Source organism: Sphingomonas rhamnosi (assembly GCF_036663615.1).
Taxonomy (GTDB): domain Bacteria; phylum Pseudomonadota; class Alphaproteobacteria; order Sphingomonadales; family Sphingomonadaceae; genus Sphingomonas.
The window spans coordinates 55416-110139 of the sequence record NZ_JAXOJJ010000001.1 but is presented as its reverse complement, the minus strand read 5'-3'; the positions used below and the strand labels follow the sequence as shown (position 1 = coordinate 110139).

Below are 54724 nucleotides of genomic sequence, written 5' to 3'. Positions count from 1 at the left end.
GGCCAAGCCCCTCGATCGTCGTGATCTCGTCGTCCTGGTGCATCACCGCCAGGGTGAGGCAGGAATTGACCCGACGCCCGTCGATCAGCACCGTGCATGCGCCGCACTGGCCGTGGTCGCAGCCCTTCTTGGAGCCGGTCAGGCCCAGATGCTCGCGGCACAGATCGAGCACCGAAGTCCGGATATCGACGTCGGCGTCATAAGATTGACCATTGATCGTGAAATGCATGGGGATCGTCTCCGCTGTTGGGTGCTGAACGCCGATGTCTTCGATCCTATCCTATTGCGATTGGCTCTCATTGGGGCCGGCACTGGCCCTCGCCATCGTCCCGGCGCAGGGTGTGCGCATGGAACCGACCAAATCCCCGATCGTGATCGCGCACCGCGGCGCCAGCGGATCGCGCCCCGAACACACGCTCGCGGCGTACGAACTCGCAATCGACCAGGGCGCCGATTTCATCGAGCCCGATCTGGTGCCGACCAAGGACGACGTCCTCGTCGCGCGGCACGAGAACGCGATCTCGGAGACCACCGACGTCGCGGCGCATCCCGAATTCGCGGATCGCCGCACCACCAAGACGATCGACGGCCGCGCACAGACCGACTGGTTCGTCGAGGACTTCACGCTCGCCGAACTGAAGACGCTGCGGGCGAAGGAGCGCCTGCCCAAGCTCCGCCCCGGCAACGCGGCGTATGACGGCAAGTTCGAGATTCCGACGCTGGCCGAGATCATCGCGCTCGCCAAGCGCCGAGCGGTCGGCATCTATCCCGAAACCAAGCATCCGACCTATTTCGCGAGCATCGGCCACCCGACCGACGCGCCGCTGGTCGCCGAACTGCGCGCCGCAGGCTGGGATTCAGCCAGCGCGCCGGTGTTCATCCAGTCGTTCGAGGTCACCAACCTCAAGCATCTGCACGGCATCACCAAAATCCGCCTGATCCAGCTGACCGCGGGGCAGGGGGCACCCGCCGACAACGCCGCGCCCAGCTATGCGGCGATGCTCACGCCCGCCGGGCTCAAGCAGATCGCCGCCTATGCCTACGGCATAGGCCCGGACAAGGCGCAACTCTGGACCGGCGACGCGCCCACGACCCTGGTCGCCGACGCGCACGCCGCGGGCCTGCGCGTCCACCCCTGGACCTACCGCGCGGAAAACGTCTTCGTCCGCGCGCGCTTCCACCGCGGCACCGACCCCGCGGCGCACGGCGACGTGAAGGCCGAAATTGCCGCAGCGCTCGCCCAAGGAATCGACGGTTTCTTCACCGATTTTCCGCTACAAGGTGTCGAAGCGCGCAACGCCTCGCGCACGGGAGCCAAGTAAATGCGTAAGATCCTGATCCTCGCCCTGCTGCCGCTGACCACCGCGGGCTGCATCAGCACCGCGACCAGCATCGTCAAGGCACCGTTCCAGGTCGCCGGCAAGGCGGTCGACTGGTCGACCACCAGCCAGGAAGAGGCCGACCGCAACTACGGCAAGAAGATGCGCAAGCAGGAGGCCAAGGAAGGCCGCGAGCGGAAGGAGCGCGAAAAGCGCTGCCGCAACAACCGCGACGCGTCGGAATGCCAGCAATATCAGGGGTACCGCGCGGGGAATTGAGCGGCGGTCCCGCCCGATCAAACCCGCCGTTCTCCCGCGAAAGCGGGAGTCTAGGGTCAAGCAGCGCTGCGTCTGCGACTCCTGGACCCCCGCCTTCGCGGGAGAACGGCGCGGTGGCGAGGCGCGCCACGCCCAACGCCACCCCGGCGAAGGCCGGGGCCCAATTGGGGGCGTTCATGATGGCGGACTGCGCTCCGTTACCACTGCCATCCCATTTGGGCCCCGGCCTTCGCCGGGGTGGTTCAGGGAATGGTACGGTGGGCAGAGCCGCTCAGAACCACGCCATCACCGCCCCCGGAAACGGCGTCCACGCCCCCACCCGAACCCCGGCATACCGGAGCGCATCCCCGCTCCACGCATTGCACGTGTGCACCGCGTCATACCGCCCTCGCGCATCATAGAAGACGTCGTACCCCGCATAGCCCGGATACCGCGCACCCCCCGGCCCAAAGCTCGCCGCGATATACGCCGCCAGCCGCCGATACGCCGCCTCGCTCAGCACCACCGCGCGCACATCGTCACCGACCGTCGGCGCGGGCACATGCTCGACATGCATCAGCGTATCCGCGCTGCCGATCGCTGCGCCCAGCACCGTCCGCGGCTTCACATCCGCCCAGGTCTTGGTTTCCAGAAAGAACGCCTTGTCGCCCCAGCCGATCGCCACATGATCGAACCGGCCGTAGCGCGGATCGGCCAGGTCGCCTGCCGGCGCGAATCGCCGCCAGTCCACCCCGGCAGCGCTTTTCGGCATGACGATCCCGGTATGCACGCCGTTGCTCTCGACGAAGATCCGCACGCCGCGTGCGGCCGGTCGCCACGCGCGGTTGGTCGGGATCGCCCCGCCGATCGCCCCCGCCACCGCATAGCCCAGCACCAGCAGCAGCACTGCCGCCACCGCCCGAAAAAACCACTGCCGCACGCCCGTTCCCGTCATCATACCGTCATGCTAAGTGCGCGCGAATGGCACAAGACACACCGACGCTTCCGCCGCAGGGCGACTGGACGATCGCTCAGGATTGGTCGCACTATACGGCCGAGGAACATGCGACCTGGGACACGCTGTTCGCGCGCCAGGCCAAGCTGCTGCCGGGGCGCGCGTCGAACGCGTGGCTGCGTGGGCTCGACGTGCTCAAACTGTCCAAACCCGGCATTCCCGATTTCGAGGAACTGTCCGAACGACTGATGAAGCTGACCGGGTGGCAGGTCGTGGCGGTCCCCGGGCTCGTCCCCGACGACGTGTTCTTCGATCACATGGCCAATCGCCGCTTCGTCGCGGGGAATTTCATTCGCCGGCCCGACCAGCTCGATTATCTGCAGGAGCCCGACGTCTTCCACGACGTGTTCGGCCATGTGCCGATGCTCGCCGATCCGGTGTTCGCGGATTATCTCGAAGCCTATGGCCGCGGCGGACAGCGCGCGCTGGGTCTCGACGCGCTCAAATATCTCGGCCGGCTCTACTGGTACACCGTCGAGTTCGGGCTGATCGCCGAGCCCGAGGGCATGCGGATCTACGGTTCGGGGATTGTCTCGAGCTTCGCCGAATCGCGCTTCGCGCTCGACGATCCTAGCCCCAACCGCATCGCGCTCGATCTCGCCCGCGTGATGCGCACCGACTACCGGATCGACGATTTCCAGCAGAATTACTTCGTCATCCCGAGCTTCGACGAGCTGCTCCGGCTGACCGTCGAAACCGACTTCGCGCCGCTCTACGAGGAACTGAAGGCGCTGCCCGACATCCCGGTCGCGCAGATCGAACCCGACGACGTCGTGCTGACCATGGGCACGCAGGACTATGCGCGGTCGAAGGCAAGCTAGTCCCCCTCCCTGGAAGGGAGGGGTTAGGGGTGGGTGGGTTAGGGGCACCCGCTCCGCGGCCCAACGACCCACCCCCGTCCCCTCCCTTCCAGGGAGGGGAGCAGGGTCGCTACAAATCCAGTGCCCACCCATCGCGGCCCTTCGGATCGAACGGCCCCTCGGCCACGAACCGCACATCCCCCGCACGCAACCGCAGCACGCTCCAGTCGCCGCGCCGGTCGACCGCCTCCAGCGCGCACCCGCACGCCGCATAGGCCGCGACCACGCCGTCGCGCTGCGTTTCCAGCAGCCCCGCCAGCACGATCGTCGCCCCCACATCCGCGATCGACGCGATCTCCGGCGCCATCGACACCAGCGGCCCCGCCAGAATGTTCGCGATCACCAGATCATAGGGCGCCCGCGCGACGATCGCGTCGTCCAGCGTCCCGTCCGCGACGACCAGATCGATCCCCTCGACCCCGTTGAGCGCGGCATTCTCATCCGTCACCTCGATCGACACGGGATCGATATCGGTCGCCATCACGCGCGCGTCGGGCCACAGATGCGCCGCTGCGAAGGCGAGCAACCCTGTCCCTGTCCCGATATCGATCACGTTCGCGAACGCTGAGTCGGCCAGCCCGTCGAGCATCGCCAGGCACCCGCTGGTCGTCTCGTGATGCCCGGTCCCGAACGCCCGGCTCGCGGCGATGTGGAACGCGCGCGTCCCCGCGGGCGCAACCGCCTCGCCGGTGTGGACATAGAAGCGCCCGACATGCAGCGGCTCCAGCCCCGCCTGGCTCATCGTCACCCAGTCGGCAGCGGCCAATCGCTCGACCGCATGGGGCGCGCCCGCCGCACTCGGCACCAGCGCGCGCACCGTCGCCACCGTCTCGGCATCGGGTTCCGCCTCGAAATAGGCATCGAGCCGCCAATGCTCGCGGTCGTCCTCGATCTCCTCGGTCGTCATCAGCACCGCATCGATCGCCAGCTCGCCGGCATCAATCGCCTCCGCCTCCGCCCGCGTGCAGGGCAGGGTGAGCTTCCAGCTATCGGACATACGACGCCCCGTTCACGTCGATCACCGCGCCCGTCATCGACGAAGGCGCCTCCAGCGCACAGTATCGCGCCACCGACGCCACCTCGACAGGATCCGCGACCTTCCCAAGCGGGATATCCGCCAGCAACGCATCGCCCCCGCGGCTCGCCAGATAGTCCTCGGCCATGCCCGTCATCGTGAAGCCAGGGCACACCGCGAACGCCAGGATGTTCTCGCGCGCATATCCCCGAGCAATCGTCTTGGTCATCGCCACCATACCCGCCTTCGACGCGGCATAATGCCAATGCGCGGGCGAATCGCCGCGATAGGCCGCGCGGCTGGCGATGTTGACGATCCGCCCGCCGCGTCCCCGCGCCTGCCAGTGGAGCACCGCGAGCCTGCACAGTTCGGCCGACGCGGTCAGGTTGATCCGCATCGTCCGCTCCCAGTTCCCGGTCCAGCCCTCGTCGCCGAGCGGGCTCGCCTCGAACACGCCGGCATTGTTGATCAGCACGTCGATCGCGCCGCCGGCCTGGTCGAGCGCCGCGTCCCACAACATCCGCGGCGCCGCGGGATCGGCAAAGTCGGCGGGAATGCCGCTCGCGGTCCCATGCCCGATGACGGTCGCGCCGGCATCGCCCAGCGCCTGATGTATCGCCGCGCCGATACCGCGGCTGGATCCGGTAAGAAGAATGGTCATCCGCGCGGCTTAGCGGCGCCGACGCGTCGCGTCACCTCGGCCTCGACGCAAGAACGGGTTCACGCGGAGGCGCGGATACCGCGGAGCCCTATGCCGAGCCGACAGGCTCCCAAACAGGCCGCTTGTCGCGCGCACCAGACGTGCCGAACGCATCCCCTCCGCGCCCCCGCGCCTCCGCGCGAACCAAATCCGAACGCGCCGCGAACGCAGCGTCGACGGGAGCGACACCGCCAGCGCCTCAAACCGTCACCCCAGCGAAGGCTGGGGTTTCCCCGTGGATGGCGCCCGACCCGAACCGGGATATGCCAGCCTATGCTGGCATGACGGGCAGGGCGAGGCGCGGCACGCTCACCCCACGCTCGTCAAGAACCCATCCGCCGCGGTCTTGAGCTCACCCAGCTGGTCGTCGATCTCGCCGAATTCCTGACCGAGCAGGTCGATTTCCCCCGCCACCGCTTCGGTATCCGATCGGATCGCGGCGATCGTCGTCGACATCGAATCCGCCGCAAGCGCGGTTTCGTCGACCGCTTCGGTGATGATCGAGACGGTGCGCGCCTGCACCTCCATTGCGTCGCGGATGCGGTCGGCGCTGTGCTGCACCTCGCCGACAGTGGTCTTGATCCCGGCATTGGTCGCCACCGTGGTGCGCGTCGCCGACTGGATCGCGGCGATTTTCGCGGCGATGTCGTCGGTCGCGCGCGCGGTCTGGCTGGCCAGGCTCTTCACCTCCTGCGCCACCACCGCAAAGCCGCGACCCGCATCGCCCGCACGCGCCGCCTCGATCGTCGCGTTGAGCGCCAGCAAATTGGTCTGCCCGGCGATGTCGCGGATCAGCCCCAGGATCGATTCGATCGATTTCGCGTGCGCGCTCAACGTCTCGGACATGCCGACCGCCTCGCTCGCCTGCACGCTGGCGCGCGTCGCGATCTCGGCCGCGGCCTCGACCTCGCTCCGCGCATCCTCGATCGCGCGGATCAGCCCGGTCGCGGTCTGTGCCGCCTCGCGCATCGCGACCGCCGACTGTTCCGCGGCCGCGGCGACCTCGCCCGCCTTGCCCAGCACGCCGCGCGCCGATGACGACGCCCCCGCCGCCTGCACGCGGATGCGCGCGCCGAGCGCCGCGGTGTCGCCGATCGATGCCGCAATCCGCTCGCGGAACTGTGCGGCGCGCGTGCCGCGTTCGCTCTGCGCCGCGGCGGCGTCCACCGCGCCCAGATGGGACGCCATCACGTCCGCCTCGATCAGCGACAGCCGCAGCACGACGTCGCAAAGCTGGCCGATCCGCGGGTCCGCGCCGCCCAGTCGTTCGCCGATCAGCATCATCGTCGTGCTGTGGGCATAGGCCAGCGCCGCCAGCAACGCGGGCAGCGGCACCCCCGACGCCTTGGACAGATCGGCGTGCAGGACCGCGCCTTCGCGCCACGTCTCGGCATAGGGCGCGGCATATTTGGCGCGGGCATAGTCGACGCTGCGCGCGATCACGCGCGCGCGGGCGCCCGGCGTCAACGCCGTCACCAGATGCGCCGCCGATTCGAGCGACACGTAATAATCCCAGAACATCACCGCGATGCGTTCGTAATCCTCCGGGATCAGCAGCGCGGCGATCTCGGCCGATCCGGTCCGGATCCGGTCGTCCCAGTCATAATCGCGTACATGGTCGGCAAAGGCGCGCGCCTTGCCGCTCCACGATGTCCCGTTCGGCATCAGTCCCCCCCCAGGGTTATGTTTTCGGTCGTGTCATGCGGCGACCTTGGCGACGAAATCGCCGGCGCTGTTCTTCAGGTTGGACAGGCGACCGTCGAGTACGTCGAAACCGCGGCCGACGCCGTCGATCTCGGTCGCGACCGTCTCGGTATCGGTGCGGATAGCGGCGATTGTGGTCGACATCGAATCGGCGGCGAGCGCGGTCTCGTCCACCGCTGCGGTGATCGCGGTCACGGTCTGCGCCTGCGCCTCCATCGCATAGCGAATCCGGTCGGCGCTTTCCTGGACCTCGGCGACGGTGGTCTTGATGCTGGCGTTGGTGTCGACCGTGCTGCGCGTCGCGGACTGGATCGCCGCGATCTTGGCGGCGATGTCGTCGGTCGCGCGCGCGGTCTGGCTGGCGAGGCTCTTCACCTCCTGCGCCACCACCGCGAAGCCGCGCCCGGCGTCGCCGGCACGCGCCGCCTCGATCGTCGCGTTCAGCGCCAGCAAATTGGTCTGCCCGGCGATGTCGCGGATCAGCCCCAGGATCGATTCGATCGATTTGGCGTGATCGCTCAGCGTCTCCGACATACCGACCGCCTGACCCGCCTGCGCCGACGCGCGCGTCGCGATCTCGGCCGCGGCCTCAACTTCGGTCCGCGCATCCTCGATCGCGCGGATCAGCCCGGCCGCGGTCTGCGCCGCCTCGCGCATCGCCACCGCGGACTGTTCGGCCGCCGCGGCGACTTCGCTCGCCTTGACCAGCACCGCGCGCGTCGACGCCGAACTGCGCACCGCCTGTTCGCGCAGCGCATGCCCCTCTTCGGTCGCGGTCTCGACCATCGCGGCGATCCCGTCGCGGAATTCCGCGGCCAGCGTATCGCGCTGTTCTTGCGCGGAATAGGCACGATAGGCGGCGTGGAGCGCGACGGTGATCTCGCCTTCCAGCGCCGACAGCCGCATCAGCGTGTCGATATACACCGGCAACCGATCACCCGCGCGGTCGACGCGGCGCATCAGCACGTCCAGCGCGGCGCGGTCGCTTGCGCTGATCATCGACAGCAGCGCCATCGGCGACACGCCCGCGGCGTATGCGGCGGCGACCGAACGTTCGATCGATTCGATCCAGGTCCGCCCGCCGGTCTCGAGGAAGCGGTGGCGCAGGAAGGTGCAGCCGATCTCGATCATCCGCTCGGTCTCGTTCGGTGCCCAAATCCGCTCGTCTGAGAAGCAGCGCAGCCATTGTTCCCAATAGGCGCGCGACACCAGCGTGACCTCGGGTTCCAGCGCGGCCCATACTTCACGGCTCGCGGTCGTCAGCGAGCCGTCGAAATCGAACACCCGCAGCCGCGCCGCCAGATCGATGGACGCGGCGATCGTACCGGGAACCGGAAGCTCGGTGGTGGTCAACAGGATGCACTCCGCGGGGAGGGGGATGATGATCGATCCGTAACTGCCATTGGTTAAGCGCTGGTTAGAGCGGCGGTTCGGGTATTCCCCGCGCGGCGCCGTCGGGGCCTCTGCCCGCGCGCGCCCTGCTCAGCCCGCGTTGTCGAACTTCCGGACTTCGATCGACGCTTCGTCGAAATCGTCGAGCAGCCGCGCGTTGATCCCGACCTTGCCGAAGTCTTCGCCGAGCGTTTCCCAGTGCGTACCGCAGCCGCAGATCGGGCAATGGTGGATGCCGATCATCCGATCGCCCCACACATACGCCGTGGTCTCGCCCGAAATGCGGACCTGGTCGGGCGGGAAATACGCCACCCGCCACGCCAGCCGCCGGCACAGCGAACAATTGCAGTCCGCCACCCAGGTCGGGCTGCTCGGCAGCGCGATCCGCACGTTTCCGCAGTGACAGCTTCCCTGGACGGCCATCCGCTTTGTTACGAACCAACCGGGGCAGTCTGCAAGGGTGCGAATGACTCCCTTCACATGGGTTGCATCGCAGCACGCGAGGGCTAAGTAGGGCGCCAAACCCATTCGAGGACTTCGCCCTTGGCATCCCGCAATCCTGCTCGTCCGCTGTCTCCCCATCTGCAGATCTATAAATGGGGCCCGCACATGCTGGTCTCGATCCTGCACCGCGCGACCGGCAGCGGGATGGCGACCGTCGGCACCGGCCTGCTGGTGTGGTGGCTTGCCGCGATCGCCGGCGGCGCGGAAAGCTACCGGACGTTTCAGGACGTGTTCACCACCGACACCGGCGCGCTGAACATCCTCGGCTACGTCATCGGCATCGGCCTGACGCTCTCGCTGTTCCAGCACATGATGAGCGGCATCCGCCATCTGGTGATGGATACCGGCGCGGGGTTCGAGTTGCGCCGCAACAAGATGGGCGCGCTGGCGACGATGGTCGCATCGGTCACGCTGACCATCGTGTTCTGGCTTTTTCTGGGGATGAAGTAATGGGTAATGGTACCCCCCTCGGCCGCGTCCGCGGGCTCGGCAGCGCCAAATCGGGCACGCATCACTGGTGGCATCACCGGCTGACCGCGACCGCCAATATCGGGCTGACCTTGTGGCTGATGTTCTCGGTCGCGCGGATGCCCGGCTATGATTACGCCGCGGTCCGCCTCTGGCTGCAATCGGCCTGGGTCGCAATCCCGATGATCCTGCTCGTCGCGTCGGTGTTCTACCATTTCCGCCTCGGCCTGCAGACCGTCATCGAAGACTACCAGCATGATGAGACCCGCGTCGTCTGGATGATCATCCTCAACCTCTTCACGGTTGCGACCACGGGGATCGCGCTGTTCGCGATCCTGAAGGTCGCCTTCACCGGAGCGCCCGCCTGATGTCTGCTGCGTACAAGATCATCGATCACACCTATGACGCGGTCGTCGTCGGCGCCGGCGGCTCGGGCCTCCGTGCCACGATGGGCATCGCCGAGAGCGGCCTGAAAACCGCCTGCATCACCAAAGTCTTCCCGACCCGTTCGCACACCGTCGCCGCGCAAGGCGGCATCGCCGCGTCGCTCGGCAACAACTCGCCGGATCACTGGACCTGGCACATGTTCGACACCGTCAAGGGCTCGGACTGGCTCGGCGATCAGGACGCGATCGAATATCTGTGCCGTGAGGCCCCGCAGGCGGTGTACGAGCTGGAACATGCCGGCATGCCGTTCAGCCGTAACGAGAACGGCACGATCTATCAGCGCCCGTTCGGCGGCCACATGCAGAACATGGGCGAGGGGCCCCCGGTCCAGCGCACCGCCGCCGCCGCCGATCGTACCGGCCACGCCATGCTCCACGCGCTGTATCAGCAGAGCCTGAAGTACAACACGGACTTCTTCGTCGAATATTTCGCGCTCGATCTGATCATGGAAAACGGCGTCTGCCGCGGCGTCATCGCGCTGTGCATGGAAGACGGCTCGATCCACCGTTTCCGCAGCCACCAGACCGTGCTGGCGACCGGCGGCTATGGCCGCGTCTATTTCTCGGCGACGTCGGCGCACACCTGCACCGGTGACGGCAATGCGATGGTGCTCCGCGCCGGGCTGCCGTTGCAGGACATGGAGTTCGTCCAGTTCCACCCGACCGGCATCTATGGCGCCGGCGTGCTCATCACCGAGGGCGCACGTGGCGAGGGCGGTTACCTGACCAACTCCGAGGGCGAGCGCTTCATGGAGCGCTATGCCCCGTCGGCGAAGGACCTCGCCTCGCGCGACGTCGTTTCGCGCTCGATGGCGCTCGAAATGCGCGAAGGCCGTGGCGTCGGCAAGAATGGCGACCACATCTTCCTGCACCTCGATCACATCGATCCCAAGGTGCTGGCCGAGCGCCTGCCGGGCATCACCGAAACCGGCAAGGTCTTCGCCGGCGTCGATCTCACGCGCCAGCCGCTGCCGGTCACACCGACCGTGCATTACAACATGGGCGGCATCCCGACCAATTTCCACGGCGAAGTCGTCAACCTCGTCGATGGCAACCCCGACACCGTCGTCCCCGGCCTGTTCGCGGTCGGTGAAGCGGCCTGCGTCTCGGTCCACGGCGCCAACCGCCTGGGGTCGAACAGCCTGATCGATCTTGTGGTGTTCGGCCGCGCGACCGGCCTGCGTATCAAGGACATCCAGAAGCCTGGCGTCGCGCATGCGCCGCTGCCCAAGGGTTCGGAAGAGCTGGCGCTGTCGCGCCTCGACCATTTCCGCAACGCGAGCGGCGGATCGACCACCGCGACGATCCGGCTCGACATGCAGCAGACGATGCAGAAGCATTGCGCGGTGTTCCGCGACACCGAGCTGCTGAACCAGGGTGTCGAGAAGATGGCCGGGATCTACAACCGGATGACCGACATCGCGGTGAAGGATCGCAGCCTGATCTGGAACACCGATCTGGTCGAGACGATGGAGCTCGACAATCTGATCGGCCAGGCGGTCGTGACGATGAACTCCGCCGCCAACCGCACCGAATCGCGCGGCGCGCACATGCACGAGGATTTCCCCGAGCGTGACGACGCCAACTGGATGAAGCACACCATCACCAGCTTCAACGGCTGGGGCGGCAAGGGCGGCGAGACCAAGATCGATTACCGTCCGGTGCACGATTACACGCTCACCGACGACGTCGACTACATCAAGCCCAAGAAGCGCGTCTATTGAGCCCGTGGGCGATCATCGCGGTGGGGTTCCTGGTCCCGATCGCGGTGGGCGTGCCCACGCGGCTCCAGCCGTTGCTGGTCGGGTTCGCCTGGCCGCTGCTCGTCGCGATCGGCGCGGTGCTCTACGTGACGCTGCACCCCGCCGCCGCGGGTGACCCCAACGCCGCGCTCGCGATTCCCTTCGCCGCGCTGTTCTCGCTCGCGGGCGGCGTGCCGGGCGGCGTCCTCGGCTGGATCATCAAGCTGCGTCTGGCCCGGCGGGGATAGTTACCTTCCACCCCGGCGAAGGCCGGGGCCCAATTGGGGAACGATCGTTACGACGGACGGCGATCCGTTACACTGGCTTTCCCATTTGGGCCCCGGCCTCCGCGGGGGTGGTCAGGGAGATAAGGAACCCGCCCCCCACCCCAGCGGTTACGCGCGCATGACCGACACCACCCCCCGATCGAACGCCCGCAACTACCCGTTGCTGGCGGTCCCGCACGTCCAGCTGCACGGCCCGGTCAACGACCAGATGTACGACAGCTACAAATTCCAGCTGGCGAACGCGCCCACCAATGGCCCTCTCGTCGTGTCGATCACCACGCTCGGCGGCGACCCCGAGATGGCGCGCGCGATGGCGGACAATATCCGCCTGCTCCGCGAATACACCGATCGCGAGACGCTGTTCCTCGGCAAGGTCGCGGTCTATTCCGCCGGCGCGACCTTCATGTCCGCCTTCCCGGTCCACAGCCGCTTCCTCACCAAGCACACCCGGCTGATGATCCACGAACGCTCGATGCAGAGCACGATCCAGCTCAACGGCCCGCTCAACACGCTGTCGCACGCGCTGCGCGCCAAGCTCCATGAGATCGAGGATTCGATCGAGATCCAGAACGAGGGCTTTCGCGATCTGGTCGCGGGCTCGAAGGTATCGTTCGAGGAGCTCAAGGCCCGCGCGCCCGACAATTGGTATATCGAGGCCGACGAAGCGCTGGCGCTCGGGCTTGTCCTCGACGTGATCTGACCCCAGTTAGGGTGCCCCATGATGCGGTGCAGCGACACGGGGTTTGCGGACCTCCTGTCTGTCATGTATCGGCACCGCTAATCGATCACCCCATCCACGGACGGACCGCGCGCAATGGCCGAATTCTCCCTCCCGAAGAACAGCGTCGTCAAGAAGGGCGTCAAGCACGCCGCGACCAGCCAGGGTTCCGGGGGCAAACGGCTCAAATCGTTCAAGGTCTATCGTTACGACCCGGATAGCGGCGAGAACCCGCGTTACGACACCTTCGAGCTCGACCTCGACGAGACCGGCCCGATGGTGCTCGACGCGCTGATCAAGATGAAGGGCGAGCAGGATTCCTCGCTCACCTTCCGCCGCTCGTGCCGCGAGGGTATTTGCGGATCGTGCTCGATGAACATCGACGGCCGCAACGGCCTCGCCTGCACCACGGCGATCGAGGACATCAAGGGCGAGGTCACGATCACCCCGCTGCCACACATGGACGTGATCAAGGACCTGGTCCCCGATTTCACGCACTTCTACGCGCAGTACAGCGCGATCAAGCCGTGGCTGCAGACGGTCACCCCGCCGCCGTCGGGCAAGGAGCGCCTGCAGAGCCCCAAGGACCGCGAGAAGCTCGACGGCCTGTACGAGTGCATCCTGTGCGCCTGCTGCTCGACCAGCTGCCCGTCCTATTGGTGGAACTCGGACAAGTTCCTCGGCCCTGCGATCCTGTTGCAGGCCTATCGCTGGCTCGCCGACAGCCGCGACGAGATGACCGGCGAGCGGCTCGACGAACTCGAGGATCCGTTCCGCCTGTATCGCTGCCACACCATCATGAACTGCGCGAACACCTGCCCCAAGGGTCTCAACCCCGCCAAGGCGATCGCCGAGATCAAGAAGATGGAAGCCGAACGGATCGTCTGATATTTTCCACCCCGGCGAAGGCCGGGGCCCAATTGGGGAACGGCTGTTGTGACGCGGTTCCGCTCATTACGTCGGTTCTCCCAATTGGGCCCCGGCCTTCGCCGGGGAAGTCCGTGACCGTATTACAAGCCTACAACGCACTCATCGCCTCGGGCGAACTCCGCCCCGATCCGGCCCAGGCCGCGGCCGCCGCGCGCCTCGACACCCTCGCCCAGCAGCTCGCGCAGCCCCAACCCACCGGCTTCTTCGCGCGCTTCACCAGCAAGCCCGCACCGTGTGGGCTCTACCTCTGGGGCGGGGTCGGCCGCGGCAAGTCGATGCTGATGGACCTGTTCTACGCCAACGCCGCGGTCGCCAAGAAGCGCCGCGTCCATTTCGGCGAGTTCATGCTCGAGGTCCACGCCCGCATCGCCAACGAACGCCGCAAGGAAGTCGGCGACCCGATCGCCCCGGTCGCCGCGCACATCGCCGAGGAGACCCGCCTGCTCGCGTTCGACGAGATGATGGTGACCAACAGCCCCGACGCGATGATCCTCTCGCGGCTGTTCACCGCGCTGTTGGGCGCCGGCGTCACGATCGTCACCACCTCGAACCGCCCGCCGTCCGATCTCTACAAGAACGGGCTCAACCGCGAGCATTTCCTGCCCTTCATCGCGACGATCGAACGCCAGCTCGACGTGCTGCCCCTGAACGGTCCGGTCGATTATCGGCGCGACCGCCTGGGTCAGCAGGACACCTGGCTGGTCCCCAACGGGCCCGAGGCGACCGCACAGCTCTCCGCCGCGTTCTTCCGCCTCACCGACTTCTCGACCGACGACAAGGAGCATGTCCCCTCCGAGGATCTCGAGGTGCAGGGCCGCACGCTCCACGTGCCGAAGAGCCTCAAGGGCGTCGCGGTGTTCAGCTTCAAGCGGCTGTGCGGCGAGGCAAGGGGCGTGGCCGACTATCTAGCGATCGCGCGGAAATTCCACACCGTGATCCTGGTCGGCATCCCCCAGCTCACGCCCGACAACCGCAACGAAGCCGCGCGGTTCGTCGCGCTGATCGACGCGCTCTACGAACACAAGGTCAAGCTGCTCGCCGCCGCCGACGCACAGCCGGACGCACTGTACGAAACCGGCGACGGTCGCTTCGAGTTCGATCGTACGATCAGCCGGCTGGAGGAAATGCGGTCCGAGGAGTATCTCTCCGAAGGGCATCTGTAACCCTTTCCGTCATCCTGACGAAAGTCAGGATCCAGAGTTTCAAGCGCTGCGTTCCCGACCCTGGATCCTGACGTTCGTCAGGATGACGGGAGCTATTGCACATGCGAACCAGTCGCAATAAGCGGCCACGTAAAGCGCTTTAGCGGTTGCCGTAGCGCCATAATGCGCGTAGGCGGCGTGGCCAATCACCCCGTAGACGGAGACGGATTGCATGGCTCGCAAGAAGATCGCGCTGATCGGCGCCGGTAACATCGGCGGGACGCTCGCGCATCTCGCGGCGCTCAAGGGGCTTGGCGACATAGTCCTGTTCGACGTCGCCGAGGGCATTCCCCAGGGCAAGGCGCTCGACCTGTCGCAGTGCAGCCCGGTCGAAGGCTTCGACTCGACGATCACCGGCTCGAACGATTATGCCGACATCGCCGGCGCCGACGTCATCATCGTCACCGCCGGTGTCGCGCGGAAACCCGGCATGAGCCGTGACGACCTGCTCGGCATCAACCTGAAGGTGATGAAGGCGGTCGGCGAGGGCATCAAGGCCAACGCCCCCGACGCGTTCGTGATCTGCATCACCAACCCGCTCGACGCGATGGTCTGGGCGCTGCGCGAATTCTCGGGGCTGCCGCATCACATGGTCGTCGGCATGGCCGGCGTGCTCGATTCGTCGCGCTTCAGCCACTTCCTCGCCGACGAGTTCAAGGTCTCGGTCAAGGACGTCACCAGCTTCGTGCTCGGCGGCCACGGCGACACGATGGTCCCGGTGATCAGCTATTCGACCGTCTCGGGCATCCCGGTTCCCGATCTCATCGCGATGGGGATGTCGAGCCAGGAGAAGATCGACGCGATCGTCAAGCGCACCCGCGGCGGCGGCGGCGAGATCGTCGGCCTGCTCAAGACCGGCTCGGCCTATTACGCCCCCGCCACCAGCGGCATCGCGATGGCCGAGGCCTATCTCTACGACCAGAAGCGCGTCCTGCCCGCCGCAGCGTACGTCTCGGGCGAGTACGGCCTCAACGATCTCTACGTCGGCGTGCCGGTGGTGATCGGCGCCGGTGGCGTCGAGAAGATCGTCGAGATCAAGCTCGACGACGAAGCCAAGGCCAACCTCGGCGTATCGGTCGACGCGGTCAAGGAGCTGATCGTGGCGTGCAAGGGGATCGACGGTTCGCTGAACTGATGAGGTGAGATAGGGAATACCACCCCGGCGAAGGCCGGGGCCCAATTGGGAAGGCCCCGGTGATGGAAGAACAAGCGTTCGTCTACATCATGGCAAGCGGGTACAACGGTACGCTCTATCTCGGCTCGACGGTGAATCTGGCAAAGCGCGTGTGGGAACACCGCAACGGCGTCGTCCCCGGGTTCACGCAGAAATACGACTGCAAGCTGCTCGTCTGGTACGAAACGCTCGGCAGTTGGGAAGCCGCCCGGCAGCGCGAGCTGCAGATGAAGGAGTGGAAGCGGGACTGGAAACTGCGAGAGATCAACGGCTTCAATCCCGGTTGGGATGACCTGTACGATCGTATCGCACTCCCATGAGCGCTTCCCAATTGGGCCCCGGCCTTCGCCGGGGTGGTAAGGAACGAGACAGATGAGCATCCTCGTCGACAAGAACACCAAGGTCATCACGCAAGGGATGACCGGCAAGACCGGCACCTTCCACACCCGCGCGGCGCTGGATTACGGCACGCAGATGGTCGGCGGCGTCACGCCCGGCAAGGGCGGCACGACGCATGAGGAGCTGGGCCTGCCCAACTTCAACACCGTGGCGGAAGCCAAGGCCGTCACCGGCGCGACCGCGTCGGTGATCTACGTTCCGCCCCCCTTCGCCGCGGATTCGATCCTCGAGGCGATCGACGCCGAGATTGAGTTGATCGTCGCGATCACCGAAGGCATCCCCGTGCTCGACATGGTCAAGGTCAAGCGCGCACTGTCGGGCAGCAAGTCGCGCCTCATCGGCCCGAACTGCCCTGGCGTGCTGACGCCCGGCGAGTGCAAGATCGGCATCATGCCCGGCAGCATCTTCCGCAAGGGCTCGGTCGGCGTCGTGTCGCGCTCGGGCACGCTCACCTATGAGGCGGTGTTCCAGACCTCGAACGCGGGCCTCGGCCAGACCACCGCGGTCGGCATCGGCGGCGATCCGGTCAACGGCACCAACTTCATCGACGTGCTCGAGCTGTTCCTCGCCGACGACGCGACCCAGTCGATCATCATGATCGGCGAAATCGGCGGCGACGCCGAGGAGCAGGCCGCGCAGTTCCTGATCGACGAGGCCAGGCGTGGCCGCAAGAAGCCGATGGCCGGCTTCATCGCGGGCCGCACCGCGCCTCCGGGCCGTCGCATGGGCCATGCCGGCGCGATCGTGTCGGGCGGCAAGGGCGATGCCGAGAGCAAGATCGCGGCGATGGAAGCCGCCGGGATCAAGGTTTCGGAGAGCCCGAGCGAACTCGGTACGACGCTGTTGTCGGTGCTGAACGGGTAATCACTAGGCGCGTCACCCCAGCGAAGGCTGGGGTCTCGTGCCGCATGAGATCCCAGCCTTCGCTGGGATGACGAGGGTATGATGGGCTACGAAGGCCAGGATTTCAGCGATATCGCCGCCGGCGTCAGCCCGGCCTTCGTCGAGACGTTGTACGTCAAGTACAATGCCGACCCCGCATCGGTCGATTCCGGCTGGCGCGCCTTCTTCGAGGGGCTCGAATCCGCGCAGAACCCAAGCTGGGAAAGCGCGCGCTGGCCGCTGACCACGACCGACGATCTCACCGCGGCGCTCGACCCCACCCAGATGGAGCCGGCGCCCAAGCCGGCAAAGGGCGGCAAGCCTGCCCCGGCCGCACCGGCCCCCGCTGCCGTCAGCCAGGCCGATATCATCAAGGCCGCCGGCGACGCGATCCGCGCGCAGATGCTGATCCGCACCTACCGGGTCCGCGGTCACCTCGCCGCCAATCTCGATCCGCTGGGTCTCTCCAAGCGCGAGATGCCCGAGGATCTGCGCACCGAATATCACGGCTTCACCGACGCCGACATCGATCGCCCGGTCTATCTCGGTGGCACGATGGGGCTGCAATGGGCCACCGTCCGCGACCTCGTCGACACGCTGCGCAAGAATTACTGCGGCAATGTCGGCCTCGAATATATGCACATCGTCGATGTCGAGGAGCGCCGCTTCCTGCAGGAGCGCATGGAGGGCCAGGACAAGGCGATCGAATTTACCACGGATGGCAAAAAGGCGATCCTGACCAAGGTGATCGAGGCCGAGCAGTGGGAGAAATTCCTCGGCAAGAAGTACGTCGGCACCAAGCGCTTCGGCCTCGACGGCGGCGAATCGATGATCCCGGCGCTTGAGTCGGTGATCAAGTACGGCGGCCAGATGGGCGTCAACGAGATCGTCATCGGCATGGCGCATCGCGGCCGCCTCAACGTGCTCGCCAACGTCATGGCCAAGCCGCTGCGCGTCATCTTCCACGAATTTTCGGGCGGCTCGGCCAACCCCGAGGATGTCGGCGGCTCGGGCGACGTGAAATACCACCTCGGCACCAGCACCGACCGCGAGTTCGGCGGCCACAAGGTTCATATGAGCCTCGTCGCCAACCCCTCGCACCTCGAAGCCGCCGACCCCGTCGTGCTCGGCAAGACCCGCGCGATCCAGACGCTCAACAACGACCTCAAGGATCACGTCGCCGCGCTGCCGGTGCTGATCCACGGCGACGCCGCGTTCGCGGGGCAGGGGATCGTCTGGGAGTGCCTCGGCTTCTCCGGCATCCGCGGCTACAACACCGGTGGCTGCGTCCACTTCATCATCAACAACCAGGTCGGCTTCACGACCAGCCCGCAGTTCGCGCGCTCGTCGCCCTATCCGTCGGATGTGGCGAAGGGCGTCCAGGCGCCGGTCTTCCACGTCAACGGCGACGATCCCGAAGCGGTGACCTTCGCGACCAAGATGGCGATGGAATTCCGCCAGAAGTTCCACCGCGACATCGTCATCGACATGTGGTGCTATCGCCGCTTCGGGCATAACGAGGGCGACGAGCCGTCCTTCACGCAGCCGCTGATGTACGACATCATCCGCAAGCATCCCGGCGTGTCGAAGGTGTATGGCGACCGCCTCGTCGCCGAGCAGGTCGTCGACCAGGCCTGGATCGACGAGAACGTCAAGGAACTCAACATCCGCCTGGAGAGCGAGTTCGAGGCCGGTGCCTCGTACAAGCCCAACAAGGCCGACTGGTTCGGCGGTCGCTGGACCGGCCTCAGCGCGCCCAAGGCCGATTCCGACGTGCGTCGCAACGTCGAGACGGGTCTCAGCCCCAAGCTGTTCGACTCGCTCGGCCGCACGCTGACGACCGTTCCCGACAGCGTGAAGATCCACAAGACGCTGGCGCGCGTGATCGACGCCAAGCGCGAGATGTTCCGCTCCGGCAAGGGCTTCGACTGGGCGACCGGCGAAGCGCTCGCGTTCGGCGGTCTGCTCTCGGAGGGCTATGGCGTCCGTCTGTCCGGCCAGGATTCGGGCCGCGGCACCTTCTCGCAGCGCCACGCGGTGTGGGTCGACCAGACCGACGAGCATAAGTACGTGCCGCTGCAGGAAATCGAGCACGGCAATTTCGAAGTGCTCGACAGCCCGCTCAGCGAGTACGGCGTGCTCGGCTTCGAGTACGGCTACGCGCTCGCCGACCCGAAGACGCTGGTCCTCTGGGAGGCGCAGTTCGGCGATTTCGTCAACGGCGCGCAGATCATGATCGATCAGTTCATCACCTCGGGCGAGTCGAAGTGGCTCCGCGCCAACGGCCTCGTGATGCTGCTGCCGCACGGCTATGAAGGGCAGGGGCCCGAGCATAGCTCGGCACGTCCCGAGCGCTTCCTTCAGTCCTGCGCGGACGACAATATCCAGGTCGCGAACTGCACCAGCCCGGCGAACTATTTCCACCTGCTCCGCCGGCAGATGCACCGTAACTTCCGCAAGCCCCTGATCGTGATGACGCCCAAGTCGCTGCTCCGCCACAAGCTGGCGGTGTCGTCGGCCGAGGACTTCCAGGGCGACAGCCACTTCCGTCGCCTGCTGTCCGACACCAATGGTGCGGCGGACGTCGATACGAAGCGTCTGGTTCTGTGCACCGGCAAGGTCGCCTATGACCTGATCGAGGCGCGCGATGCGGCGGGCGGCAACGACACGCAGATCGTCCGCGTCGAACAGCTCTATCCCTTCCCCGGCGACGCGATCGCCGAGCGCGTCGCACGGATGCCGAACCTCGAAGAGATCGTCTGGGCGCAGGAAGAGCCGAAGAACAACGGCTATTGGTTCTTCGTCGAGCCGCTGATCGAGGAGGCGCTGGCGACGGTGAACTCCCCTGTGAAGCGCGCGCGTTATGCGGGCCGCAACGCCTCGGCGTCGCCCGCGACGGGCCTGATGAAGCGGCACCAGGCCGAGCAGGGTGCGCTCGTCGCCGACGCGCTCGGCCACAGCGTCCGCGACGAGATCCGCCGCGCGCGGAAGACCGAAGACGAACGCACCGCCGGCAAGGCTGGCGCATAACGACCTAGCGCTGCTCCTTGTGTTCCTGCGCAGGCAGGAACCCAGGGCCCAGCAGAGCAACCCTAGGCTCCTGCCTCCGCAGGAGCACAAAAGGTAGAAGTGAAATGGCAACCGAAGTCACCGTCCCCGTCCTGGGCGAATCGATCACCGAAGCCACACTCGGCGAATGGCTGAAGCAGCCCGGCGAAGCCGTCGCGGTCGACGAGCCGATCGCCAGCCTCGAGACCGACAAGGTCTCGGTCGAAGTCCCGTCGCCGGTCGCCGGCGTCATGGGACAGCACGCCGTCGCCGTCGGCGACACCGTCCAGGTCGGCGCGATGCTCGCGACGATCGACGCCGCTGGTGGCACAGGCGCAGCGCCGGCCCCCACCGCTGCTGGTGCCGCACCCGCCGCAGCCCCTGCGACCGGTGAAGGCGGCGCCGGCTATGGCGACCAGCCCGGCACCTCCGCCAGCGACGCGCCCGCCGCCGGCGACTCGCCCGCTGCGCTCTCGCCGTCGGTCCGCCGCGCGGTGCTCGAGCACGGCGTCGACCCCTCGACCGTAAAGGGCACCGGCCGCGACGGCCGCATCACCAAGGAAGACGTGACCGCGGCGGCCTCCAGCAAGCCCGCACCGGCCGCCGCCGCGGCGCCGACTGCAGCCGCCCCCGCCGCCGCCGCCTCGGGCCGCCCGGAAGAGCGCGTCCGCATGACGCGTCTCCGCCAGACGATCGCCAAGCGCCTCAAGGAAGCGCAGAACACCGCTGCGATGCTGACGACGTTCAACGACGTCGACATGACCGCGGTGATCGAGGCGCGCGCCAAGTACAAGGACCTGTTCGAGAAGAAGCACGGCGTCCGCCTCGGCTTCATGGGCTTCTTCGTGAAGGCCGCGACGATGGCCTTGAAGGACATCCCCTCGGTCAACGCCTCGATCGACGGCGACGACATCGTCTATCACAATTATGCCGACATCTCGGTCGCGGTCTCGTCGCCCGGCGGCCTCGTCGTCCCGGTGATCCGCGATGCGCAGGACCTGACGGTTGCCGGCATCGAGAAGACGATCGGCGACTTCGGCAAGCGCGCCAAGGACGGCACGCTCAAGATGGACGAGATGAAGGGCGGTACCTTCACCATCTCGAACGGCGGCGTGTTCGGCTCGCTGATGTCGACCCCGATCATCAACCCGCCGCAGTCCGCGGTGCTCGGCCTCCACCGCATCGAGGAGCGCCCGGTCGTCCGCGACGGTCAGGTCGTCGTGCGGCCCATGATGTACCTCGCCCTCAGCTACGATCACCGCCTGATCGACGGCCGCGAAGCCGTGACGTTCCTCGTCGCGCTCAAGAACGCGATCGAAGATCCCACGCGTATCCTGATCGACCTGTAATTCAGCTGTTCCCCGGCGAAGGCCGGGGTCCAGTTGGGAAGGCGGAGGTGACGAAGCGCCACGGTCTTCCCATATGTCCCCCAACTGGACCCCGGCCTTCGCCGGGGAAGTGAGAAGAACCATGGCTGACTACGACTATGACGTCCTCGTGATCGGTGCCGGACCCGGTGGCTACGTCGCCGCGATCCGCGCCGCGCAGCTCGGCCTGCGCACCGCCTGCGCCGAGAGCCGCGAGACGCTCGGCGGCACCTGCCTCAACGTCGGGTGCATCCCGTCCAAGGCGCTGCTTCACGCATCCGAAATCTACGAGGAAGCCAAGGGCGGCCACCTCGCCAAGTTCGGCATCGATTTCACCGGCGTCACCCTGAACCTCGACCAGATGCACGCCGAAAAGGCGAAAGCGGTCAAGGAACTGACCGGCGGCGTCGAATTCCTGTTTAAGAAGAACAAGGTCACTTGGCTCAAGGGCCTCGCCGCGTTCCAGGACGCGCATACGGTGGAGGTGGCCGGCCAGAAGGTCACCGCCAAGAACATCGTCATCGCCACCGGCTCCAGCGTCACCCCGCTGCCGGGCGTCGCGATCGACCAGGCGGTCGTCGTCGACAGCACCGGCGCGCTCGCCTTGCCCAAGGTCCCCGAGCATCTCGTCGTGATCGGCGGCGGCGTGATCGGGCTCGAGCTCGGCAGCGTCTGGCGCCGGCTCGGCGCCAGGGTGACCGTGGTCGAATATGTCGACCAGATCCTCCCCGGCTTCGACGGCGAAGTCCGCCGCGAGTCCGCCAAGCTGTTCAAGAAGCAGGGCATGGAACTCCGCCTGTCGACCAAGGTCACCGGCGTCACCGTCGAGGGCGCCACCGCGACCGTCACCGTCGAGCCCGCCGCGGGTGGCGCCGCCGAGACGCTGACCGCCGACGCCGTGCTCGTCGCGATCGGCCGCCGCGCCAATGTCGACGGCCTCAACCTCGCCGCGATCGGCCTCGAGCTCAACACGCGCGGCCAGATTGAAACCGATCACAGCTTCAAGACCAAGGTCGACGGCGTCTGGGCGATCGGCGATTGCGTCCCCGGCCTGATGCTCGCACACAAGGCGGAGGACGAGGGCGTCGCGGTCGCCGAGAACATCGCCGGCCAGACCGGCATCGTCAACGAGGACGTCATTCCCTCGGTCGTCTACACGATGCCCGAAATTGCCGGCGTCGGCCTGACCGAGGAAGCCGCACGCGAAAAGGGCGAGATCAAGGTCGGCAAGTTCCCGTTCGCCGCCAACAGCCGCGCCAAGACCAACCGCGACACCGACGGCTTCGTGAAGGTCATCGCCGATGCGAAGTCCGACCGCGTCCTCGGCGTGTGGATCGTCTCCAGCCTCGCCGGCACGCTGATCGCCGAAGCCGCTATCGCGATGGAATTCGGCGCGACCAGCGAAGACATCGCCTACACTTGCCACGCGCATCCGACGCATGCCGAGGCGCTCAAGGAGGCGGCGATGGCGGTGCAAGGCAAGCCGATCCACATCTAGGCCTTCGGCCAGATGTAAACCGGCTTGCCCGGCCGGCGGCGCTACGGCGCCGTCCGACGACACGGGCTTTGCCCGTGTCGGGCCATAGGGGGACGCCATCCACCACGTCCACCCCGGCGAAGGCCGGGGCCCAATTGGGAAGGTCGCTGTGGGGACGTGGGCCCTCCATGACTGAGCGCCCCCAATCGGGCCCCGGCCTCCGCCGGGGCGGTGTCTTGATCCGTGGGCGGTTCCTTTGCAGACGGCAGCAACCGTCGCCCCCGGAACCAACCCCCGCACCCACCGGTTGTCTCGCCACCGAAACGAACAGGGATCCACCTTACATGAAGACCGCATTCACCGCCGCCATCCTCGCCGTCTCCGCGCTGTCGCTCGCCGCCTGCGGTGGCAAGGGCGACGACAAGCTTGGCGACCAGGTCGAGCAGGCCGCCGAGAACAACGCGTCGGCGCTCGAAGCCACCGCCGACAATCTCGAAGACCAGGCCGACGCGGTCCGCGACAATGCCGAGGAGCGTTCCGACGCGATCGACGACGCCGACGTCAACGCCGACGCGCTGACCAACGGCCAGAAGGCCGCGGTCGTCAACGGCACCGCCGAGGTCAAGTAACCGAACCGCGCCGGCCGGTGCATCGTCACGCCCTGGCCGGCGCGACCCGTTATGCCGGATGACGCCGCCACCCGCTGGCTGACCTTGACGCGCGAGACCCTGCCAGCGCTCGCCGACGATCGCCGCTGGCCAGTCCGTGCCGACCACTGCTTCCAGCGTATCCTGCTCGACAATGCCTGTGGCGGGGTGTGGTACGATCACATCGTCGGACGGCCCGCCTACCGCCATGCGCCGCCCGAAACGCTCGCCGCCGCCATCGCGCTCGGCGAGGCGGTGATCGCGGGCACCGCGGATCTCGCCACGCTCAACCGCCGATCTCTGGCTTGGCGGGGCAAGCCGCGCAGGTGATGCCCGCGGCAACCATGCGCGGCCGCTTCGTCTTACTCCACCCCCTCGGGGCTGCGCGCGCGTGACCGGTGGTCCGCTTCGCCGGCCGCAGCGAATATCCCCGCCTGGTCCAGATGCGCGCGCCGTTGATCGGCTGTAGTGGATTTCGCGGCGGCTTCGAGTTCGGTGAGTGTCAGGATTTCATAATCGATCGGCGCAGTCGGGTTGGGCAAGGGAACTCCATTCGGTGATGCAGGGCGTGGCAAAGAGCTACGACGAGAGTCCGTAAAGGACGCAAAAGACACGGATTAAATGTGTGCAGACCGGATCGGGCGGCTGCCCTCCGCGCTAGGCCGGGCAGGCGCGCCGCCAGCTCAGTCCGCCCGAATACACCCGCCGGACATAGCCTGGCGCGCCAATGCTCGGCCGGGATGCCCGATCAGGGGTGCGTCAACGTCTCGTCCAGATACGCGATCACGTCGCGCAGCTTGGCGGCAATCAGCACGTCGTCGTTAAGGTCGGCGACCAACAGCGCTTCCTCGATCAACGCGCGCATCCGGCGAAGCTGCTGTACGTCCTTGCCGATCTCCATGCAGGCTCTCCCAACCGCAATAGTCTGCAAGATACGTGACCACGCGGCGATGGATGCGCCTGCCCGACAAATGATGGGTATTTCAAACCGATGGTCGCGGGGCCCGCCATGCTCTCACGGACCAGCCGATGCGCGGCGTCGCGGGCACACCGGCCGTTTCGCGGCGCGCCGTGCGCCCGTCGTTCGGTGCGCCTTTTCGATCCCGTAGAAAGCAAGTCGTTCGTTCTACACGCAATGATTCAGCGTCTGGTAGTATTGACGACCATGTTGTCGTGATCTGCCGGCGATGATACTATCCCCCTGTTGTATGTCTCTGGGGGGATGACATGGCCACGCTAGCACCGCGCCAGCAATCGGGGTCCGCCGACGACCGGTATTTCGTGATGACATCGCTGCTGATGGCGGGAATCATCTTTCTCGGCTTTTCGGTGCAGTTGGCGATGGGCCGCTCGAGTTTCGGCGCACCGTTGATCGTTCATCTCCACGCGCTGGTCTTCATGGGATGGGTGACGATCTACGTCGCGCAGGCGACGTTTGCGGCGACCGCCAATCGGGCCCTGCATCGTCGGCTCGGCTGGCTGGGCACGGTGTGGATCGCGCCGATGGTGGTGTTGGGCATCGCCGTCACCGTGCTGATGGTGCGCCGGGGGCACGCACCGTTCTTCTTCCCGCCCGCGCAGTTTCTCGTGCTCAATCCGCTGTCGGTGCTGACCTTTGCCGGGCTCGCCTGGACCGCGGTCGCGTTGCGCCGGCAAACCGCCTGGCATCGCCGGCTGCACTATTGCGGCATGGCGGTGCTGGTGGGGCCCGCATTCGGCCGGCTGCTGCCGATGCCGCTGCTCGTCCCCTGGGCGTTCGAGGTGACGTCGGCGTGCATCCTGCTGTTTCCGCTGGCGGGGATCATCGCCGACCGGCGCCGCACGGGCCGAATCCATCCGGCATCGCTCTGGGGCGCCGGGATCGTCGCGCTGTCGATCCTGGCCACCGATATGCTGGCCTACAGCCCTGCCGGCGCGACCTTGTACCGCGCGGTCACCGCCGGATCGCCTGGCGCCGTCGTCGCCCCCTACGCCTTCGCCCCGCCACCGCCGGGCCCCGTCACCGGTCGATAGCCGGGCGTGCGATATCGCAAGCATGCCCGATCATCACGCGCAACCGGTGCCGCGGCGGGAACGGCATCGTCTGCGATCGGCGACCGGCATCACGCCCCTTGCAGCCAATGCATGCCGCCTCACTGGCGTGCCGCTCACTCTACCGCGCGCTTGGGATCCTCCAGCTCGGTCAGCCGCGCGACGATCTCGGGCTCCAGCTTGTAAATATCGGTCAGTGCGCCGACGCCGTGCCGCGTCTCCGCCTTGCCTGCAAACGTCCCGACATAGCGCGTCGTCGGGCTGTTGAAGTGCAGCCGCGCGATCGACTTGCGGTTGTTGTCGTCGAGCAGGATCGCGCAATAGGATTTCGAATCGCGGATCACGATGCGCTTGGGGTCGACATGCCGCGCGGCGATCGCCTGGACGATCCGGAACCCGCCGATCTCGTCCTCGGTCGTGATGATCCCGTCGCCCTGCGACATGTCGTCCGACGCGCCTTCGTCGATGTCGACCGGAGAGGGGTTGGCGACGTTCAGGGCAGAGGTCAGCCGGTCGTTGACGCGGTCGCGGATCAGGCCCGCGATCGATGCCGCCAGAACCGGTTGGAACTGTTCCTTGACCGATGCCGTCATGCGACCGTTCTGCACCTTGGCCGCCATCATCCGAACGAACTCGTCGGACGGATTGGCGAACTCGCGTTCAAGTTCGATCCGCACCTGCGATTGCAGTTTCAGGCGCCCCGCCTCTGCCACGATCGCATCGATGCTGAATTCGCCTTTCGAGAAGCGTTCGAGCGTCGTCGGATCGGTCCGCCGCATCGCATCCATCGAAAAGACGAAGAACGGCTTGTCGTCCATCTTGTTGGGCTGTTCGATATCCGAATAGAATTGATAGACGACACCGTTGGTCAGTACCGCCACGCGCGCCTCGGTGGTCGAGAAATACCGATAGAGCTGCGATGCATGTTTCAGGTCCAGGTCGATCGTCGAGGGCTTGCACTCGATCAGGATGCTGACTTTCCCATCGATGCACAGTGCATAATCGACCTTCTCGCCCTTCTTGATCCCCACGTCGGCGGTGAATTCGGGCACCACTTCCGCAGGGTTGAAGACATCATATCCCAATGCCTGCAGAAACGGCATCACGAGCGCCGTTTTGGCGGCTTCCTCGGTCAGCAACAATTCGCGGTGCTGCGCCGTACGCTTTTCCAGTTCGATCAGCTTCGTCGCCAGATCCATGCGCCATCCCCCCTAGACTGCGCTGAACCTGACCGGCATTGCGCCCCCTGCAAGCGACGATGGGTTCAAAGTGAACCTAGTGACGGTCGTGCTGGGGGCAGGGGGCGTTGCGTCCAGACCCCCCAGGAGACCGCGGCAGTGTCGCGCGCGCAGATCCGCCGTGCCTCGCAGCGTTCCTAAGGAATTTCCGGCGCGTTCAGGGCTGATCGCCGCCATACCCAAATCCAAGACATCAACATGCGCGGGTAACATCGGGCCTGAACCTGGCGGATGCGCGGCGAACCCGGTGCTCAGTTCGCCGCGAGCCTTTCGTCGAGATAGGCGATGACGTCGCGCAGCCGCGCGGCGACGACGGCATTGGCTTCGGCGTCGGCCGAGCCCAGCGCCTCGTCGATCAGCTCACGAACGCGACGAAGCTGTTGCGTCTCCTTGTCAAATTCCATGCAGGCTCACCAAAGCGCGATAGCCTGCAACATACGTCGCCCCCGCGTGACGGATGCATTTTGCAAAGATCATTCAGAGTCGGCGTCTTCTCCCGACTCCGCCCGCGCAGGGACGGGCAACGACGCTAGCGCTTTGCGAAAATCCGCCCGATCAGCAGGTCCGCCGCCGCGCCGATCTGGTCCGCCATCTGTTGCGGGTTGATCCCGGGCGCGCCCGGCGCGCGGGCATCGGGTTTCGCCGCATCCGGCTTCGCGGCATCGGGCTTCACCTCGGCCGCCTTCGCCGCCTCGCCCTGTTTGCGCGCTGCATTCGCTGCGACCAGCCCGCCGACCATCGCCAGCCCCGACGCGATGGCCTGGCGACCTTCGGGCGTATTCGCGCGCTCGATCAAGGCCTCGCCCTTCTTGCGCAGCTCCTTGGGCACCTTGAACCCGGCGAACTCCTTGGGGATCTTCACCTTGGGCTTTGCGCCGTCTGCCTTCTTCGCGCCCGTCTTCGCTTTTGCCATCATGTCCTCATGTCGCTGTGTACGACCGAGATAATACACGCACCCCGCTTTTCAATCCGCGGGTGCTGGCGGGCGCCGCCGTGCGTTCCTATTTCCACCACTGGCATCCGGCAAAGAACAGAAGTAGAACTCGACATATGCTGACTCACATTTCCGTCCGCGGCGCGCGCGAGCACAATCTCAAGGACGTCGACATCGACATCCCCCGCGACACGCTGACGGTGATCACCGGGCTGTCGGGCAGCGGCAAGTCGAGCCTCGCCTTCGACACCATCTATGCCGAAGGCCAGCGCCGCTACGTCGAGAGCCTCTCGGCCTATGCCCGCCAGTTCCTCGAACTGATGCAGAAGCCCGATGTCGACCATATCGAGGGCCTGAGCCCCGCGATCTCGATCGAGCAGAAGACGACCTCGCGCAACCCGCGCTCGACCGTCGCGACCGTGACCGAGATCTACGACTACATGCGCCTGCTCTGGGCGCGCGTCGGCACGCCGTACAGCCCGACCACCGGCCTCCCGATCGCCGCGCAGACCGTCAGCCAGATGGTCGACCGCGTCATGGCGCTCCCCGAAGGCACGCGCCTCTACCTCCTCGCCCCCGTCGTCCGCGGCCGCAAGGGCGAGTATCGCAAGGAGATGCAGGAGTGGCAGAAGGCCGGCTTCACCCGCGTCCGCATCGACGGCACGATCCACGAGATCGACGAAGCCCCCGCACTCGACAAGAAGTACAAGCATGACATCGAAGTCGTGGTCGACCGCCTCGTCGTCGGCGGCGACATCGGCACGCGTCTCGCCGAGAGCTTCGAGACCGCGCTGAAGCTCGCCGAGGGCCTGGCGTACATCGACCCCGCCGACCCGGTCGAGCCGCACACGCCGAAGTCCGAAATCCTCGGCAACAACGCCCCCGACGGCCGAATCGTCTTCTCGGAAAAGTTCGCTTGCCCGGTCAGCGGCTTCACGATCAGCGAGATCGAACCGCGCCTCTTCTCGTTCAACGCGCCGCAAGGGGCCTGCCCGGCCTGCGACGGCCTCGGCGAGAAGCAGCTGTTCGACGAGGACCTCGTCGTCCCCAATCACGGCCTCAGCATCAAGAAGGGCGCGGTGATGCCCTGGGCGAAATCCAACCCGCCCAGCCCCTATTACATGCAGGTCCTCGGCTCCCTCGCGCGCGAATTCGCCTTCAGCCTCGAGACCCCCTGGGGCGAACTGCCGCCCGAGATCCAGAGCCTCATCCTCCACGGCTCGCGAGGAAAGCCCGTCACGCTCACCTTCATCGACGGCAAGAAGAAGTACGACGTCGTCAAGCCGTTCGAGGGCGTGATCGGCAACCTCAACCGCCGCCTGCTCCAGACCGAGAGCGCGTGGATGCGCGAGGAGCTCAACAAATACCAGTCCGCCGCCAAGTGCGAAGTCTGCGCCGGCGCCCGCCTCAAGCCCGAGGCGCTCGCGGTCAAGATCGGCATGAAGGACATCGCCTACGCCACGCACCTGTCCGTGGTCGACGCGCTGCAATTCTTCACCGACATCCCCGGCCATCTGGGCGACCAGCAGAACGCGATCGCCGAACGCATCCTGAAAGAGATCGTCGAGCGCCTCGGCTTCCTCAACAATGTCGGCCTCGACTATCTCAACCTCGACCGCACCTCTGGAACATTGTCCGGCGGCGAATCGCAGCGCATCCGCCTCGCGTCGCAGATCGGCTCGGGCCTGTCGGGCGTGCTCTACGTCCTCGACGAGCCCAGCATCGGCCTGCACCAGCGCGACAACGACATGCTGCTGAAGACGCTGCGCCGCCTGCGCGACCTCGGCAACACCGTGCTCGTCGTCGAGCATGACGAGGACGCGATCCGCACCGCCGACTATGTCATCGACATGGGCCCCGGCGCCGGCGTCCGCGGCGGCGAGGTCGTCGCCCAGGGCACGCTCAAGCAGCTGCTCAAGTCCAAGACCAGCATCACCGCCGACTATCTGACGGGAAAGCGCAGCGTTCCCGTCCCCGCGACGCGGCGCAAAGGCAACGGCAAGAAGCTCACCGTCCACAACGCCACCGCCAACAATTTGCGCGGCGTCACCGCGTCGATCCCGCTCGGCACCTTCACCTGCATCACCGGCGTCTCGGGCAGCGGCAAGTCGAGCTTCACCATCGACACGCTCTACGCGTCCGCCGCGCGCGAGCTCAACGGCGCGCGCATCCAGGCCGGCAAGCACGACAAGATCACCGGGCTCCAATATCTCGACAAGGTCATCGACATCGACCAGTCGCCGATTGGCCGCACCCCGCGCAGCAACCCGGCCACCTATACCGGCAGCTTCACGCAGATCCGCGACTGGTTCGCGGGGCTCCCGGAGGCGCAGGCGCGCGGCTACAAGCCCGGCCGCTTCAGCTTCAACGTCAAGGGCGGCCGCTGCGAGGCGTGCCAGGGCGACGGCGTGCTCAAGATCGAGATGCACTTCCTCCCCGACGTCTATGTGACCTGCGACGTCTGCCACGGTGCGCGCTACAACCGCGAGACGCTCGAGGTGAAGTTCAAGGGCCACAGCATCGCCGACGTGCTCGACATGACGGTCGAGGACGCCGCCGAGTTCTTCAAGGCGGTCCCCCCGATCCGCGACCGCATGGCGATGCTGGTCGAGGTCGGCCTCGGCTACGTCAAGGTCGGTCAGCAGGCGACGACGCTGTCCGGCGGCGAGGCGCAGCGCGTGAAACTCTCGAAGGAATTGTCCCGCCGCGCCACCGGCAACACGCTCTACATTCTCGACGAACCCACCACCGGCCTGCATTTCGAGGACGTCCGCAAACTCCTCGAAGTCCTCCACGCGCTGGTCGAACAGGGCAACACGGTGGTGGTGATCGAGCACAATCTCGACGTCATCAAGACCGCCGACTGGATCATCGACCTGGGCCCCGAAGGCGGCGTCAAGGGCGGCGAGATCGTCGCGGAAGGCGTGCCGGAGAAGGTGGCGAAGGCGAAGGGGAGTTTTACGGGGAAGTACCTTGCGCCGTTGCTGGAGAAGCGGGTGGTCGAGGGGGCGGAGTAGAGGAATGGAAAACCGGGTTCCCGCTGAAGATGACTGCGTTGTTCCCCCGCCGCTAACGATTGAGGCGATTTCGCATCTGGTGTTATCGCAGGCTCCGCATGAAGCCCGCGATATCACGGAGTATGTCGAGGGGCAGTGTCACGGCGAAGAAACGGTCGTGCATGCTGAACTTGTCAAAACCGAATTTGTATTGATGTCGCGATACGACGTTTGGGACGTTCATACCGACAAGAGTAGATGGTGGGTGGTTACCAGTCCGACGAACCTGTACTCGCAGAGCAGCTTTCCAAGCCTTGACTACACATTGTCATTTCATATCGGTTTGATGGCTCGAGTGGCGGCGCGCGATCGGCCGCAGCTTGGCCAAGAAGAAGCTGACATGACGGTGGTATTCCGGAAAATGGAGCAGATATCCGATACGTTGGACGAGGCTGAAGAGGTTGAAGATTATCAGACTGTAGGTCTTCAGTGCAGGGAGGTTCTGGTTGCACTGTCGAGGGCAATATCGGCAACTGCGGTGATCGAAGAGGGCGAGAGGCCGAAAGCGGCCGACTTCAAGCACTGGGCGGAGGCGGCTGCGGATACTTTGGCGCCGGGCAGTAGCGCCGCTGTCACAAGGGGTTTTCTGAAGGACTTGGCTCGCCGGGGCTGGGACCTTGTAAGCTGGCTGACACATGCCGGAAGCGCAACGCAGTATGACGCGATTGTTGCTCTGATGGCGACCAACGCATGTGTGGATGCCTTTGCAATGATGCTAAAAAAGCATCGAAGCGGAACTCCTGACCGATGCCCGAGCTGTTCGTCTTACAAGGTCGCCTCGCTCTACCGGCCGGAGCTGGAAACAGAGAGCGGCTATGTTCGATTTTGCCCAAAATGTGAATGGAGCGACGCACCCACGAAGTAATTGGATATTGCTCACTTAAAAGGCGGTGTCGTGCATCTACTTTGCTCGCATTCTTCCATTAACATCCTGAATGCCGGTCTTGCCCCTAGGGATAGATACCATTCGACCATCTCTGCCTTGCAATCCAATTGCGCCCGCAGGGATAGCGACCATCCGCCCATCGTGCCCCTGCAAACCGATGCCGCCCTTCGGTATAGCAACCATTCGGCCGTCACGGCCTTGAAGGCCGATCGCGCCTTGCGGAATTGCCGTCATTCTACCATCACGTCCCTGCAAGCCAATCCCTCCGCGTGGAATAGCTACCATCCGGCCATCGCGACCTTGTAGACCAATTCCACCCTGAGGAATTGCAACCATGTGGCCGTCGCGCCCTTGCAGTCCAATTCCACCTACTGGAATGGACACCGACTCACCGTCGCGGCCTTTAAGCTTAATGGACATCCATTCCTCCTACATACCGTAAATGTCGGTTAATTGGGAAAGTTTCAATATCCGATTTCACGTCATAGTTTGCTGAATGCGTTCAATCCCGATCTACAGACGGCTGTATTTCTTGGGGGCGGCGCCGATCGAACTGGCCATGCCGAATCGTGCAAAAAGGATACTGAGACCGTTTCGCTTAGCCGCGGTGCAAGCGTTTCGCGCCTTTCACCCCATGATATCGTGCGCTATACTTTGCGCATGGTCGACCTCACGCCCATCGAGTCCGAGTTCGCGACGACCGAAGACGCCGAAGCCTATGACGCGTGGTTCCGCGCGAAGGTCGAGAAGGCGATGGCGTCCACCGCCCTCCGCATCCCGCACGACGAGGTGATGGCGATGGCGCAGGCCGTGATCGAGAAGCATAGGCCGCGGTGACGTTGCGGCTCGTCCTGGACGGACGATGCCACCCGCGAGGCGCCATTCCAAACTCTCTCTCCCCTTGGGGAGAGGGAAGGGGCCCGCGCCGCAGGCGTGGGAAGGGTGAGGGGAGTGAGGCTCGGAACGCCTGTCCCAACGCCCCCTCACCCTTCCGTCGCCTTCGGCTCCTCCCTCCCTCTCCCCAAGGGGAGAGGGACGTTCTCCACGCCCGGCAGCGTTACCCCTAAAGCCCCACCGCCACCCGCAACGCCGCATTGATCCGCCCCTGCCACCCCGGCCCGCCCTCGCGGAACTTGGCGAGCACGTCCGGGTCGATCCGCAGCGTCACCTGCTGCTTGGCGCGGTCGCGCAAGGGCGGGCGGCCCTTCACGACGCCGTTCGGCCCCAGATAGCCCGTCGCCGGGCGGATCACCTTCCCGGCGATCGAGAACTCGGCGATGTCGAGCAGCTCGTCGGTCAGCTCCGGTGCGTCGTCGGCCGGATCAAGCCAGTCGGTGCCGGTAGCGCGCGTATTCTCGGTCATTGGCCTTCCTCATCGATATCACGCGGCGTCCCGTGTCCGTCGCGGTCCAGATCACCGCCACCAACCGCTCGCCGAGCAGTCCGTACGTCGCGAACCGCGGCTCGGGATAGGCGAACCGCGTATCCTCGAATTCGAAGACCGGTCCGTCGAAAACCTTGCCCGCATCGGCAAAATCGATCCCGCGTTCGTCGAGGGTCAGCATGCGCTTCACCGGGTCGAACCTGATATCCACCTTCGCCTCATTAATGTAGCTACAAAAATAGCAGCGTCAAGCCGAGGATGCGCGCCATCGCAAAGGGCGGCAACGCCGGCCTGGTCGGGAATGAACGCATCCCGCAACACCGCGCGCCGCCGCCCCCCCCCGCCGCCCTACGTCACCCGCGACCGCTCCATTTCGGACACGGTCACGCGGCCATCGATCAATAGAAATGTGCGTACACGGGCGCCGACACATACCAGCCCTTGCAGTGCCGCGCCCCGCTGCTCCGCCGTCGGTTCTCGTACCGCCACCGCCCCGCGCCCACGCCCGCGACCAGCAACAGCTTGCGCGGACGCGCCAGCGTCTGCTGGCCGATCCAGCGCTCATAGGCGCTTTGCCGCTCATCGTTCGCGCGCTCTGCACGGCCGCAGCTGCGCACGCCGGTCCACGTGCCGATCGCGCCGCTCAGATCCGCCGTGACGCGCTCGATGCGGCTTTCCTCCATGTCGGCCGGCCCGGCATTGCGCGTCACTTCCCTGGCCGGCGCCGCTTCCTGCGCGCGCGCACCCACGCTTGCGGCACTCCCGACCAAAACGGCCACCGCCAGAACGAATCCCTTCATCATCTTCCTCCCGTTGTGAGGCGCAAGATGTGACAGGCGCGGAAGCGTCTGCGGAAACAAGCTGCTCCGTTTCGGTGGCGCACCGCACCGCCTGCGGACGGGCCGCAAGGAATCTTCCCCGCAGGGGCTGTCCTACAGAGCCGAACTCTGCATATTCCCTTGATCCTCTCCTTCCAGGAAAGGATCAAACCGTGAACACCGACTCACAAAACCCCCGCGGCCCCGCCTTCGCCACCGTGCCCGGCACCGATTACGCCAGCGACTATGGCACCGACGCCCCGCCGACCGGCGCCACGGCGATCCCCACCACCTTCCTCCCCGGCGACGACGAAGACGACACGCTGCACGTCTCGCGCCGCCACGACGGCTGGTCCGCCGCCAACCAGCGCCACTTCCTCGAAGCGCTCGCCGAGGGCCACGGCGTCGATGTCGCCGCGCGCCGCGTCGGGCTGTCCGCCGCGTCCGCCTATGCCTTCCGCCGCACGGCCAAGGGCGCCGCCTTCGCGCTCGGCTGGCGCGCCGCCGCGATCGTCGCGCGCGAAGCGATCGCCGAGACATTGCTGGTCCGCGCGCTCGAAGGCACCGTCGACACCATCGTCCGCGGCGAGACCGTCATCACCCGCCACAAATACGACAACCGCCTCGCGCTCAGCCTGCTCGCCCGGCTCGACCGCCAGGCCGAGACCGCGACCGATTGCGACGCCAAGGCCGCGCGGCTCGTCGCGCAGGAATTCGACGCCTATCTCGACCTCGTCGGCCAGGATGCAAGCCCCGCGCGCGCCGGCCTGTTCCTCGCCCGCCGCGCCGGCGTGTTCGGCGACGGCCCGGAGGCAGGGGAGGGGGCGGATCTCACCCCGCTCTACGCGCTCGCCGCCGCCGACCGCTTCGTCCGCACCGGCGTTGCGACCGCGGGCGAAGTCGATATTGCCGATCTCGATCCCGCCGCCCGCGCCAGCTGGACCGCCGAGCAATGGGCCCGCGCCGAAGCCGCCGGGCTGATCGCGATCGCCGCCCCCGCCCCGGAGCCCACCGACGCCCAGGAAACCACGCCAGCGCCTCAACATTCTCAACATTCGCGCGATCCCGACATGCCGCTGGTCTGGCAGCTGCCCGAAACCGACGCATGGCGCACCAGCTTCCCGCCGCCCGAGGATTTCGACGGTTTCGAACAGGGCGAATTCGGCGACTATCGGTACGAACGCGAACTCGACGCGTATGAACAGGGCTGCATGGACGTGTCGCGCGCCGTCGAGGTCGACGCGCGCCGCCGCGAGGAGGGCGCCGAGCGCGACGCGTTCTTCGCCGAGCTCCTCGCCACGATCGACGACCCCGACGTCGCCGACCTGCTCGCCGAGTTTGCGGAACAGGGCCAGCAGGAAACCGTTGAGCTTGCGCAACAGCCAGGATCCGACGATGACCAAAGCGACCCGCCAACCGCCTAAGCCCAAGACGCTCGGCCGCACCCTGCTCGCCACCGGCGCCGCCGCGCTCGGCCTCGGCGGCGCGCTCCTGACGCTGTTCCTGAGTGCGAAGAAGGCGAACCCCAACGAGCATGCGGTCCCCGACCTCGCGCCAGGCAAGCCGCACCCCGGCCCCACCGACCGCGCGCCCGAGGCGTTCCGCCCCGATCCCACCGCGGTCCCGACCGCCGAGGAGCGCGAGGCGCTGCGCCCCGCGACAATGTCGATCAACAGCTGACACCCAGGTTCAACAAAGGAAATTCGATGAGCATCTTCAGCAAGATCAAGTCCGCCATCTTCGGCGAAAAGGGCCCGCTCGGCAGCGGCCATTTCGGCACCCCCAAGCCCGCCGCGCCCGCCCCGGCACCGCAGACCACCGCTGCCCAGCCGGCCCCTGCTCCTGTCGCAACCCCCGCCACGCCGGCTCCGACCGCGCCGACCCAGTCGGTCGACGTCGAGGCGGTGTTGTCCGGCATCGCCCAGCGCAAGGGCTCCGACCTCAACTGGCGCAGCTCGATCGTCGACCTGATGAAGCTGCTCGACCTCGATTCGAGCCTCGACAACCGCAAGGAGCTGGCGACCGAGCTCGGCTACACCGGCGCCAAGGACGGCAGCGCCGAGATGAACATCTGGCTGCACAAGGCGGTGATGCGCGAGCTCGAAAAGAATGGCGGCCTCGTTCCCGCCGGGCTCAAGGATTGATCCGGATGCCACCCCGGCCAACCCCGGGGTGGCGCCATCGTTTGCAGAAATTGCGTAACGAAACCACCGTGTTACCCCAGATCAACCGACCCGGATTTGCTTTTCTGACGACAAGCGTGCATAGAGGGGTCTGCTACAGTCGCACATCGACGGTTCTTGGCGCTTTGCGGCACCTTTCTCCTTCTTTCCCTGCTCCGCGGCACGCGGTCGTCCGACACTCGGGCGGTCCTCAATTGAGAAGGAGCCATTCATGGCTATCACCGGAACCGTAAAATTCTTCAACGCCGACAAGGGCTATGGCTTCATCGCTCCCGATGGCGGTGGCAACGATGCGTTCGTGCACATCACCGCGGTTGAGCGCGCCGGCATGGCGACGCTGAACCAGAACCAGCGCGTGACCTACGAGCTCGAGCCCGACAAGCGCGGCAAGCAGTCGGCGGTCAACCTTCAGGCGGCCGACTAATATCGGCTGCGATGCGGCGGCCATTCCGGTCGCCGCATCATTTTTCCTGTAGCAGGAGTGACCGAGCATGGCCGACAATCCCGAATTCTACCGCGCCCGCGCCGATGAAGAACGTCGCAACGGCGATGCCGCCCTGCTCGACAATGTCCGCGACCGCTGCCGCCGCGCCGAAAAGGCCTGGGACGAGATGGCCAGCCGCGCCGAGCGCACGCAGGTCCTGCGCGCCGCCCGCGAAGCCGCACCCCCCGGTGGCGAACGTATGATGATCGGCACCCCGATGGTGCCCGCCGAATAACGAACGGCCGGGGCGTCCGCGCCCCGGCACTCGGTCCGAGCCCCGCCGTCGAGTCATCCGGCCGCTCCCGACAATTCCGCTGTCCTACAGCGTCGAGTTTTGCCAGCATCCGACTCGGTCGTTCAGCTGGGTCCTGTCACAATGGCTTGCCCGAATCCTTCCACCGATCGAGGATCTGCGACGCTGGCGGCAACGTGTCGGGCGCCGCCAGCGGCAATGGCGACTTCGCCGCGCCACTCTCGGCATAAGCCGGTTGCACGCTCGACACGGGCGTCACCGCCGCTGCAGCCACCGGCCGAGCAACCGCCGCCAACACCAGCGGCGCAACCGGCGCGACTGGCAGATGCGGCCCCGGCACCGGCTCGCCGCCAAGATAGCGCTGCGAGAATGCCGACGCCGTCCCCCAATACCCCTTCCACCGGTGGAAGAAATGCGCGCCAACGGCGTCGGTCATCACCAGGCTGCGGTTCCACGCCGGGGTTACGGCATAGGTATGATAATGCGTCGCCAACCCGACGCCGGCAAACACATAGCCCGCCAGCGCGGCCCCGGCGACCCGCGCCGCCCGCACCCAGGCGGTCCGCGACGGCGTGCGTGCCATCGCCCCGTCGCAGGCAAAGCTGAATTGGCACACCGTCCGCTCGGACCCCTGATACACCACGCCGCAGACCGTGGCGGGGAAGGCAGGATGCCGCACCCGGTTGAGGATCACCTGCGCCACCGCCTGCTGCCCGGCATCGGGCTCCGACGCCGCTTCATAATAGATCGCCGCAGTCAGGCACTGCAGCGCCCGCCCCCGATCGACCGCGCTGGCCCGCGCCATCGAAAAGGGCTGGGCGGCGGTGATACCGGCATCCGCCGCGACGATCTGACTGGCTGCCGCCGCCGACATCGGCAGATCGGGCAGCCCGATCGTCCCGGTCACCCCCGCCGCCGGCGCTCCGGAGCCACGCTCGCCGTACAGCAACGCGGCGCCGGGAAAATGCTCGTCGGCTTCATACCCGCGCCGCACCTCGGGCACCGTGACGGACAGGCCATGCGCGTCCATCGCCCGCAGCGCCGCATGCGCCGACATACCGGCGGTCACCAGCAACCCGACCGCGACCAGCGCGATCCAGATGCGGCCCATCAGCCGGAATGTCGTCAGCGAAACGCGCAAAGACCCACCTCATCGACCACCGCGGCCGACGAGGCCTATAGCGGATCGACCGCTATCGATCCGCTACGAAAACAGGGGCGTCCTGTGGTGGGACGAACTGCCCTGCCATGAACGCTTCACTTCAGCGCAGCGCTATCCAGCCTCAACGCAGTCTCGGGGATCACCTCGACATTCGGATAGGCTTTTCGCAACGGTTCTATGAACTGCTTGGCATCACCGACCACGACGATGCTCGCCGCCTTCGGGTCGAGCAGCGCGGCCGCGGCCGTCTGCGTCGCCGTCGGATCGACCGCGCCCACTGCCTGCGTATAGCGTTGCAACTCGGACAACGGCACCGCCTGCACGACATAGTCGCCAAGGATCCCGGCGACACCATCGGTCGTCTCGATGGCACGTCCAAAATTGCCGACGAGCACCGCCTTGCGCGTCTCGAGCTCAGCCACCGGAACCGGTTCGCGGCCCATCCGCGTCATCTCCGCCTCGATCAGCGTCACGACCTCCGCGGCGGTCGGGTTCTTGGTCTGAGTCCGTGCCGCGATGATCCCCGGCAACCGCCGCGCCTGCACGCCGCTGCCGGCGCCATACGCCAGCCCGCGTTTGATCCGTACCTCTTGGTTCAACCGTGACGAGAAGCCGCCGCCAAGCACGGTGTTCGCAACCGCCAGTGGATAGAAGCGCGCGTCGGTCCGTGTGATCCCCGGGCGGGCGACGACGACACCGGCCTGTCCGGCGTCGGGCATGTCGACGACGACGACGCGGGGTGCCGGAACCGGGCCGGCTGCGGGTAATGCCACCGCTGCGGAGGCCGGCGCCTTCCAAGTCCCGAAAGTCGCGTAGGCCAGCGCCTTCGCCGCCGCCGGCGTGATGTCGCCGACGAGGACAAGCGCCGCGGCGTCCGGCCGCCACGTCCGTGCATACGCCGCCGTGAGGTCCGGCCGCGTAATCGTCTTCAACGACGTCTCGGTTCCCTCCAGCGCTATACCGTAAGGCGCCGCCCCGAACACCGCGCGGTTGGCGACCAGCCCGGCCAACTGCGCCGGATCCTTCATCGTCAGGGTCACGCCGTCGATCGCCTGCGCCCGTGCGCGCTCGATCTCATCGGGCGTGAACACGGGGTTGATCGCGACGTCGGCCAGAATCGTCATCGCCGGTGCCAATTGATCGGACTTCACCGTCACGTCGACCGACGCGCCGTCGCGATCCGCGTCGCTGCCGATCGCTCCGCCCAGCGATTCGATCGCGCGTGCGATCTCGGTGGCCGACCGGGTCTTGGTCCCTTTGGTCATCAAGTCGGCGGTCAGGCTCGAAGCACCAGCGCGCGTCGCAGGATCGGTCGCGGCACCGCCGCTTGCGACTAGCGACGCGGTGACGATCGGCAGATCGTGTTTCTCGACGACGATCAGCCGCATGCCGTTCGCCAGTCGCGTCTCGACCGGCTGGGGGATCGCGGCCGCGATCGGCTGGGCGGGGGCGGGGGGCTTGATCCGTTGCGCCTCGCTGGCCGGCGTGACGACGGCCACGTTGGTCGGCGCCTTCAGGTCCGCGACTTGCACGGTCGGTGCAAGCGCGATCGTGTCGGCTACACCTTGCTTCGCGGCGAGCGGCAGGTAACGGATCGTTGCAGCCTGATTATCGCCTAGATACTGGCGCGCGACGCGTTGAAGATCGGCCGCCGTGACGCGCGCAATCGCCGCAAGCTGCTGGTCGGCCGCACGCGGATCGCCGTCGACGATTACCGACGACGCCAGGGTGCTGGCCTTGCCCTCTGCGGTCTCGCGGCTCTTGATCGACGCGGTCAGAATCTCGTTCTTGGCTTCGTTCAACTCTGCTGGAGTCACCGGGGCGTCACGCAACCGCGCGACCTCGCGTTTCAACGCCGCTTCGCCCGCCTCCGCGGTCTTGCCGCCCGCCAGGATCGCATAAACGACGAGATTGCCGGTCGACTGCTTGCTGTCGAGAAATGCTTCCGCGGATTGCGCGAGCTGGTCGCGGTAGACCAGGCTCTCATACAGCCGCGAGCTCTCGCCCGTCGCCAACACCGCTTTCAGGACCGTCAGCGCCGGGATGTCTGCATCGCGGTCAGCGGGGACGTGATAGCTGATCAGGACCGCGGGCAGCGGCGTGTTCGGCTCGTACACCGTCCGCGTCACGGCGGCGGTACGCGCGGGCTCTGCGACCGTGACTCGCGGGATAGACCCCGCCGGCTTGGTGATGCCGCCGAAATATTGCGACACCCAGCGGTTCAGCTGAGCGGGATCGAAATTGCCCGAGACTACCAGCACGGCATTGTCGGGCCGGTAATAGGTCGCGTGGAACGCGCGGACGTCGTCGATGCCCGCCGCTTCCAGGTTTTGCAGGCTCCCGATTGTCCCGCGCGCATAAGGATGCGTGGTATACGCAAGAGCGGGCATGTAGACCGAGAACAGCTTGCCGTACGGCCGCGCCAGTGTGCTCTGACGAAGCTCCTCCTTCACGACGTCGCGTTCGGACGCGAAGCTCTTGGGCTCGACCACCAGACTTGCCATCCGGTCCGCCTCGGCAAATAACAGCCGTTGAAGGTGGTTGGCCGGTACGACCTCATAGTAGTTCGTATAGTCGTCGTTGGTGGACGCGTTGTTGTATCCGCCGACATCCTCGGTCAGCCTGTCCATCTGCTCCGACACTAGGTTGCGCGTCGATTTGAACATCAGATGCTCAAACATATGCGCAAACCCCGACTTGCCCTTGGGGTCGTCCTTTGATCCGACGTCGTACCAGACCTGAACCGACACGTTCGGCGTCGTCGTGTCGCGGATTGCATACACGCGCAGGCCGTTCGCGAGTGTCTTCTCCGTAAACGCGATCGGTTTCACCGAGGCCGCGGGGGCAGGGCGTGCCTGCGCCGTCACCGCCGAGGGAAGGATGGCTGCGGTCAGCAGCAGGGCGGTGCGGAGCAGATGCATGGTGTCTTACTTCTTCGAACGCGGACGGTTGGCGTACAGGACCGCGCCGGCGATCGCCGCCGATCCGATGCCGACTCCCAGCCCGATCGCACCGAGCGGCCAGTTCTTTGCCTTGTCGACCGCAGCCTTGGCGGCGGCGTCGGCGTGATCCTTGGCCTCCTTGGCGGCGGCCAGGATCTCGTTCGGGGTATCGTCTGTCGGTTCGGTCATCATACTCTCCTACTCTTTACGTCGGTACCGCTCGCGGAAGTCGTTCGCGAACGCAGGCAGGGTGCCGGCGGCGATCGCGGCGCGCAGGTCAGCCATCAACTCTTCATAGAACCAGATGTTATGCTCCGTCATCAACATCGCGCCAAGCATCTCGCCAGCGCGGACGAGGTGATGAAGATACGCACGGCTCCACGTCGCGCAGGTCGGGCATGGGCATGCCGGGTCGATCGGTGCCTCATCTTCGTTAAACTTGGCGTTGCGGATATTGATCGGCCCGGTGCGCGTGAAGGCCTGGCCGGTGCGTCCCGACCGCGTCGGCATGACGCAATCGAACATGTCTATCCCGCGCTCGACCGCGCCGACAATGTCGTCGGGCTTGCCGACACCCATCAGGTAGCGCGGCTTGTCAGCCGGTAGCTGCCCGGGTGCGAAATCGAGGCAGCCGAACATCGCGTCCTGACCTTCGCCAACCGCGAGCCCGCCGACCGCGTAGCCATCAAAGCCGATATCAGTCAAAGCTGCCGCGCTGTCGCCGCGTAGCGTCCGGTCGAGCGCACCCTGCTGAATGCCGAAGATCGCGGCACCTGCGGCATGTTCTTCGCCGCTGTCGAACGCGGCGCGGCTGCGCTTCGCCCAGCGCATCGATCGTTCCATCGCGGCGGCCTGCACCTCGCGCGTGCTAGTCGTCGGCACCAGTTCGTCGAACGCCATGACGATGTCGGACCCCAGCAACCGCTGGATCTCGATCGAGCGTTCGGGCGTCAGCAGATGCCGCGTTCCGTCGAGGTGCGACTTGAACGCGACGCCCTCCTCCGACCGCTTCGTGAGGTCCGCAAGGCTCATCACCTGATATCCGCCGGAGTCGGTCAGGATCGGTCTTTTCCATCCCATGAATCCATGCAGCCCGCCGAGCCGTGCGACCCGCTCGGCACCTGGGCGCAACATCAGGTGATACGTATTGCCCAGAATGATGTCCGCGCCCGCGGCTTCCACGTCCGCGGGCTTCATGGCCTTGACGGTCGCTGCGGTGCCGACCGGCATGAAGGCAGGCGTTCGAATTGCACCGCGCCGCATCTGGATCGCGCCGGTCCGCGCCGCGCCGTCGGTCGCCGTGATCGTAAAAGCGAAGCGTGTGGTCATCGTGGTTTCCTGCCCGGTTTGTCGCCGGGGCGGGCGGGGGTGGTAGGGCCGTTGGCGTCGATCGGCCGGGTTTTGAAGGTCAGCAGTTCCGCGCGCGTCAATTCGCCATCATGGTCACGATCCCAGCGCGAGAACAGCTTTGCGAACTGCGCCTGCAATTCGGCCACCGTGATCACATTGTCACCGTCACGGTCGGCATCGAACGGGGCCGGCAAAGCGGTCCGGTCACCGAGCCAGCGGAGCGCCCAGTCCGAATACGCAAGATAGCGCATCGACCCAGACTCTGCCCCGGCAAAGCTTCGCGCCACGCAGTCGGAGAGTTCGGCGCGGGTGACGAGCGCATCCCCATTGGCGTCGCAGGCGGCGGCGAACATTGCGGCGGGTTCGACGACGATCGTCGCAGGCGTTTGCGCTGTCGCCTTGGGCGGCGCGACCACGACGATCTCCGGGGCGGCTTGCAACAGTGCGAGCAGCAACAGGATCATGGCAGCAGCAGCGATGCGTCGCCATAGCTGTAGAAGCGATAGTGGTGCGCGATTGCGTGCGTATAGGCGGCCTGCATCCGTTCCCGCCCCATCAGCGCCGAGACCAGCATGAACAGTGTCGAGCGCGGCAGATGGAAATTGGTCATCAATCCGTCGATCCCGCGGAACCGATACCCCGGTGTGATGAAGATCGACGTGTCGCCGTCGAACGGTTGGATAACACCCTCCGCATCGGTCGCGCTCTCGATCAAGCGGAGCGACGTCGTTCCTACCGCGATGACCCGGCCACCCGCCGCGCGAACGGCGTTCAACCGCTCAGCGGTCGCGGCGTCGATCCGCCCCCATTCCGCGTGCATCCGGTGGTCAACAGTATCGGTCGCCTTGACCGGCAGGAACGTCCCCGCGCCCACATGCAAGGTCAGCGTGGCATGGCCGATCCCCGCCGCCTCGATCGCCGCCATCAGCGCCGGCGTAAAGTGCAGCGCCGCGGTCGGCGCCGCAACCGCGCCCGGTTCGGCAGCAAACATCGTCTGGTAATCCGCCGCATCACGCTCGTCGGTGGGGCGCTTGCCCGCGATATAGGGCGGCAGCGGCATGTGCCCGGCGCGTTCGAGCAGCAGTTCAACCGGCTCGTCACCGACGAATTCGAGCGCATAACTGCCGTCCGCTTCGCGATCCACAGCCGTTGCCGACACGCCAGATCCGAAGTGGATCACGTCGCCTTCGCTCAGCCGCCGCGCATTGCGGATGAAGGCACGCCAGCGCCTTGGTCCTTCGCGCTTGTGCAGCGTCGCACCGATCCGCGCATCGCCGCGGTGGCCATCGAGCTGCGCCGGGATCACCCGAGTGTCGTTGAAGACGAGCAGATCGCCGCGCCGGAGTAGCAGAGGCAGGTCCGCCACCCCCACGTCGTGCGTCGCGTCGGCGTTAAGCACCAGCATCCGCGCCGCATCGCGCGGCGCCGCAGGGCGGAGCGCGATACGGTCGGTCGGCAGCGCGAAGTCGAAAAGGTCGACGTTCACCGGTTCACTTCTTCGCAGCGGCCTTCTTGGCCGGCGCCAGCTTGGGCTTGGCGACATCCGGGCCGGTCTTCGTACCCGGCAGAGTCACCGGCGCACCCAGGCCGGCGGCGGCAACGGGCGCGCCCGCGACATAGGCCGGCGGGTTATCGGCGGCGATATAGGCATGGGCGATCCGCGACGGGTTCGCGGGCGGCTCGCCCCGTTCGATGGCGTCGACGTATTGCATGCCGTCTATAACTCGGCCGAAAACCGTGTACTTCTTGTCAAGCGCCAGGCGGGGCTGGAAGACGATGAAGAATTGGCTGTTTGCGCTGTCTTCCTTGTCCGATCGCGCCGCCGACACCGCGCCGCGGACGTGCGGCAGATAGTTGAACTCGGCCTTCACGTCGGGAAGAGTCGAGCCGCCGGTGCCGTCGCCCTTGGGATCGCCGCCCTGCGCCATGAACCCGTCGATCACGCGGTGGAAGGCAAGGCCATCGTAGAAATGCTGGCGCGTCAGCGTCTTGATCCGCTCGACCATCAGCGGCGCGACATCGGGCCGCAGCCAGATCGTCACGCGCCCGCCGGTCGACAGGTCGAGCAACAGCAGATTCTGCGTATCGGTGGTCAGCGGCGGCGCCTTGCGCGTCGCGGAGTTCGGATCGACAATCTGGGCGGATACCGGAACCGCGACCAGGCAGCCGAGCAGGGCAAACATACCGGCGAAAAGGCGCATCAAATCTTCACTCGCATTAGGATGTCGTCGCTTAGAGCAAATCGCCGCTTGCGCCAATCTGAACGTAGGGGCCCGAACGTGGGGAGGGCGCCTAGCTGCCCTTGCGGCCGATCTGCGCGACGCGCGTGGTCACGTCCGCGCTGACCGCGGCGGGTACGAATTTGCTAATATCGCCGCCGTACAGCGCGATTTCCTTGACCAACCGGCTAGCGATCGGCTGCAGCGCGACATCGGCCATCAGGAACACGGTCTCGACGCGCGGATTGATCTGCTGGTTCATGCCGGCCATCTGATATTCGTATTCGAAGTCGGCGACCGCGCGCAGGCCGCGGACGATCACCTTGGCCCCCTCACGCTCGGCGAAATCCATCAGCAGCGAATCGAACGCGACGACATGGACGTCGCCGCCGATCGGCGCGACCTCGCGACGGACCATTGCCAGTCGTTCGTCGAGCGTGAACATCGGCGATTTGGACGCATTTGTCGTCACGCCGATCACCAGCTTGTCGACCAGCTTCGCGCCGCGCCGGATGATGTCCATATGGCCGAGCGTCACAGGATCGAACGTCCCGGGATAGACACCGATGCGCGTCATGGTTGATCCTAGCGGTCGCGTTCGAGGACGAAGCGCGCGATGTCGCGCAACAGATCGGCTTCCTTGCCGTAACCACGCAGGTGCGCGATCGCCTGGTCGACGAGCATCCGCGCCTGTTCGCGCGCGCGCTCGGCACCGAGCAGAGTCAGGAAGGTCTCCTTGCCCGCTTCCTCGTCCTTGCGCAGCTTCTTGCCCGCGACCGCCTCGTCACCCTCGGCATCCAGCAGGTCGTCGGCGATCTGGAACGCAAGCCCCAGGTCATGCGCATAGCCCCGCAGCCCGATCCGGCCCGCTGGCGCAACGCGCCCCAGGATCGCGCCCGCTTCGACCGAGGCCGAGATCAGCGCGCCCGTCTTCATCTGCTGCAGCCGCGTGACGGTGGGCAGGTCGAAGCGCGACGCCTCGGCCTTCAGGTCCATCATCTGGCCCCCGGCCATGCCCATCGGACCGGCGGCGCGTGCGAGATCGAGCACCAGATCGGCGCGGACGAACGGATCGGGATGAGTCTCGGGGTCCGCAAGGATCTCGAATGCTAGCGCATGCAGACAGTCCCCGGCCAGGATCGCGCAGGCTTCGCCATACACCTTGTGCACGGTCGGCTTGCCGCGTCGCATGTCGTCGTCGTCCATCGCCGGCAGGTCGTCGTGGATCAGCGAATAGACGTGGATCGCTTCGAGCGCCGTCGCGGCGCGCGCTGCGCAGGTGCGGTCGACGTCGAACAGCGTCGCGGTCGCGAACACCAGCAGCGGTCGCAACCGCTTGCCGCCGTTCATCGCGGCGTGCCGCATGGCGCGGTACAAATCCGCGCGCGGATCGTCGGGAACCGCGAGCAGCAGGTCGAACTGCCGGTCAATCTCGGCCGAGACCTCGGCGATCGCCGCGTCCAGCGAAACGGGCATCGTCGTCACCGGGTCAGCCCGCCGCGAACGGGCGGACGCCCACCGGCTTGCCCTCGCCGTCGAGACGGATCGCCTCGATCCGCGCCTGCGCCGCGTCGAGCCGGTCCGCGCAGCGCTGGCGAAGCCGATTGCCGCGTTCGTACAGTTCGATCGCCTGCTGCAGCGGCGTGTCGCCGCTTTCCAGCTGGCCGACGATCTTCTCGAGGTCTTTCAGTGCATCCTCGAACGAGAGGTCTTCGATCGGCGTTTCCATGACGCCGCTATGGCGCAGGCGCGCGACGGGGGTCAAGGCGCGCCGCGCGCAGGGCGATCACGTGCGGGCAGGATCACGCCGCCAACGCGGGCGCGTCGTGCGCGCGGTCGCGGCCGCCGGCCTTGGCCGCGAACAGTGCGCGATCGGCGTCGCAATAGAGCCGCTTCCAGTCGGCTTCGCGGCGGATCGGGCCGATGCAGGTCCCGATGCTCGCGGTGACGGTAAGGTCGAACGGCATCCGCGCGCGACGCAGGGCCGCCAGGATCGGCTCCGACATCGGCGGGGATGCCGCGTGCGTGAGGATGGCAAATTCCTCTCCGCCGATCCGCGCGACCAGCGCATCGGACGGCGCCGCCGCGCGCAGCGTGCGTCCAACAACGCGCAGCACATCGTCGCCGCCGTCATGGCCGATCGTCTCGTTCACGGTCTTAAAATGGTCGATATCGACGATCAGCAGCATGTGGTCCCCCGCTCGTCCGATCGCGCCTGCAAGGAACGAGCGGCGATTGAGCAACCCGGTCAACGGATCGGTGTCGGCCAGCAGCCGTGCCGCGCTCTCCTGGACGCGTGCCTCGTCGCGTTCGCGGCCCAGCAGCCGGATGCGATAGGCGATGGCGACGCTCGACAGCAGCGCTTCGATCATCATCGAGATCGTCGTCGACTGGTCGATCCAGAAATTCCACGGAATCAGGTTTGCCGCGCTGGCGATGCGAAGGCTGGAAAACGCGATCGGTGCGCCCCAGGCGACCACGAACAGCCACAGATAATTGCTCCGGTTCCGCCACGCCCGAACCAGCACAACCGCCACCAAGAGCGGGAGCAACACATAGGTCAGCAGAACGACCTGGTCGAGCAAGGCGATCCGCGACGGGGCGAGTGTCACATACGCCATCGTGGTCGTGGCCAGGCCGATGACAATGGCGTCGGCCGCACGGCTCAGCCAGCCCTCGAAGACGCGCTGCTCGAAGAATTTGCGGGCGAACATCACCGCGGCGATGGCCGATGCGGCCAGCAGCATCGCATTGATCCGAAGCCGGTCGTTGTTGTTGAGATCCGGCAGCCACTGCCCAAGGGCGCCAGACGAACTCATCGCGTAGGCGAGCAGGCAGAGCAAAAGCCCGCAATAATGCGGATGGAACGACTGGCGCAGCGCACCCCATAAGGCGAGGTTGTAGACGATCAGCGCGAGCGCCATTCCGGCAAAGCCGCCATAGAGCATCGCCAGCATCATTTCCGACGCGCTCTGTTCCGCATCGCTCATCACGGAGGCGCCAATCAGGATGCCGCGGATGTTCGCCGCGCCCTCGACGTGCCACAGCAATCGGACGGGTTTCGCGTGGTAAGCGGGCAAGGGCAAGGCAAGCGTGGCGCCGAGGTGCAAATGGTGCCCTGCATTGGCACTGGTGAACCCGGTGCTGGCGATATGGCCGTCGGCATACAGGACGTGCAGCGTGACAGCGTCCTGCCATACGCTCGCCATCGCGGCATTCTGGCCGCGCGACGCGACTCCCGGCGGCAGCGGTTGTGAAATGGCCCAGAAATCTCCGGATCCCATGCGATTCTGGGGCGTCGCGCAATCGAAGCGGTCGGGGTGCGCAAACAGCGCCCGTGCGGTGTCGCCGGCGACTACCGGCGTGATGCACACAGAGATCGGGGTCCTTGCGGTGGCTGGCGTTGCACCACACCCCACCGCCGCGATCAGCATCGCGGCCAACCCTCTAATCGCCTGCGCCCACCTCATTCCGTATCGTTAGCGCAACGATCGAAAAGGAACCGTAAACGCGGAGGATCATCCTCGATTTGGTTCCTTGTGATGAAATCGATCGATTTCCGGTCGCCTTCATTCCGGATACGGATCAAGCGGCTCGCAGAAAGCCGACAATGCAAAAAGGCCCGGCTGCATCGCAACCGGGCCCTTCGTTCATTCCGCTTCGACGGGCTCGCTCTTGCCCTTCTTCTTGGGCTTCTTGGGCGCTGCGGCTTCGATGGCAAAGGACAGCGCACCGTCCTTCATCTTCACCGTGACCTCGCCGCCATGGACCAGCTTGCCGAACAACAGCTCTTCCGCGAGCGGCTGCTTGATCTTCTCCTGGATCAGGCGGCCCATCGGGCGGGCGCCATACAGCTTGTCATAGCCCTTCTCGGTCAGCCAGGCGCGCGACTCGTCGTCGAGCTGGATGTGCACGCCGCGGTCTGCCAGCTGCAGTTCGAGCTGGAGGATGAACTTGTCCACCACCCGCGCGACGACCGTCGTCGGCAGGTATCCGAACGGCACGATCGAATCGAGCCGGTTGCGGAACTCGGGCGTGAACATCTTCTGCACCGCCTGCTCATCCTCGCCCTCGCGCGTGAGGTTCCCGAAGCCGACCGTCTCGCGTGCCATGTCGCTCGCGCCCGCATTGGTCGTCATGATCAGGATGACGTTGCGGAAATCGACCGACTTGCCGTGCTGGTCGGTCAGGCGGCCATTATCCATCACCTGCAACAGGATGTTGAACAGGTCGGGATGCGCCTTCTCGATCTCGTCGAGCAACAGCACGCAGTGCGGCTGCTGGTCGACGGCGTCGGTCAGCAGGCCGCCCTGGTCGAACCCGACATAGCCCGGGGGCGCACCGATCAGCCGCGAGACCGAATGCCGCTCCATATATTCGGACATGTCGAAGCGCTGGAGCGGGATGCCCAGGATCGTCGCCAGCTGGCGCGCGACCTCGGTCTTGCCCACGCCGGTGGGACCGGTGAACAGATAGTTGCCGATCGGCTTGTCCGGATCGCGCAGGCCTGCACGGCTCAGCTTGATCGCCGAGGACAGCAGCTCGATCGCCTTGTCCTGCCCGAACACCACCCGCTTCAGGTCGGTCTCGAGGCTGGCGAGACTCTTCTTGTCGTCGGTCGACACGCTCTTCGGCGGGATGCGCGCCATCGTCGCGATGACGAGCTCGATCTCCTTGGGCGTGATCGTCTTCTTGCGCTTGTTGAGCGGCACCAGCATCTGCATCGCCCCGACCTCGTCGATCACGTCGATCGCCTTGTCGGGCAGCTTGCGATCGTTGATGTAGCGCGCCGACAGCTCGACCGCGGCCTTGATCGCGTCCGGCGTGTACTTGACCGAGTGATGATCCTCGAACGCCGAACGCAGGCCCGCCAGGATCTTGATCGTGTCCTCGATCGTCGGCTCGTTGACGTCGATCTTCTGGAAGCGCCGCAGCAGCGCGCGATCCTTCTCGAAGTGGTTGCGGAACTCCTTGTACGTCGTCGAGCCGATGCAGCGAATGGTGCCGCCCGACAGCGCGGGCTTGAGCAGGTTCGACGCATCCATCGCGCCGCCGCTGGTCGCGCCGGCACCGATCACGGTATGAATCTCGTCGATGAACAGTACCGCGTCGGGCAGCTTCTCGAGCTCGTTGACGACCGCCTTCAGCCGCTCCTCGAAATCGCCGCGATAGCGCGTGCCGGCGAGCAGTGCACCCATGTCGAGTGAGTAGATCACCGCGGGCTTCAGCACGTCGGGCACGTCGCCCTCGACGATTTTCCGCGCCAGGCCTTCCGCGATCGCGGTCTTGCCGACGCCGGGATCGCCGACATAGAGCGGGTTGTTCTTCGACCGGCGGCACAGGATCTGGATCGTGCGATCCACTTCGGGGCCGCGGCCGATCAACGGATCGACCTTGCCGTTCTTGGCCTTCTCGTTGAGATCGACCGTGAACTGCTTGAGCGCGCTTTCCGTCTTGCCCTTCTCCTGTCCCTTGGCCGGCTTCTCGTCGTCGGCACCCTTTGGCGTCGAGGCTTCGGTCGGCTGCTGTCCGCCCTTGCCGACGCCGTGGCTGATGAAGCTGACGGCATCCAGGCGGCTCATGTCCTGCTGCTGCAGGAAATAGACCGCGTAGCTCTCACGCTCGCTGAACAGCGCGACCAGCACGTTCGCGCCGGTCACTTCGTCGCGGCCCGAGGACTGGACGTGCAGGATCGCGCGCTGGACAACGCGCTGGAACCCGCTGGTCGGGGAGGGGTCGGTGGCGGCATCGACCTTGAGCGCGTCGAGCTCGGTGTCGAGATAATGCGCGACCGTGGTCTTCAGCTCGCCGACATCGACGTTGCAGGCGCCCATGACCTTCGATGCGTGTTCATCGTCGATCAGCGCGAGCAGCAGATGTTCGAGCGTCGCATATTCGTGGCGGCGCGACGACGCGGCTTCGAGTGCCTTGTGCAGGGTGGTCTCGAGCGCGGGTGCAAATGATGGCATTTACAATACTCCAGTCGGGCCGCGAAGACGCTGGCCCTTTCCAACCATGTCGGGATTGCAGGGCCGCGCATCAAGCACTTGAAACCGGCATCGGTCTCGCCTGGCGTATCGCCCGGCCGATGCCGCATGTTTCATCGTCTGAATAGCTCGTCGGCGCTTGCCCGGTGGTTAACGGCGCGTTCTTTTTTGTGCTGACAGCGCGCGATCTCGCCCTGCAGCACGGTGATCCGCGCATCCAGCTCGGCGACCGACAGCGGATCGAGGTCCTGGCGGATCAGGGCATCGAGCATGTCGTCGGGACGCGAGGGGGTATCATCCGGCTCCATCGTGCGGACAACGTTGACCCCACCACGCTGCATGTCAATAACATGCGCGATCCTACAGGACAGTTCGACACGATGACCGCACCCAATCAGAGTCTCCCCGATCGAATGAAGGCGATCGACCCCGCGGAACCGGGCGGCCCCGAGGTGTTGGTGCTGGTCGACCGCCCGGTGCCGCGGCCCGGCGTGGGCGAGGTGCTCATCAAGGTCGCCGCGGCCGGCGTGAACCGGCCCGACGTGCTCCAGCGCAAGGGCGGCTATCCGCCCCCGCCCGGCGCGCCGTCGATCCCGGGGCTCGAAGTGGCGGGTGTTGTCGTCGCGGTCGGCGAGGGTGTCGATGCCGAGCAATTGGGGCAAAGCGTGTGCGCGTTGCTCGCCGGCGGCGGCTATGCCGAATATGTCGCGGTGGCGGCGGGGCAGTGCCTGCCGGTGCCCGACGGGCTTTCGATGGCGGAGGCCGCGGCGATCCCCGAGACGTTGTTCACCGTGTGGACCAACCTGTTCGAGCGCGCCTATGCGACCGAGGGCGACACGGTGCTCGTCCACGGCGGGACCAGCGGCATCGGCACGATGGCGATCGCGCTGTGCCGGCTGTTCGGAATCGATATCATCGTGACGGCGGGGTCGGACGCGAAATGCCAGGCCGCGCTCGGTCTGGGCGCGACCCATGCGGTCAACTACAAGACCGACGATTTCGTCGAGCGGGTCAAGGCGATCACCGAAGGCCGCGGCGTGGCCGCGGTGCTCGACATGGTCGGCGGCGATTATCTGCCCCGCAATCTCCAGTGCCTGGCCGAAGATGGCCGCCACGTCTCGATCGCGGTGCAGGGCGGCCCGACCGCGACGATCCAGATCTTCGATATCATGCGCCGCCGCCTGACGCTGACCGGATCGACGCTGCGGCCGCGCGACAGCGTCTTCAAGGCGCTGGTCGCCGACGAACTCACGCGCACCGTGTGGCCGCACGTCCATGGGGGCAAGTTGAAGCCCGTGATGGACCGGACCTTCCCGTTCGTTGAGGCGCCCGCCGCGCATGCGCGGATGGAGGCGGGCGACCATGTCGGCAAGATCGTGCTGACGATGGACTGAGGGCGCGGGCATCGGACGGTGGCGCAACGGCTACACCGTCCGGCACGCGGGCCGGTACGCTGGGTTTCGGCCCGGAGGGGCGAGCGATCTCGATCCACCTCCGGGCCCGCCCCCCGTTGGGCCGGCTTAGTTGCTGTCGGAGTCGTCGTCGCTGCCGCCCGTCGCGACGAGCACGATGGCGACGAGCCCGGCCAGGATGCCGATGTTGACGAAGGTCGCGGTCGATCCCGTCAGCGTGCTCGCGCCCTTGGCGGTCGGCGTACCGGCACGCGCCTTGTTCAGCGACAGCGATGCTGCCGGGTTGGCGGCGGCCGAGGCTGCCGTCGGTGCGATGACAAGTGCGGCGGCGGCAACCGTCGCGCCGAAGTTCTTAAAGCCGAAGCCCATTGAGTGTCTCCCCAAGTGAGCGGTCGCCATGGTTCAGGCCCAATGATTCGTCAACGTGTTTGACCCGCGTCGCAGCACCGTCATCTGCGCGACCTCGAACCGTCACTTTGATGAGGCTGCGGTGTCACAATTGCGTGGCATAGACTGGATGCGCAGCCTCCAAAGGGACTTGCCCATGACCGCGATCACGTCGTTTCCATTTGCCGCCGACGTCACCGACATTGCGGATTTCATCCATTCGCATCCGACGGTGCCCGAACGGATCGTGGAGCGCCGGCGCTTCCGCACGATCTGGATTTCCGACGTCCATCTCGGCACGCGCGGGTGCAATGCCGAGATGCTGATCGACTTTCTCGACCATGTCGACAGCGAGACGATGTTCCTGGTCGGCGACATGATCGACGGCTGGCGGCTCAAGAAGAAGTTCTATTGGCCTGCCGCGCACAACGACGTCGTCTGGCGGCTGCTGAAGCGTGCCAAGCGCGGCACCCGCGTCGTCTATATCCCGGGCAACCACGACGAGGTGTTCCGCCAGTTCACCGGGCTCGATTTCGGCGGCATCGCGATCCAGCGCAACGCGATCCACGAGACGGCCGACGGTCGGCGGCTGCTGGTGCTGCACGGCGACGAATTCGACGCGATCACGCTGGCGCACCGCTGGCTCGCGCACGTCGGCGACGCCGCCTACACGCTGCTGATGGGCCTAAACCGCTGGGTCAACGCCGCACGCCGCCGGCTGAACATGCCCTATTGGTCGCTCTCGAAGCACGCCAAGGCGAAGGTCAAGAATGCGGTCGCGTTCATCTCGCAGTTCGAGACGGTCGTCGCGCATGCCGCGGGCCTGAAGGGGGTCGACGGCGTGGTCTGCGGCCATATCCACACCGCCGAGACGCGTGACATCGCCGGCGTCGCCTATTTCAACGATGGCGACTGGGTCGAGAGTTGCACCGCGCTTGTCGAGCATTTCGATGGGCGGATGGAGCTGCTGCACTGGGGTGACGAGATCGCCGCGCGCGAGCGCGACACCGTGGTCGCTATCGCCGCCTGATAAAGGATAGACTGATGCGTATCGCCATCGTCACCGACGCCTGGAACCCGCAGGTCAACGGCGTCGTCCGCACGCTTCAGGCGGTGCGCGCCGAGCTCGAGGCGATGGGCCACGTGGTGCTCGTCGTCTCGCCCGAGCGGTTCGCGTCGGTGCCTTGTCCGACGTATCCGGAAATCAGGCTCGCCTTCGCACGGTCGGCGGCGGTTGGGCGGATGCTCGCCGCGTTCGATGCCGATGCGATCCATCTGGCGACGGAGGGCCCGGTCTGCCTCGGCGCGCGCAACTGGTGCCTTGCCCGCGGGATCCCGTTCACGACGGCGTACCACACCCAGTTTCCCGACTATATCGCGGCGCGGACCGGGGCGAATCCGGAATGGATCTGGCGGTATATCCGCTGGTTCCACGCCCCGGCCCAAGCCATTCTCGCCTCCACGCCCTCGGTCGAGGCCGCGCTGGCGGCGCACGGGCTCGTCCAGGCCCGCACCTGGGGCCGCGGCGTCGATTTCTCGCTGTTCGGCATCGACGGCGCGCGCGACCCGGCGTTTGCCGATCTCTCCGGCCCGATCATGCTCTATGTCGGCCGCATCGCGATCGAGAAGAACGTCGAGGCCTTTCTGTCGTGCCGCCACCCCGGCACCAAGGTCGTGGTCGGCGACGGCCCGGCGCGCGCCTCGCTCGCCAAGCGCTTTCCCGAGGTGCGGTTCCTTGGGCAGCGCTCGGGCCACGAACTCGCTGCCGCTTATCGCAGCGCCGACGTTCTCGTCTTCCCCAGCCGTACCGACACGTTCGGGTTGGTGATGATCGAAGCGCTGGCCTGCGGCACGCCGGTTGCGGCCTATCCGGTGACAGGCCCGATCGACGTGCTCGACGCGCGCGTGGCGGCGATGGATGAGGATCTGGATGTCGCAATCGCGTCCGCGCTGACCCGCGACCGCGTGACGTGCGCCGCCTATGCCGGCCGCTTCAGCTGGGCGGCCAGCGCCCGGCAGTTCCTCCATGCGTTGGTCCCGTTGCAGTCGCTCGCGATCGCGGCCTAGACGCCGCGCTTGCTTGCGGCCTCCCCGCGGAGTACATCGCCCGTCATGTCAGGCCGCTCCGAAAGGGGCGGCCCTTTCTATTTTTACGGAGTTCACGCCGTGGCCCAGCCGCTCATGCCCCACGCGACCGCCTCCTGGATGGTCGACAATACCGCGCTCAGCTTCGAGCAGATCGCCGAATTCTGCGGGCTGCACATCCTCGAAGTGCAGGCGATCGCCGACGACACTGCCGCGACCAAGCTGACCGGCCGCGATCCGGTGCGCGCGCACGAAGTGACGCAGGAAGAGATCGACAAGGGTTCGGCCGACCCCGATTATCGCCTGAAGATGATCAAGGGCCCCGACCAGGTTCGCCGTACCAAGGGCCCGCGCTATAC

The 54724-nt window shown here is 66.3% G+C and carries 60 protein-coding genes (2 of these 60 only partly in view); 31 read left to right on the top strand and 29 right to left on the bottom strand.

All coding sequences use genetic code 11. The features are described from left to right. Nucleotides 1-229 carry the beginning of a 2Fe-2S iron-sulfur cluster-binding protein gene (locus tag U1701_RS00585; RefSeq protein WP_332780596.1) on the bottom strand. The gene continues 338 nt to the left of window position 1, outside the view, so only the first 229 of its 567 coding nucleotides appear in the window; it begins with the start codon at nucleotides 227-229; the stop codon falls past the left edge of the window. Nucleotides 230-347: 118 nt separating this feature from the next. Here U1701_RS00585 and U1701_RS00580 point away from each other — a divergent pair, with 118 nt between their 5' ends. Both U1701_RS00580 and U1701_RS00575 read left to right on the top strand, forming a co-directional pair. Continuing rightward, on the top strand, nucleotides 348-1322 hold the full coding sequence (locus U1701_RS00580; protein ID WP_332780595.1) for a glycerophosphodiester phosphodiesterase: 975 nt from the start codon (nucleotides 348-350) through the stop codon (nucleotides 1320-1322). Next, nucleotides 1323-1598 carry a hypothetical protein gene (locus U1701_RS00575; protein ID WP_332780594.1) on the top strand — a complete coding sequence of 92 codons (276 nt, stop codon included), beginning with the start codon at nucleotides 1323-1325 and terminating at the stop codon, nucleotides 1596-1598. 271 nt (nucleotides 1599-1869) lie between these two features. On the opposite strand, the gene U1701_RS00570 is transcribed toward U1701_RS00575, so the two are convergent. Next, nucleotides 1870-2535 carry a TIGR02117 family protein gene (locus tag U1701_RS00570; protein WP_332780593.1) on the bottom strand — a complete coding sequence of 222 codons (666 nt, stop codon included), beginning with the start codon at nucleotides 2533-2535 and terminating at the stop codon, nucleotides 1870-1872. 23 nt (nucleotides 2536-2558) lie between these two features. Here U1701_RS00570 and phhA point away from each other — a divergent pair, with 23 nt between their 5' ends. Then, nucleotides 2559-3413, top strand: a complete 855-nt coding sequence (gene phhA, locus U1701_RS00565) for a phenylalanine 4-monooxygenase (protein WP_332780592.1) — start codon at nucleotides 2559-2561, stop codon at nucleotides 3411-3413. Nucleotides 3414-3522: 109 nt separating this feature from the next. On the opposite strand, the gene U1701_RS00560 is transcribed toward phhA, so the two are convergent. From U1701_RS00560 to U1701_RS00540, 5 genes are all read right to left on the bottom strand, one after another. Beyond that, the gene (locus U1701_RS00560; protein ID WP_332780591.1) at nucleotides 3523-4449 is read right to left on the bottom strand and encodes a 50S ribosomal protein L11 methyltransferase; all 927 of its coding nucleotides are present in this window, start codon (nucleotides 4447-4449) and stop codon (nucleotides 3523-3525) included. Next, nucleotides 4439-5128 carry an SDR family NAD(P)-dependent oxidoreductase gene (locus tag U1701_RS00555; protein WP_332780590.1) on the bottom strand — a complete coding sequence of 230 codons (690 nt, stop codon included), beginning with the start codon at nucleotides 5126-5128 and terminating at the stop codon, nucleotides 4439-4441. The genes U1701_RS00560 and U1701_RS00555 overlap by 11 nt, the downstream gene beginning before the upstream one ends. A 348-nt stretch (nucleotides 5129-5476) precedes the next feature. Further along, nucleotides 5477-6832: a methyl-accepting chemotaxis protein gene (locus U1701_RS00550; protein ID WP_332780589.1), complete on the bottom strand. Its 1356-nt coding sequence runs from the start codon at nucleotides 6830-6832 to the stop codon at nucleotides 5477-5479. Between the two features lie 33 nt (nucleotides 6833-6865). Beyond that, complete coding sequence (locus tag U1701_RS00545) at nucleotides 6866-8224, bottom strand: methyl-accepting chemotaxis protein (RefSeq protein WP_332780588.1); 1359 nt, start codon at nucleotides 8222-8224, stop codon at nucleotides 6866-6868. 129 nt (nucleotides 8225-8353) lie between these two features. Beyond that, entirely contained in the window at nucleotides 8354-8686 is a 333-nt protein-coding gene (locus U1701_RS00540; RefSeq protein ID WP_443025971.1) for a GFA family protein, read from the bottom strand. Between the two features lie 120 nt (nucleotides 8687-8806). Between U1701_RS00540 and sdhC the strand changes: the two genes are divergently transcribed. The 15 genes from sdhC (at nucleotide 8807) to U1701_RS00465 (ending at nucleotide 23884) form a co-directional block, all read left to right on the top strand. Beyond that, a complete protein-coding gene (gene sdhC / locus U1701_RS00535; protein ID WP_443025969.1) occupies nucleotides 8807-9217 on the top strand; it encodes a succinate dehydrogenase, cytochrome b556 subunit in 411 nt (136 codons plus the stop codon). Further along, a complete protein-coding gene (sdhD, locus tag U1701_RS00530) occupies nucleotides 9217-9603 on the top strand; it encodes a succinate dehydrogenase, hydrophobic membrane anchor protein (protein WP_332780585.1) in 387 nt (128 codons plus the stop codon). The genes sdhC and sdhD overlap by 1 nt, the downstream gene beginning before the upstream one ends. Beyond that, on the top strand, nucleotides 9603-11405 hold the full coding sequence (sdhA, locus tag U1701_RS00525; RefSeq protein WP_332780584.1) for a succinate dehydrogenase flavoprotein subunit: 1803 nt from the start codon (nucleotides 9603-9605) through the stop codon (nucleotides 11403-11405). Before sdhD ends, sdhA begins: the two co-directional genes overlap by 1 nt. Next, nucleotides 11402-11671: a hypothetical protein gene (locus U1701_RS00520; protein WP_332780583.1), complete on the top strand. Its 270-nt coding sequence runs from the start codon at nucleotides 11402-11404 to the stop codon at nucleotides 11669-11671. Before sdhA ends, U1701_RS00520 begins: the two co-directional genes overlap by 4 nt. Before the next feature lie 157 nt (nucleotides 11672-11828). Further along, on the top strand, nucleotides 11829-12410 hold the full coding sequence (locus U1701_RS00515) for an ATP-dependent Clp protease proteolytic subunit (protein WP_332780582.1): 582 nt from the start codon (nucleotides 11829-11831) through the stop codon (nucleotides 12408-12410). 114 nt (nucleotides 12411-12524) lie between these two features. Next, entirely contained in the window at nucleotides 12525-13316 is a 792-nt protein-coding gene (locus U1701_RS00510; protein WP_332780581.1) for a succinate dehydrogenase iron-sulfur subunit, read from the top strand. Between the two features lie 113 nt (nucleotides 13317-13429). Beyond that, nucleotides 13430-14521, top strand: coding sequence for a cell division protein ZapE (gene zapE, locus U1701_RS00505; protein WP_332780580.1), 1092 nt, complete (start codon nucleotides 13430-13432; stop codon nucleotides 14519-14521). Nucleotides 14522-14732: 211 nt separating this feature from the next. After that, the gene (gene mdh, locus U1701_RS00500; protein WP_332780579.1) at nucleotides 14733-15695 is read left to right on the top strand and encodes a malate dehydrogenase; all 963 of its coding nucleotides are present in this window, start codon (nucleotides 14733-14735) and stop codon (nucleotides 15693-15695) included. A gap of 62 nt (nucleotides 15696-15757) precedes the next feature. After that, a complete protein-coding gene (locus U1701_RS00495) occupies nucleotides 15758-16054 on the top strand; it encodes a GIY-YIG nuclease family protein (RefSeq protein WP_332781413.1) in 297 nt (98 codons plus the stop codon). 52 nt (nucleotides 16055-16106) lie between these two features. Beyond that, nucleotides 16107-16997 carry a succinate--CoA ligase subunit alpha gene (sucD, locus tag U1701_RS00490; RefSeq protein WP_332780578.1) on the top strand — a complete coding sequence of 297 codons (891 nt, stop codon included), beginning with the start codon at nucleotides 16107-16109 and terminating at the stop codon, nucleotides 16995-16997. A gap of 81 nt (nucleotides 16998-17078) precedes the next feature. Continuing rightward, on the top strand, nucleotides 17079-20045 hold the full coding sequence (locus tag U1701_RS00485; RefSeq protein ID WP_332780577.1) for a 2-oxoglutarate dehydrogenase E1 component: 2967 nt from the start codon (nucleotides 17079-17081) through the stop codon (nucleotides 20043-20045). 104 nt (nucleotides 20046-20149) lie between these two features. Further along, nucleotides 20150-21412, top strand: a complete 1263-nt coding sequence (gene odhB / locus U1701_RS00480; RefSeq protein ID WP_332780576.1) for a 2-oxoglutarate dehydrogenase complex dihydrolipoyllysine-residue succinyltransferase — start codon at nucleotides 20150-20152, stop codon at nucleotides 21410-21412. A gap of 121 nt (nucleotides 21413-21533) precedes the next feature. Further along, nucleotides 21534-22928 (top strand): dihydrolipoyl dehydrogenase, encoded by a 1395-nt coding sequence (lpdA, locus tag U1701_RS00475; protein WP_332780575.1) that lies wholly within the window; start codon nucleotides 21534-21536, stop codon nucleotides 22926-22928. A gap of 323 nt (nucleotides 22929-23251) precedes the next feature. Continuing rightward, nucleotides 23252-23536, top strand: a complete 285-nt coding sequence (locus U1701_RS00470; RefSeq protein ID WP_332780574.1) for a lipoprotein — start codon at nucleotides 23252-23254, stop codon at nucleotides 23534-23536. A gap of 51 nt (nucleotides 23537-23587) precedes the next feature. Further along, entirely contained in the window at nucleotides 23588-23884 is a 297-nt protein-coding gene (locus U1701_RS00465; protein WP_332780573.1) for a GCN5-related N-acetyltransferase, read from the top strand. Between the two features lie 32 nt (nucleotides 23885-23916). Here U1701_RS00465 and U1701_RS00460 read toward each other — a convergent pair whose 3' ends face one another. Beyond that, nucleotides 23917-24096, bottom strand: coding sequence for a hypothetical protein (locus U1701_RS00460; RefSeq protein WP_332780572.1), 180 nt, complete (start codon nucleotides 24094-24096; stop codon nucleotides 23917-23919). Nucleotides 24097-24302: 206 nt separating this feature from the next. Next, nucleotides 24303-24455 carry a hypothetical protein gene (locus tag U1701_RS00455; protein ID WP_332780571.1) on the bottom strand — a complete coding sequence of 51 codons (153 nt, stop codon included), beginning with the start codon at nucleotides 24453-24455 and terminating at the stop codon, nucleotides 24303-24305. A 326-nt stretch (nucleotides 24456-24781) separates the two neighbouring features. Between U1701_RS00455 and U1701_RS00450 the strand changes: the two genes are divergently transcribed. After that, nucleotides 24782-25567: a hypothetical protein gene (locus tag U1701_RS00450; RefSeq protein WP_332780570.1), complete on the top strand. Its 786-nt coding sequence runs from the start codon at nucleotides 24782-24784 to the stop codon at nucleotides 25565-25567. Between the two features lie 134 nt (nucleotides 25568-25701). Here U1701_RS00450 and U1701_RS00445 read toward each other — a convergent pair whose 3' ends face one another. The 3 genes from U1701_RS00445 to U1701_RS00435 form a co-directional block, all read right to left on the bottom strand. Then, nucleotides 25702-26784: a type I restriction endonuclease gene (locus tag U1701_RS00445; protein ID WP_332780569.1), complete on the bottom strand. Its 1083-nt coding sequence runs from the start codon at nucleotides 26782-26784 to the stop codon at nucleotides 25702-25704. A gap of 290 nt (nucleotides 26785-27074) precedes the next feature. Further along, nucleotides 27075-27227, bottom strand: coding sequence for a hypothetical protein (locus U1701_RS00440; RefSeq protein WP_332780568.1), 153 nt, complete (start codon nucleotides 27225-27227; stop codon nucleotides 27075-27077). A 125-nt stretch (nucleotides 27228-27352) separates the two neighbouring features. Next, the gene (locus U1701_RS00435; RefSeq protein WP_332780567.1) at nucleotides 27353-27736 is read right to left on the bottom strand and encodes a hypothetical protein; all 384 of its coding nucleotides are present in this window, start codon (nucleotides 27734-27736) and stop codon (nucleotides 27353-27355) included. A gap of 137 nt (nucleotides 27737-27873) precedes the next feature. On the opposite strand from U1701_RS00435, the gene uvrA reads away from it, so the two are divergent. The 3 genes from uvrA to relB all read left to right on the top strand — a co-directional run bounded on the left by uvrA (nucleotide 27874) and on the right by relB (nucleotide 32536). Then, nucleotides 27874-30774 carry an excinuclease ABC subunit UvrA gene (uvrA, locus tag U1701_RS00430; protein WP_332780566.1) on the top strand — a complete coding sequence of 967 codons (2901 nt, stop codon included), beginning with the start codon at nucleotides 27874-27876 and terminating at the stop codon, nucleotides 30772-30774. A 4-nt stretch (nucleotides 30775-30778) separates the two neighbouring features. Further along, nucleotides 30779-31678, top strand: coding sequence for a hypothetical protein (locus U1701_RS00425; protein ID WP_332780565.1), 900 nt, complete (start codon nucleotides 30779-30781; stop codon nucleotides 31676-31678). Between the two features lie 681 nt (nucleotides 31679-32359). After that, nucleotides 32360-32536, top strand: a complete 177-nt coding sequence (relB, locus tag U1701_RS00420) for a type II toxin-antitoxin system RelB family antitoxin (RefSeq protein WP_332780564.1) — start codon at nucleotides 32360-32362, stop codon at nucleotides 32534-32536. A gap of 226 nt (nucleotides 32537-32762) precedes the next feature. On the opposite strand, the gene U1701_RS00415 is transcribed toward relB, so the two are convergent. From U1701_RS00415 to U1701_RS00405, 3 genes are all read right to left on the bottom strand, one after another. Further along, nucleotides 32763-33062, bottom strand: a complete 300-nt coding sequence (locus tag U1701_RS00415; RefSeq protein ID WP_332780563.1) for a BrnA antitoxin family protein — start codon at nucleotides 33060-33062, stop codon at nucleotides 32763-32765. After that, nucleotides 33022-33294: a BrnT family toxin gene (locus U1701_RS00410; protein ID WP_332780562.1), complete on the bottom strand. Its 273-nt coding sequence runs from the start codon at nucleotides 33292-33294 to the stop codon at nucleotides 33022-33024. The genes U1701_RS00415 and U1701_RS00410 overlap by 41 nt, the downstream gene beginning before the upstream one ends. Before the next feature lie 187 nt (nucleotides 33295-33481). Next, nucleotides 33482-33883 carry a hypothetical protein gene (locus U1701_RS00405; RefSeq protein ID WP_332780561.1) on the bottom strand — a complete coding sequence of 134 codons (402 nt, stop codon included), beginning with the start codon at nucleotides 33881-33883 and terminating at the stop codon, nucleotides 33482-33484. Nucleotides 33884-34074: 191 nt separating this feature from the next. Between U1701_RS00405 and U1701_RS00400 the strand changes: the two genes are divergently transcribed. From U1701_RS00400 to U1701_RS00380, 5 genes are all read left to right on the top strand, one after another. After that, the gene (locus tag U1701_RS00400; RefSeq protein WP_332780560.1) at nucleotides 34075-35325 is read left to right on the top strand and encodes a hypothetical protein; all 1251 of its coding nucleotides are present in this window, start codon (nucleotides 34075-34077) and stop codon (nucleotides 35323-35325) included. Beyond that, nucleotides 35297-35581 carry a hypothetical protein gene (locus tag U1701_RS00395; protein WP_332780559.1) on the top strand — a complete coding sequence of 95 codons (285 nt, stop codon included), beginning with the start codon at nucleotides 35297-35299 and terminating at the stop codon, nucleotides 35579-35581. Before U1701_RS00400 ends, U1701_RS00395 begins: the two co-directional genes overlap by 29 nt. A 26-nt stretch (nucleotides 35582-35607) precedes the next feature. Continuing rightward, entirely contained in the window at nucleotides 35608-36045 is a 438-nt protein-coding gene (locus U1701_RS00390) for a DUF3597 domain-containing protein (RefSeq protein WP_332780558.1), read from the top strand. A 250-nt stretch (nucleotides 36046-36295) separates the two neighbouring features. Continuing rightward, nucleotides 36296-36508, top strand: coding sequence for a cold-shock protein (locus U1701_RS00385; RefSeq protein ID WP_332780557.1), 213 nt, complete (start codon nucleotides 36296-36298; stop codon nucleotides 36506-36508). A 67-nt stretch (nucleotides 36509-36575) separates the two neighbouring features. After that, nucleotides 36576-36803 (top strand): hypothetical protein, encoded by a 228-nt coding sequence (locus tag U1701_RS00380; RefSeq protein ID WP_147083772.1) that lies wholly within the window; start codon nucleotides 36576-36578, stop codon nucleotides 36801-36803. A 136-nt stretch (nucleotides 36804-36939) separates the two neighbouring features. On the opposite strand, the gene U1701_RS00375 is transcribed toward U1701_RS00380, so the two are convergent. The 13 genes from U1701_RS00375 to U1701_RS00315 all read right to left on the bottom strand — a co-directional run bounded on the left by U1701_RS00375 (nucleotide 36940) and on the right by U1701_RS00315 (nucleotide 50822). After that, complete coding sequence (locus U1701_RS00375) at nucleotides 36940-37932, bottom strand: cell wall hydrolase (protein ID WP_332780556.1); 993 nt, start codon at nucleotides 37930-37932, stop codon at nucleotides 36940-36942. 146 nt (nucleotides 37933-38078) lie between these two features. Continuing rightward, a complete protein-coding gene (locus tag U1701_RS00370; RefSeq protein WP_332780555.1) occupies nucleotides 38079-40904 on the bottom strand; it encodes a M16 family metallopeptidase in 2826 nt (941 codons plus the stop codon). A gap of 6 nt (nucleotides 40905-40910) precedes the next feature. Further along, nucleotides 40911-41114, bottom strand: coding sequence for a hypothetical protein (locus U1701_RS00365; RefSeq protein ID WP_332780554.1), 204 nt, complete (start codon nucleotides 41112-41114; stop codon nucleotides 40911-40913). Nucleotides 41115-41123: 9 nt separating this feature from the next. After that, complete coding sequence (gene tgt / locus U1701_RS00360; protein ID WP_332780553.1) at nucleotides 41124-42254, bottom strand: tRNA guanosine(34) transglycosylase Tgt; 1131 nt, start codon at nucleotides 42252-42254, stop codon at nucleotides 41124-41126. Beyond that, nucleotides 42251-42739 carry an EF-hand domain-containing protein gene (locus tag U1701_RS00355; protein ID WP_332780552.1) on the bottom strand — a complete coding sequence of 163 codons (489 nt, stop codon included), beginning with the start codon at nucleotides 42737-42739 and terminating at the stop codon, nucleotides 42251-42253. Before U1701_RS00355 ends, tgt begins: the two co-directional genes overlap by 4 nt. Further along, nucleotides 42736-43761: a tRNA preQ1(34) S-adenosylmethionine ribosyltransferase-isomerase QueA gene (gene queA, locus U1701_RS00350; protein ID WP_332780551.1), complete on the bottom strand. Its 1026-nt coding sequence runs from the start codon at nucleotides 43759-43761 to the stop codon at nucleotides 42736-42738. Before queA ends, U1701_RS00355 begins: the two co-directional genes overlap by 4 nt. Nucleotides 43762-43765: 4 nt before the next feature. Further along, nucleotides 43766-44476, bottom strand: coding sequence for a peptidylprolyl isomerase (locus tag U1701_RS00345; RefSeq protein ID WP_332780550.1), 711 nt, complete (start codon nucleotides 44474-44476; stop codon nucleotides 43766-43768). A gap of 91 nt (nucleotides 44477-44567) precedes the next feature. Then, entirely contained in the window at nucleotides 44568-45071 is a 504-nt protein-coding gene (gene coaD / locus U1701_RS00340; protein WP_332780549.1) for a pantetheine-phosphate adenylyltransferase, read from the bottom strand. Between the two features lie 8 nt (nucleotides 45072-45079). Further along, a complete protein-coding gene (locus tag U1701_RS00335; RefSeq protein WP_332780548.1) occupies nucleotides 45080-45970 on the bottom strand; it encodes a polyprenyl synthetase family protein in 891 nt (296 codons plus the stop codon). Nucleotides 45971-45983: 13 nt separating this feature from the next. After that, on the bottom strand, nucleotides 45984-46223 hold the full coding sequence (locus tag U1701_RS00330; protein WP_332780547.1) for an exodeoxyribonuclease VII small subunit: 240 nt from the start codon (nucleotides 46221-46223) through the stop codon (nucleotides 45984-45986). A gap of 73 nt (nucleotides 46224-46296) precedes the next feature. Next, a complete protein-coding gene (locus U1701_RS00325; RefSeq protein WP_332780546.1) occupies nucleotides 46297-47964 on the bottom strand; it encodes a GGDEF domain-containing protein in 1668 nt (555 codons plus the stop codon). Nucleotides 47965-48144: 180 nt separating this feature from the next. Next, nucleotides 48145-50463 carry an ATP-dependent Clp protease ATP-binding subunit ClpA gene (clpA, locus tag U1701_RS00320; RefSeq protein WP_332780545.1) on the bottom strand — a complete coding sequence of 773 codons (2319 nt, stop codon included), beginning with the start codon at nucleotides 50461-50463 and terminating at the stop codon, nucleotides 48145-48147. Nucleotides 50464-50594: 131 nt separating this feature from the next. Next, on the bottom strand, nucleotides 50595-50822 hold the full coding sequence (locus U1701_RS00315; RefSeq protein ID WP_443025968.1) for a DUF1192 domain-containing protein: 228 nt from the start codon (nucleotides 50820-50822) through the stop codon (nucleotides 50595-50597). A gap of 72 nt (nucleotides 50823-50894) precedes the next feature. On the opposite strand from U1701_RS00315, the gene U1701_RS00310 reads away from it, so the two are divergent. Beyond that, nucleotides 50895-51875: an NAD(P)H-quinone oxidoreductase gene (locus tag U1701_RS00310; protein WP_332781411.1), complete on the top strand. Its 981-nt coding sequence runs from the start codon at nucleotides 50895-50897 to the stop codon at nucleotides 51873-51875. Nucleotides 51876-52001: 126 nt separating this feature from the next. On the opposite strand, the gene U1701_RS00305 is transcribed toward U1701_RS00310, so the two are convergent. Then, nucleotides 52002-52262, bottom strand: coding sequence for a hypothetical protein (locus tag U1701_RS00305; RefSeq protein WP_332780544.1), 261 nt, complete (start codon nucleotides 52260-52262; stop codon nucleotides 52002-52004). Nucleotides 52263-52437: 175 nt separating this feature from the next. On the opposite strand from U1701_RS00305, the gene U1701_RS00300 reads away from it, so the two are divergent. The 3 genes from U1701_RS00300 to U1701_RS00290 all read left to right on the top strand — a co-directional run. Then, entirely contained in the window at nucleotides 52438-53310 is an 873-nt protein-coding gene (locus tag U1701_RS00300) for a UDP-2,3-diacylglucosamine diphosphatase (RefSeq protein ID WP_332780543.1), read from the top strand. Between the two features lie 14 nt (nucleotides 53311-53324). Then, nucleotides 53325-54347 (top strand): glycosyltransferase family 4 protein, encoded by a 1023-nt coding sequence (locus U1701_RS00295; RefSeq protein WP_332780542.1) that lies wholly within the window; start codon nucleotides 53325-53327, stop codon nucleotides 54345-54347. Between the two features lie 99 nt (nucleotides 54348-54446). Then, nucleotides 54447-54724, top strand: the 5' end (the start) of a protein-coding gene (locus U1701_RS00290; protein WP_332780541.1) for a cell cycle transcriptional regulator TrcR. 400 nt of this gene lie beyond the right edge of the window; 278 of the gene's 678 nt are visible here — the first part of the coding sequence; it begins with the start codon at nucleotides 54447-54449; its stop codon lies beyond the right edge, outside the window.

Excerpts from the sequence above, each read along its gene's own strand:
- U1701_RS00580 (WP_332780595.1), top strand. The coding sequence starts at position 348 with ATGGAACCGACCAAATCCCCGATCGTGATCGCGCACCGCGGCGCCAGC.
- U1701_RS00575 (WP_332780594.1), top strand. The coding sequence starts at position 1,323 with ATGCGTAAGATCCTGATCCTCGCCCTGCTGCCGCTGACCACCGCGGGC.
- U1701_RS00570 (WP_332780593.1), bottom strand. The coding sequence starts at position 2,535 with ATGATGACGGGAACGGGCGTGCGGCAGTGGTTTTTTCGGGCGGTGGCG.
- phhA (WP_332780592.1), top strand. The coding sequence starts at position 2,559 with ATGGCACAAGACACACCGACGCTTCCGCCGCAGGGCGACTGGACGATC.
- U1701_RS00560 (WP_332780591.1), bottom strand. The coding sequence starts at position 4,449 with ATGTCCGATAGCTGGAAGCTCACCCTGCCCTGCACGCGGGCGGAGGCG.
- U1701_RS00555 (WP_332780590.1), bottom strand. The coding sequence starts at position 5,128 with ATGACCATTCTTCTTACCGGATCCAGCCGCGGTATCGGCGCGGCGATA.
- U1701_RS00550 (WP_332780589.1), bottom strand. The coding sequence starts at position 6,832 with ATGCCGAACGGGACATCGTGGAGCGGCAAGGCGCGCGCCTTTGCCGAC.
- U1701_RS00540 (WP_443025971.1), bottom strand. The coding sequence starts at position 8,686 with ATGGCCGTCCAGGGAAGCTGTCACTGCGGAAACGTGCGGATCGCGCTG.
- sdhD (WP_332780585.1), top strand. The coding sequence starts at position 9,217 with ATGGGTAATGGTACCCCCCTCGGCCGCGTCCGCGGGCTCGGCAGCGCC.
- sdhA (WP_332780584.1), top strand. The coding sequence starts at position 9,603 with ATGTCTGCTGCGTACAAGATCATCGATCACACCTATGACGCGGTCGTC.
- U1701_RS00515 (WP_332780582.1), top strand. The coding sequence starts at position 11,829 with ATGACCGACACCACCCCCCGATCGAACGCCCGCAACTACCCGTTGCTG.
- U1701_RS00510 (WP_332780581.1), top strand. The coding sequence starts at position 12,525 with ATGGCCGAATTCTCCCTCCCGAAGAACAGCGTCGTCAAGAAGGGCGTC.
- mdh (WP_332780579.1), top strand. The coding sequence starts at position 14,733 with ATGGCTCGCAAGAAGATCGCGCTGATCGGCGCCGGTAACATCGGCGGG.
- U1701_RS00495 (WP_332781413.1), top strand. The coding sequence starts at position 15,758 with ATGGAAGAACAAGCGTTCGTCTACATCATGGCAAGCGGGTACAACGGT.
- sucD (WP_332780578.1), top strand. The coding sequence starts at position 16,107 with ATGAGCATCCTCGTCGACAAGAACACCAAGGTCATCACGCAAGGGATG.
- U1701_RS00485 (WP_332780577.1), top strand. The coding sequence starts at position 17,079 with ATGGGCTACGAAGGCCAGGATTTCAGCGATATCGCCGCCGGCGTCAGC.
- odhB (WP_332780576.1), top strand. The coding sequence starts at position 20,150 with ATGGCAACCGAAGTCACCGTCCCCGTCCTGGGCGAATCGATCACCGAA.
- lpdA (WP_332780575.1), top strand. The coding sequence starts at position 21,534 with ATGGCTGACTACGACTATGACGTCCTCGTGATCGGTGCCGGACCCGGT.
- U1701_RS00470 (WP_332780574.1), top strand. The coding sequence starts at position 23,252 with ATGAAGACCGCATTCACCGCCGCCATCCTCGCCGTCTCCGCGCTGTCG.
- U1701_RS00465 (WP_332780573.1), top strand. The coding sequence starts at position 23,588 with ATGCCGGATGACGCCGCCACCCGCTGGCTGACCTTGACGCGCGAGACC.
- U1701_RS00455 (WP_332780571.1), bottom strand. The coding sequence starts at position 24,455 with ATGGAGATCGGCAAGGACGTACAGCAGCTTCGCCGGATGCGCGCGTTG.
- U1701_RS00450 (WP_332780570.1), top strand. The coding sequence starts at position 24,782 with ATGGCCACGCTAGCACCGCGCCAGCAATCGGGGTCCGCCGACGACCGG.
- U1701_RS00445 (WP_332780569.1), bottom strand. The coding sequence starts at position 26,784 with ATGGATCTGGCGACGAAGCTGATCGAACTGGAAAAGCGTACGGCGCAG.
- U1701_RS00440 (WP_332780568.1), bottom strand. The coding sequence starts at position 27,227 with ATGGAATTTGACAAGGAGACGCAACAGCTTCGTCGCGTTCGTGAGCTG.
- U1701_RS00435 (WP_332780567.1), bottom strand. The coding sequence starts at position 27,736 with ATGGCAAAAGCGAAGACGGGCGCGAAGAAGGCAGACGGCGCAAAGCCC.
- uvrA (WP_332780566.1), top strand. The coding sequence starts at position 27,874 with ATGCTGACTCACATTTCCGTCCGCGGCGCGCGCGAGCACAATCTCAAG.
- U1701_RS00425 (WP_332780565.1), top strand. The coding sequence starts at position 30,779 with ATGGAAAACCGGGTTCCCGCTGAAGATGACTGCGTTGTTCCCCCGCCG.
- relB (WP_332780564.1), top strand. The coding sequence starts at position 32,360 with ATGGTCGACCTCACGCCCATCGAGTCCGAGTTCGCGACGACCGAAGAC.
- U1701_RS00415 (WP_332780563.1), bottom strand. The coding sequence starts at position 33,062 with ATGACCGAGAATACGCGCGCTACCGGCACCGACTGGCTTGATCCGGCC.
- U1701_RS00405 (WP_332780561.1), bottom strand. The coding sequence starts at position 33,883 with ATGAAGGGATTCGTTCTGGCGGTGGCCGTTTTGGTCGGGAGTGCCGCA.
- U1701_RS00395 (WP_332780559.1), top strand. The coding sequence starts at position 35,297 with ATGACCAAAGCGACCCGCCAACCGCCTAAGCCCAAGACGCTCGGCCGC.
- U1701_RS00390 (WP_332780558.1), top strand. The coding sequence starts at position 35,608 with ATGAGCATCTTCAGCAAGATCAAGTCCGCCATCTTCGGCGAAAAGGGC.
- U1701_RS00385 (WP_332780557.1), top strand. The coding sequence starts at position 36,296 with ATGGCTATCACCGGAACCGTAAAATTCTTCAACGCCGACAAGGGCTAT.
- U1701_RS00380 (WP_147083772.1), top strand. The coding sequence starts at position 36,576 with ATGGCCGACAATCCCGAATTCTACCGCGCCCGCGCCGATGAAGAACGT.
- U1701_RS00375 (WP_332780556.1), bottom strand. The coding sequence starts at position 37,932 with ATGGGCCGCATCTGGATCGCGCTGGTCGCGGTCGGGTTGCTGGTGACC.
- U1701_RS00370 (WP_332780555.1), bottom strand. The coding sequence starts at position 40,904 with ATGCATCTGCTCCGCACCGCCCTGCTGCTGACCGCAGCCATCCTTCCC.
- U1701_RS00365 (WP_332780554.1), bottom strand. The coding sequence starts at position 41,114 with ATGACCGAACCGACAGACGATACCCCGAACGAGATCCTGGCCGCCGCC.
- tgt (WP_332780553.1), bottom strand. The coding sequence starts at position 42,254 with ATGACCACACGCTTCGCTTTTACGATCACGGCGACCGACGGCGCGGCG.
- U1701_RS00355 (WP_332780552.1), bottom strand. The coding sequence starts at position 42,739 with ATGATCCTGTTGCTGCTCGCACTGTTGCAAGCCGCCCCGGAGATCGTC.
- U1701_RS00345 (WP_332780550.1), bottom strand. The coding sequence starts at position 44,476 with ATGCGCCTTTTCGCCGGTATGTTTGCCCTGCTCGGCTGCCTGGTCGCG.
- coaD (WP_332780549.1), bottom strand. The coding sequence starts at position 45,071 with ATGACGCGCATCGGTGTCTATCCCGGGACGTTCGATCCTGTGACGCTC.
- U1701_RS00335 (WP_332780548.1), bottom strand. The coding sequence starts at position 45,970 with ATGCCCGTTTCGCTGGACGCGGCGATCGCCGAGGTCTCGGCCGAGATT.
- U1701_RS00330 (WP_332780547.1), bottom strand. The coding sequence starts at position 46,223 with ATGGAAACGCCGATCGAAGACCTCTCGTTCGAGGATGCACTGAAAGAC.
- U1701_RS00325 (WP_332780546.1), bottom strand. The coding sequence starts at position 47,964 with ATGAGGTGGGCGCAGGCGATTAGAGGGTTGGCCGCGATGCTGATCGCG.
- clpA (WP_332780545.1), bottom strand. The coding sequence starts at position 50,463 with ATGCCATCATTTGCACCCGCGCTCGAGACCACCCTGCACAAGGCACTC.
- U1701_RS00315 (WP_443025968.1), bottom strand. The coding sequence starts at position 50,822 with ATGCAGCGTGGTGGGGTCAACGTTGTCCGCACGATGGAGCCGGATGAT.
- U1701_RS00310 (WP_332781411.1), top strand. The coding sequence starts at position 50,895 with ATGAAGGCGATCGACCCCGCGGAACCGGGCGGCCCCGAGGTGTTGGTG.
- U1701_RS00305 (WP_332780544.1), bottom strand. The coding sequence starts at position 52,262 with ATGGGCTTCGGCTTTAAGAACTTCGGCGCGACGGTTGCCGCCGCCGCA.
- U1701_RS00300 (WP_332780543.1), top strand. The coding sequence starts at position 52,438 with ATGACCGCGATCACGTCGTTTCCATTTGCCGCCGACGTCACCGACATT.
- U1701_RS00295 (WP_332780542.1), top strand. The coding sequence starts at position 53,325 with ATGCGTATCGCCATCGTCACCGACGCCTGGAACCCGCAGGTCAACGGC.